The sequence below is a fragment of the Pseudomonas sp. B21-054 genome (assembly GCF_026016345.1).
Taxonomy (GTDB): Bacteria; Pseudomonadota; Gammaproteobacteria; order Pseudomonadales; family Pseudomonadaceae; genus Aquipseudomonas.
The window spans coordinates 2,574,668-2,631,656 of the sequence record NZ_CP087204.1 but is presented as its reverse complement, the minus strand read 5'-3'; the positions used below and the strand labels follow the sequence as shown (position 1 = coordinate 2,631,656).

Here is a 56,989-nt window from a genome sequence, read left to right as displayed (position 1 = left end):
ATCGCTCGGCCCCTGGGCGTTGGCGATACCGTTGCCGCCGTAGAACAGGCTTTCACCGTAGATGAGGCTGTGCCGGCCCACGCGCACCACGCCCTGGGAGTCTTCGCCAAGGTCGCCGCGCAGGAACACAAAGGCGTCGAGAATTTCCGCGTCACGGCCGTGGAGCTTGCGGGTTTCGCTGAGGAAGTGGGGCTGCTCGCTGCTGTCGGTGTCCTTGTTGTAGATATCGTCGTACCAGGCCGCGCCGCTCACGCGCAGCCCGTAGTTCTTCTGGCTGAGGTCCATTTCGGAGAACAGGTCCAGGCGATTGGAGACCAGGCCGCGACTGAAATTCTTGTCGCCCTGGCTCTGGATCGAAGGGTACAGGCCGTTGGCAGTCGACGCGTTGGTCAGCCGGCTGTCCTGCTCCTGCAGGCGCCAGGCCTGGCTGTACTTGATGGTGTTGTCCCAACGCAGTTTCCAGTCGGTATCCCCCAGGTCCATTTGCATGGCCTGGACGCTTTCCACCATTGCCCCTGCGCTGCATAACGCCACGAACAGGGCGCAATGCCTGAAGCCTGAGTACTGTTTAACGTTGTCCATGGAAGCTCCTCATTATTTTTATTTTCGGCATGGCTTTGCATGCGTGGCGCCAGCCAACACGCTTGGGTAGCGGCTTGCGCCGCGGTCTGAAGATCTGTGTTTCAGATGTAGGTGGAGGCCAATCCCCCATCGACGGGCAGATTGACGCCGTTGATCCAGCGCGACTCATCGGCGCAGAGGAACGCGATCACCGCAGCCACCTCATCGGCATAAGCGGGACGTTTCATGCGATGGGCATCGGCCTGGGTCCGGGCCTCGCCGAGCATGCTGACAAAATCGCCAAGGATGGGGGTGAACACCGGCCCCGGCGCCACACTGTTCATGCGCACGGAGTGCTCGAGGAACCACGGTTGCGCCTGCTGGTAGTTCCAGACAATCAAGGCTTCCTTGAAATACTGGTAGCAGGTCTCGTCCGGTACCGGGTGCTCGGCGAGCCAGGCTTGCGCGGCGGCGAACCCTTCGATGTGCGCAAGCGCCTTGTGCAACGCCAGGCGCAACGGCCACTCGGCACCCAGGATCGAGGCGACATTGACGATGCTGCCACCGGCGGCGATACGCGGCAGCAGTACGCTGCTCAGGTGGCGCACACCCAGGTAATTGACCTTGGCCAGCAGTTGCGGATTCGCGGTACCCGGCACCCCGGCAATGTTGCAGAGGCCATCGATGCGCGCCGGCAGTTGCGGCAACAGCTGGTCGATGTTCTCGGCACTGCTCAGGTCGCCTTGGACAAAACCGTCCAGGGTCATGTGCGGTGCCTTGATATCCACCCCAATCACGTGGGCGCCGTGGCTGCGCAGCACGCCGGCAGTGGCTGCGCCGATCCCCGAGGACACCCCGGTCACCAGCACAATCTTGTTGTCGAGTTTCATGTTGAGCCCTCTTATTTTTATAAACTCATTCCACAGGCCGACCACCCTCGTCGGCCTGTCTGCCTCAAAACGGGTAACGCGGCGCGGTATCCTTGACCGTCACCCACTGCCATTGCGTGTATTCGTCCCAGTCGGCCGGGCCACCCACGCTGCCGCCATTGCCTGAGTTACCGCGACCACCGAATGGATTGATGCATTCGTCGGCCACGGTCTGATCGTTGATGTGCAGCAAGCCGCAATTGAGTTGGTCACCGATCGCCATCGCGCGCCCGACCGAAGGCGAAACGATGCCTGCGGACAGGCCGTACTCGGTGCGGCTGGCCAACAGGATGGCTTCTTCGTCGTTGGCGAAACTGACCACGGTGGCGACCGGGCCGAAGATCTCTTCATCGAAGGCGCGCATGCCCGGGCGTACGCCTGAAAGCACGGTCGGTGAGTAGAAGAGCCGGTCAAATTCGCCGCCAGCTTCCAGCGTTGCGCCGGCGTCCACGCTCTCCATGACGATTTCATGCACGCGTTGCAGCTGTCGGTTGTTGATCAAAGGCCCCAACACCGCTTCGCTGCGCGCCGCGTTACCGACGGTGATTGCCCGGGCTTTTTCGGTCAGTTTCTGGATCAGCGCCTGGGCAATCGACTCATGGACCAGGATGCGTCCGGTGGCCATGCAGATTTGCCCCTGATGCAACCAGGCGCCCCAGGCGGCATTGCTGGCGGCCAGGTCGAGATCGGCGTCTTCGAGCACAATCAGCGAGTTCTTGCCGCCCAGCTCCAGGGCCACTTTCTTCAGGTGACGGCCCGCCAGTTCCGCGACCTTGCGCCCCGCCGCGGTGGAACCGGTGAAGGCGATCATCCGCACATGCGGGTCGCGACACAGCGCCTCACCCGCCGGCGCGCCGCCGGGCAAAACGTGCAACAGGCCTTTGGGCAGACCGGCGGCTTCGAATAGCCGGGCGATGATGAAGCCGCCGCTGATTGGCGTCTGCGGATCGGGCTTGAGCACCACGGCGTTGCCGGCCGCCAGCGCTGGCGCGACCGACCGCAGGGAGAGCACCAGGGGGAAGTTGAATGGAGAAATCACGCCGACCACGCCGTGGGGCAACCGTCGCGCATACGACAAGCGCCCCGCCTCACTGGGCAACACCAGGCCATGAGGTTGCGACAGCAGGCCGGCCGCCTGATGCAACAACACAATCGCCTCACGGACCTCATGCTCGCCCTTGAACAGGCTGCCGCCACTTTCCCGGGCGATATACAGCGCCAGTTCGGCAAAGTGTTGCTGGGCCAGGGCCGCCGCCTTGCGGAAGATGTCCGCACGTTCCCGCGGCCCCAGCGCCGCCCAGGCTGGCTGGGTGCGCGCGGCGGTAAGACTGGCCAAGGCGACATCGGCGGCATCCGCCAGCCCGGTGACCGTCAGCACGTCGCCGGTGGCGGGCTCATCCACACTGTTGGTGCCCCCCAACGGCCGTATCCAGTCGCCGTTGAAGATGCGCTCGTACCACAGCTCTTCCCGCAGAAATTCAGAGGGTTCACTTACCGACATTTCGGCCTCCCGGCTCTTGTGATTGTTATCGCCCGACGCCGCCTTGCCGAAGCGGTGAGGTCGTGTGCGTTGCCAAGCACTAGAGCAAGGGCCATGCCGACTCACGGTCAGCCACTGCGTTTTAACGGGCGAAGGCTCTGGCCTGAAGGTTCCAGCGCGGCGCTCGACGATTGATCGACAAGCCCCTTGCCCGGCCGACTTTGCGGCACTTGTTCAAATGATAAAGTTATGCTTAATAACTATTTACCCAGTTGATCATTTCGATCAGTCAACTCGCCCAGGGGCATAACAATGAATAATCCCCACTCGCTGTTCCCTAGCCTCGCGCTCACGGAGGAGCATTTCTCGCCACGGGGGGACAGCACCCAACTGAGCGAGGGCAACTCACCGACCCTGGCCGAGCTGACTGAGTGCCTGTTCTTCTCCCCTGTCGATGGACGCATCTGGCTCAACGACCAGCGCATGCTGCTGTTGCACAGCTCATCGTTCGGCGCGCTGCGGCGGGAGATCATCGATCGCCAGGGCCTGGAACAAACCCGTGGCCTGTTTACCCGGACCGGCTACCTGTCCGGCGCACGGGACGCACGGTTGATTCGCGAGCGCTGGCCCGACGCCGATGCCGCGGCGATTTTCTCCGCCGGCACGCGCCTGCACACCCTCGAAGGCATGACCAAGGTCGAGCCCCTGCACTTTAAGTTCGATGCCGATTCGGGCTTCTACGAAGGTGAGTTCCTCTGGCATCACTCCTGTGAGGCCGACGAACATATCGCCGCCTACGGAATCGGCCAGGACCCGGTGTGCTGGACCGAACTGGGCTATGCCATCGGCTATGTCAGCGGCCTGTTCGGCCGGCTGGTGATCTTCCGGGAAACCGAATGCCGGGGGATGGGCCACGAGGTCTGCAGAGTGGTGGGCAAGACTGCCGAACAATGGGGCGATGTCGAGCAGGACCTGAGCTACCTCACGGCATCGCCCTCCAGCCTCACTCCCAGGCAACGCCCGGCGCCGGCCCCGGTGCCCCAGGACGACGGCGACATCGGCGGGCTCAAGCCCATTGGCGCCAGCGCCGCGTTCAATGCCGCCACCCTCGCCTTGCAACGCGTGGCCCCCACGCCGGCCACGGTGTTGTTCAGCGGTGAGTCCGGGGTCGGCAAGGAGTTGTTTGCCCGCCAGTTGCATCAATGCAGCCCACGCCATGCGGCGCCTTTCGTGGCGCTCAACTGTGCCGCGATCCCGGACAATCTGATCGAGGCCGAACTCTTCGGCGTCGAACGCGGCGCTTATACCGGCGCGACGCACTCACGCCCTGGACGCTTCGAGCGAGCCCACGGCGGTACGCTGTTTCTCGATGAAATCGCCAGCCTTAGCCTGCCGGGACAAGGCAAGCTGCTGCGCGCTCTACAGGAGCGCGAGATCGAACGAGTCGGTGGCGGCCAGCCGATCAAGGTCAATGTGCGGGTGGTGGCGGCGACCAACGTCGACCTGCGCAAAGCGGTGGCGGCGGGAGACTTTCGCGAGGACCTGTTCTACCGCCTGAACGTCTTCCCCATCACCCTGCCGCCACTGCGCGAGCGCCGCGACGACATCCCGCTGCTGGTCAACGCGTTCCTGCGCCGCTTCTGCCAGGACTACGCCCGCAAACCCGCTGGGCTGACCATGCGCGCCCTCAAGGTGTTGCTGCGCTACGACTTCCCCGGCAACGTACGGGAACTGCAAAACATGGTCGAGCGCGGCTTGATCGCCAGCGAGGATGGCCAGGCCATTGACCTGATCCACCTGTTTCGCAACGAGCCCATACCCGAGCAGTTGTACTCCCTGGACGACAACGGCAGTCTGGCGGCACTCGACCAGAAGACCACCCCTCCACAGCCGCGCCCGGCCTTGCTGGAAACCTTGACCCGGCTGGAGCAAGGTTTCTCCATTGACGGCTTGGAGTCGCGGCTGATCGACGAAGCCCTGCAACAGAGTGAAGGCAACCTGGCGGCGGCTGCGCGCCTGCTGGGGTTGAGTCGCGCGCAGTTTGCGTACCGGTTGAAGAAGTATCAGCAGGTGCAGTCCGAGTAACCCGCCTGATGCACCCGTAATGCCGTTCACCTAAGGTTTGCCCGGATCATTGTGGCGAGGGGATTTATCCCCGCTGGGCTGCGAAGCGGCCCCAAACCAGGCAACTCGGTGAGTCAGGAAGATTGAGTTCGTCGCTTTAGGGCTGCTGCGCAGCCAGCGGGGATAAATCCCCTCACCACAAAGGCAACCGCCCTTACACCGGGGAAATCGTCGCGAGCACGCCAATCAAAAGGGTCAACGCCAAGAACCCACCCAAAAAAATCGCCATCTTCGTCATGAGCATTCCTGATAGAAAAGTGTGCCGTCAACCAGCGAACCACGGCGTTATTCTGCGCGGGGGGGCGGGTGGGTTACAGGGGCACCTGCCGACGAAAAATGCGGATCAGTGCCGAAGGCCAGGCGCTGCGCAAGCCCCCGTATACCAACGTATATTTTCATGTCCCTAGTCATTGTGGTGATCTGCAAAGGCAACGCTTAACCTTGCCCTGTGTTTAACGCCTCCCACTGAAAACACGCCAACTTCATGATCGCCACTCCCTTGGCGAGCCCATAGTCTCGACCTTGAAATAAGGTAAGCGAGGTGATCAATGCGCTCTTCATTCCCAACACCGGCATTGACTTCTTTTAAGGGCAAGGAACAGGTTTCCAGCACTTCGTGGTGGGCTGATGTCGCACTGCTTAGCCTTGCCGTGCTCTTGGCGATCTTTATATTTCATGGCGTGGAGCAAATGAGTCAGCCGCTTGGCGTTCTGCACTCATCCCCCGTATCCCTTGAGCTTGCCCACCTGCCGGAATACACACTGCGCACCACACTGCGCATGTTCATCGCCTTGTTCGCGTCGTTGGTATTTTCTCTAGTCGTTGCAACGTTGGCTGCCAAAAGCCGCAAGGCGGCCATCGTTATCCTGCCCGCACTGGATATTCTCCAATCCGTGCCGGTCCTTGGGTTTCTTACCTTTACCGTCGTGTTCTTCATGGGCCTGTTCCCAGGCAAAGAAACCGGGGTGGAATGCGCAGCGATCTTCGCCATCTTCACCAGCCAGGTCTGGAACATGACCTTCAGCTTCTATCAATCGCTGCGAACCGTGCCCCACGACCTTTACGAAGTCAGCCGGCAGTTCGCGTTTTCGCCATGGCAACGTTTCGTCAGGTTTGAGTTGCCTTTCGCCACGCCAGGCCTGGTGTGGAACATGATGATGTCCATGTCCGGCGGCTGGTTTTTTGTGGTCGCTTCCGAGGCCATCACCGTCGGCGATACGACCGTCAGTTTGCCGGGCATTGGTTCTTGGCTGGCGTTGGCGATCGAGCACAGAGACGTCGCCGCCATCGCCTGGGCCGTGTTGGCCATGGCCGGGGTGATCGTGCTGTATGACCTGTTGTTTTTCCGGCCCATCGTCGCTTGGGCGGACAAATTCCGCTTCGAACAGACCGCCTCGCAGAAACGCCCACGGTCCAGGGTTTATGACCTGCTGCGCTCGGCCCGCCTTGTGCCCTTGGCATTGCTCGCGCTGGAAAGCATCAAGGCGTCGTTATTCCTGGAGAAAATCCCCCGTTTTCCTCGAATCCACTTCAAGACCAGCGCCCGCTTCAACCGCGCCACCGACATGATCTGGATAGCCCTGGTGGCCGCTGTGAGCATGGCCGGCCTCCTGCAACTGTCGCGTTTCATTGGCAGCACATTGGGCCTGGAGGACGTGCTCGGTGCATTTGGCCTGGGACTGGTGACCCTGTTGCGGGTCGCCGTGTTGATCGTGCTTGCCAGTGTGGTGTGGGTGCCCATCGGCGTCTGGATCGGCTTGAACCCGCGCTGGGCCGAGCGCTTGCAACCCATCGCGCAGTTGCTGGCGGCCTTCCCGGCCAACGTCCTGTTTCCGTTCGCGGTGATCGCCATCGTCGCCCTGAAGCTCAACCCCGATGTCTGGCTCTCGCCGCTGATGATCCTGGGGACCCAGTGGTACATCCTGTTTAACGTGATTGCCGGCGCCAGCGCCCTGCCCACCGATCTGCGGGAAGCGGCGCGCAGCTTTCAGGTGCGCGGTTGGCAGTGGTGGCGCCAAGTCGCGCTGCCGGGGGTGTTCCCGTATTACGTCACCGGCGCCCTCACCGCAGCCGGCGGCTCGTGGAATGCCAGCATCGTCGCCGAAGCGGTTTCCTGGGGCGATGACCATCTGTACGCGTCAGGGCTGGGTGCCTTTATCGCTCAGGCCACCACGGCTGGGGATTTGCAACGGGTGGCCCTGGGCGTGATGGTCATGTCGATTTTCGTGGTGGGTTTCAACCGGCTGCTGTGGCGCCCGCTGTACGGTTTTGCCGAGCGTCGGCTGCGCATTGAGTGAGGGTGATCCAATGGAAGTAATCGACAAACGTTGCCTAGTGGATGTACAGCAACTGGGACAGGTCTACGGCACTGCCGGCGGCGAGCGGCGGGTGCTGGACGATGTCTGCCTGCGCCTGAACGAGGGGGAAATCGTCGGCCTGCTGGGGCGTTCCGGATCCGGAAAATCGACCTTGCTCCGGGCCATCGCAGGCTTGATTTCGCCCACCACCGGCGTGGTTGATTTTCCCGTCGATGCCCAGGGGTTATCGAGCTCGGTGCGCATGGTGTTCCAGAGTTTCGCTCTGTTCCCCTGGCTGACGGTGCTGCAAAACGTCGAGGTCGGCCTCGAGGCCTTGGGCGTGGCGGCGCCAGAACGACGTCGGCGGGCCTTGGCCGCCATCGACATGATCGGCCTCGATGGCTTCGAAAGCGCCTTCCCAAAAGAACTGTCAGGCGGCATGCGCCAGCGCGTCGGCCTGGCCCGCGCGTTGGTGGTGGCCCCGGATGTGTTGTTGATGGACGAACCGTTTTCCGCGTTGGACGTGTTGACCGCCGAAACGCTGCGCACCGATCTGCTGGAGTTGTGGCGTGAGGGGCGGATGCCGATCAAGTCCATCTTGATGGTCACGCACAACATCGAAGAAGCCGTGTTGATGTGTGACCGGATACTGATTTTCTCCTCCAATCCAGGACGGGTCATGCGGGAAATCGCCGTGGACCTCAGCCGGCCGCGGCATCGCTCGGACCCAGCTTTCCAAGCCCTGGTGGAACACATCTACGTGCAGATGGCCGGCAGTACGAATGAGGGCTCGCCACGCCAGGGCATGTTTGCCGGCAGCGACATGGGCATGGTGCTGCCGTCGATCTCCACCAATGCCTTGGCTGGGCTGATCGAAGCGGTGCAGGATCAACCGTTTGCCGGCCAGGCGGATTTGCGTGAACTCGCCGCGGCCTTGCGCTATACCGCCAGTGACCTGCTGCCGGTCGCCGAGGTGCTGCAACTGATGCGTTTCGCTGACATGCACGAGGGTCATATAACGCTCTTGCCGGCAGGGCAACGCTACGCCGATTCAGCGGTGGATGAGCGCAAGCAACTGTTTGCCCAGCACCTGCTTAAATATGTCCCGTTGGTGGGCCATGTGCGCAGGGTGCTGGATGACCGCCCCACACGCACGGCACCGGCCAGGCGTTTCCGTGATCAGCTGGAAGATTTCATGTCCGAGCACGACGCCGCCAATACCCTGGACTGCATCACGCAATGGGGCCGCTACGCCGAGCTGTTCGCCTACGACGAAGTGGCCGATCAGTTCAACCTGGACAATCCATCCTGAGGCGATTCACTTGCCTCGGTATAGACTGCCTGGATTGAGGCCCTGTTCGTTGGAGCGACGCGGATGAACATTCGATGAGGCGCACCCCGTTGACGCTGCGCGTGGTGCTTTTGCTGGCGCTGGCCCTTGGCATCGCCGCGATCGACACCGTCACCGACCTGGAGATCGCGGTAGGGGTTTTCCAGATCGTGGTGGTGTTGATCGCGGTGCGGATCCTGCCGGCGCGGGCGGTGGCTGGTGTCTCGATCTTCTGCATGGTCTTGACGATCCTGAGCTATCGGTTCACCCGTTTTGGCGATACGGAGGCTGGCCTGATCAATGTCTTGATCAGCCTCGCGGCCATTGCCGGCACCACGTATCTGGCGCTGCGGTTATCGGCGGCCATCCGCACCGTGCATCAGACCCGTGCCCACCTGGCCCACATTGCTCGCATTAACATGCTCGGCGAGCTGGCCGCCTCCATCGCCCACGAAGTCAACCAGCCACTGGCTGCAGTGGCCGCCAGTGGTGGCGCCTGCCTGCGCTGGATGGCCACCGAGCCGCCCAACCTGCCCAAGGCGCAACAGGCGGTGGAGCGGATCATCGCCGACACCCACCGCGCCAGCGAAATCATCGCCCGGTTGCGCGGCATGGCCCGGCATCAAGCGCCGACCAAGCGATGGCTGAACGTGGCCGACACCGTCAATGCTGCGCTGCGATTGTTGGCTGGGGAGCTGAACGAGCAGAACATCACCTTACGCGTACAGGTTCAGGAGGCGCTGCCACCGGTGCTGGCCGATGAGGTGCAGATCCAGCAAGTACTCCTCAATCTGGCGACGAACGCGGTCGACGCCATGCGCCAGGTGGACGTCGAGCGCCGGGAGCTGGCGGTGCAGGTCGCCCTTGAGTCCCCGGATCGATTGCTGTTTTCGGTGTCCGACCTAGGCAGCGGTTTGTCCGCCAACGACCGCGAGCGGGCGTTCGACGCCTTCTACAGCACCAAACCGGACGGCATGGGCATGGGCCTGGCGATCAGCCGCTCCATCATCGAAGCCCATGACGGGCGTATCTGGGCCTCAAGCGATCCGCAGTCAGGCTCGACCTTCCACTTCACCCTGCCGGCGATTACACGGGAGTCCGATGAGCAAGACAGAGGTTGAGGGGCGCACTGAGGCGATGATCTACATCGTCGACGATGACAGCTCGGTGCGTGCCTCGCTGCAAGACCTGCTGGCCTCGGTGGGCCTGGCGAGCACGGCATTCGATTCGGCCCGGGCGTTCATGGACGCTGAGCGGCTAGATGTGCCAGCGTGCCTGATCCTCGACGTGCGCATGCCGGGTTTGAGCGGGTTGGATTTCCAGCAGGAAATGGCCCGCTTGAATATTCTGCTCCCGGTGGTCTTCATCACCGCCCATGGCGACATCCCCATGTCAGTCAAAGCCATGAAGGCCGGGGCACTGGAGTTCTTGACCAAGCCGTTCCGCGAACAGGATTTGCTCGACGCCATCAGCCTGGGCCTGATTCGTGACCAGGAAAGGCGCAAGGCCGCGGCGATGGTGGATGAATTGAAGCGCCGCCACGGCACCCTCACTGACGGGGAGCGCGAGGTCATGGATCGGGTCGTGTCGGGGCTGTTGAACAAGCAAGTGGCCGCCCAGCTGGGTTTGAGCGAGGTGACCGTGAAAGTGCGACGCGGGTCGTTGATGCGCAAGATGCAGGCGGACTCGTTGGCGGCGCTGGTCAAGATGTCGGAAAAACTCAAGGACGCCAGAGGCTCGGTAGCAAGTGGTCGCTGATCACAGCTATCATGCCGTTCGCCCTGCTGATGGGCGCTATTGCAGGCCACCCCCAAGGACTCAGGTATGACCTTTCTGCCGTCACGCGCCACCCTCCTCGTCTCCAGTCTGTTGTTCAGTTCGCTGTGCCTGGCCGAAGGCGAGCCCACGGACGGCAGCCTTATCAAGGACTCGACCAAGGCCGCTGTCTCAAGCTTCATTACCGCTGGCAAGAACCTGCTGGGTGGCGTCAGCGAAGGCGTGCTCGATGGCCGCGAATCGGCCCAGGGCGCCGACGGCGCGGCGATCATTTCTTCCAACGAGCAACTGAAAGACCGCGTTTCCATCGAAGTCCTGAAGCTGGAGCCCGTTGACGACACCTTCAGCGTCACCCTCGGCTTCAAGAACAGCACCGACACGCAACTGCGCCTGATCAACCTCGGCCAGACGGGCGCCCTGCTCGCCATCGACCAGGCCGGTTACGCCAACAAGCTCGCAGGGTTTGAAAACCCGGATGAAGTCACCATTCCGCCGAAGACGGCCGTGCGGCAGAAGTTTGTGTTTGAAGGGTTGAACGAGAAAATCAACACCGTGCGGGTGTGGGGCCAGGATTATCAGGTTATAAAATAAAGGGCGCTGCGTTGATCGTTCCCAAGTGTGGGAACGATCAAAAGTTGTTGGCTCGAAACACAATCGTGGCGAGGGAGCTTGCTCCCGCTAGGCTGGGCAACAACCCCAAAACAGCGAGCTTCACGCCCTGGGAAAGGACTCATTGATATACCCCGTGTTCAATCCGCGTCAGGTAATCCTCAACCACTTGAAAGCCTTGCGGACTGTCGATCAGCTCCAACGGCACATGATTGCCCAGGTACTTGCAGGGCTTTCGCAGCCAATCCTCAGCCAACTGCCGACTGCCGAAAACATTGGTGGTGTGCTCCAAAATCTTGGCGTATTGGCTTCCAGGCATCGATCTGTCCTCACGATATAAAACGAAGCTGAGCGTGCCGGATACCACACAGAGCACTGAGACAACGCCAGATCGTAAGTGCAGGACTTCCGAAGGCCAACCTTAAAAAGTTGTCAGAGACTTCCTCGATTTCTCCCAAAGCGATCACTTGCCCGTAGGACGGTGTTCAATGACAGCCTGTGTGGCTACAACATCAAACGTCATTGCCCACATCCACTACAGAGTCAGTCGACTTTCGCCACCTTCACCGGCTCAAAATTCAACGCGAGCACACTCGCCAACACGATAATCGCCCCAACAATCACCATCGTCGCCGGGCGTTCGGCCAGGACTAAAGAAGCCATCAACATCGCGCTGGGCGGTATCAGGTAAAGCGCCATGGAAGCTCGGCTCACGTCGCTGTGGGCCAGCACGTACGCCCAGGCGAGGTACGCCAGCGCGCTGGGGAAGATACCGAGAATCAACACTGCCAGGTTCACCGAAGCCGAAGCCTGTCGCGCCGCGTCCAACACCCCCGGTGCGAAAATGAACAACAGGAGTGTGCCCGACCAGACGGTGTAGCAAACCATGGTCAATCCGTCGTAGCGATGGGTATGGCGCTTCTGCAAAGAGAAATACACACTCCAGGACAGCGCCGCCAGCAGGATCAATAGCCCACGGGCGTCCATGTCACCCAAGCCTCGATCCCCCGTGACGACCACGGCAGCGCCAAGCAAGCCGCACAGTACACAGCCCCATTGCCAACCGCCGACTCTGTCCTTGAAGACAAAATGCGCCAGCAACGTACTGAACAAAGGCGTGGACTGGGCCAGCACACTCGCCGCCCCGGCACTGACGCCCCGTTGACCGTAATTGAGGGCGATATGGTGCAGACTCACGGCAAAGAAACCCAACACCGCCAGCAACGGCAAATCCCCAAGACGCGGCCAGGAAATACCCTTCGCCACCGCGACAACGGCCATGAACACCGAAGCGATGAGAAACCGCACCAAGGCCAACTGACCCGGTTCGTAGGCCTGCAAGCCGATGCGAATACCAATCGGCGAATAGGCCCAGCAAAGAATCACGAACATCGTCGCCAGGATCACTTTCACGTGGGGTCTGCTGGGGTTCTTCAAGCCGTCAAACGGCACACAACGGGTTTCCATTCAGAGTTCCTGCGCACTGAGCGTCTGGTCTATTTACCCCGCAGTATCAAAACCACCCACCCTCAATACAAGTGACTTAAACTTAGCCAACCATTCACTTTGGATGAGCTATGGAACTGTCCCAACTGCGCATGCTCAAGACCGTCTGCGACACCGGCAGCATCGCCCGCGCCGCCGAAGTGCTGCACTGCGTGCCGTCCAACATTACGGCACGGCTCAAATCCCTGGAGCGGGAGCTGGGTACACCGTTGTTTTTTCGTGAAGGCCGCGGTTTGCGGGTCAGCCCGGCGGGCGAGGTGTTCCTGGGATACGCGACAAAAATCCTCGGCCTGACGGAAGAAGCCCGCCGCGCGGTCAACCCCAGCCACACGCCAAGCGGACCGCTGCGCATTGGCGCCATCGAATCCAGCGCCACGGGGCGCCTGCCGCAGTTGTTGGCCAAATATCACGCGCAGTATCCTCAGGTGTCGCTGGAGCTGAGCACGGGGACTTGGGCGCAGTTACTGGACGACACCCAGCATCACCGGCTCGACGGGGTGATCGTGGCGGTAGACGTGGAACGCCCCGGACTCAAGCGCGCCGTGATGTACCGCGAAGACCTGATGCTCATCGCCTCCGAATCCCACGGTCCCTTGCGCAACGCCGCAGACCTGCAAGGCAAGGCCATCTTCATGTGGCCCCCAGGCTGCCCGTACCGCCTTGCCCTGGAGCAGTGGTTGCTGCGCCATGACCAAGTGCAACCGATCATCAGCATCGCCAGCTATGGCGCCATCGTCGGCTGCGTCAGTGCCGGCGCCGGCGTCTCGCTGGTGCCTCGTGGGATCTATGAGCAATACCGTCAGGGGGCTGGCTGGACAGGGTATGAGTTCCCTGAGCTGACGGGCATCGATAACCTGTTCTACTGGCATGAAAACGCTGGCCGGCATCCTGCCAGAGAGGCGTTTTTGACGATGTTGAAGACGGAGTTTGAAGGGTAGTTGCAACCTCGCTACAAAAGCCATTGGATTGGCGGTATCCCACTGACCATTCTTGTGGCGAGGGGATTTATCCCCGTTGGGGCGCGAAGCTGCCCCAAAAGCTGACACCTCGGTCCCTCGACCAACACAAACCCCCGTGGCGAGGGAGCTTGCTCCCGCTGGACTGCAAAGCAGTCCCGAAACCTGCCAACACGGTGTATCCAGTCAACTCCCAGCGCTTGTTAGAAGACCGCTTCACGGCCAGCGGGAGCAAGCTCCCTCGCCACAGGTCCTCATCGATCTTGCCTGTCAGCGCACAAACTGAAAAATGTTACACAGCTAAAGAATTGTCCTAACCGCACTACGAGACCTGCTGAAACCGGCGTGATCCGACTGTTCCTACAGAACCTGAGACCGTCGGTTCGTTTCCACATGGAAGTCTCACGACTCCTACGAAGCTCTCGGAATCCCTCACCTTGTCCGCCTTGGTTGCTCAAATCTAAAGTCATTCCCGTCGCCCCCAAAAGCGACCGGGTTTGGCGACCTTCGTATCGGATCAGCCCCCTAAACCAGCTGGAGCAATCCCATGCAAAGATACCTCCCATCACCGGCATCGACTCCCCCCGCTTCCCTGCACCTACTGCCAGCCAGAGCGACACCATCGGCTCCATGTTCGATGAAAAGAACCATGATCTGCAGTCAATCTCCCATCCATCAGGAGTAGCCATACGGCTACAAGTGAGACTATGATCGATAAGAAAATGTACGAGATCCACCAGACGCCCGATTTTGAGGATTGGCTTGACAGTGTGAAGGATACTCAAGGAAAAGCGGCCATCTTGGCCCGCCTGGATCGCGCCCAAAATGGCAATTTTGGTGATTGCGAACCGGTTGGCGATGGGGTGAGCGAAATGCGTGTTTTTATCGGCCCGGGGTACAGAATCTACTTTGTACGCTCGGGGATCGCAGAGTACTTGATGCTCAGCGGAAGCGATAAAACAGATCAAAGACGAGGCATTAAGAGAGCCAAATTGATTCTTGATGCCCTGAGAGGTAAATGACATGAGCGACAAATTCAACCCTGAGGATATGCCGGTCCTTAGCCTCAGCACTGCTGGTACGACTCGTTACGAGGCTTCGCGCTTTCTCGATACCCCAGAAGCTATAGCGGCTTATCTGGCTGAAAGTATGAAAGCCGATGATACGGAAAGTCTTATTCATGCGTTGGCCGAGGTCGCAAAAGCCAAAGGTGTCAATAAAGTCGCCAAAGATGCCGGAGTTAATCGTGAAAGCCTTTATAAGGTGCTGAAATCTGGCGCAAAAACGCGGTTTGAAACTATCAGGAAATTGATGACCGCGATGGGTGTGGAACTCACGGTACAACCGATTGCAACATTAGCGGTGGCTTCCAAAGCTGCGACTCCAAAAGCTGGAAAACCACCGGTCGCTGCATCAAAACCGACAGCTAAATCCGCCGCGAAAAAACCAGCAGCACCGGCGGCTCAACCAGACGCAAAACCTGCTGCGAGAAAATCAGCTGCGGTCAAGCCTGCCGCATCGGAAAGACCTCCAAGCCTGCCCAGTGCTGGCAGTAGAAATAACAAAAGGAGGATCGATAAGGGAGCGGAACTATTTTCAAGCAAATAAATCAGCCCCCCCTTCTTTTATCCTTGTGGCGAGGGGATTTATCCCCGTTGGGGCACGAAGCGGCCCCAAAGCTGACAACTCGGTCCACCGACCAACACAACCCCCCTGGCGAGGGAGCTTGCTCCCGCTGGACTGCGAAGCAGTCCCGAAACCTGCCAACACGGTGTATCCAGTCAACTCCCATGCCTTATTCGAAGGCCGCTTCGCGGCCAGCGGGAGCAAGCGCCCTCGCCACAGGTTCTCATCAATCTTGCGTGTCAGCGCACGGCTGAAAAATGCTGCATAGTTGAAGGATCGGTCCTAACCGCACTACGACAGGGAGTCAGCTTTGGAACTAGCACCACCGTTTATCCTCCATGAAACCAGCCATTGGACAGTCAACCATCACTTGGCCTCCGCCCTGCCCGGCTATCTCATGCTCGGCGCCAAGGCTCACGTGAACTCATTGGCCCAATTGCCCGCGTCGGCACTAGCGGAGCTGGGTGGCCTGATGGCTGACATCCAAAGCATTCTTGAAACACAGCTCAACCCCAAATGGCTTTACATCAGCCGATTCGGCCACGATCCCCGCTACCCCATCCACTTCCATTTCATTCCGGTGTACGACTGGGTCGAGGCGTTGTTTTGGGAAGATACGCGGTACAGGCTGCTGGAAACGTTTGGGAGTCAAGGGAATGCCCAGACATTGACCGACGGCGCGGAGCTGACGTTGTTCATCTGGCGGGAGTTTGGGGAGAGCCCAACGCCGCCACCCATTCAGGGGCCGTCAATTGAGCAAGTGATAGAAAGGTTGCGTCAGTCATTCAAATCAGCTGTTCCGGTCACATGAAAATCAAAACATCATTCGTCGCGCTACTCGGCATTTTTTCATTCATCCAAACGTCGGCCTCCTTCGCGGACAACGCCAATGGGAAAGCGCTCTATCTTCAGAGATGTGCCGTGTGCCATGGTGCGGATATCAAGGGAACAGGGCCGTTGGCCAAAAAAAGCAACCCTCCAACCCCCGACCTTACGACACCCGCCTTCAAGAAACGACTGACCGATTACCCGGGAGTGATTGTCTCTTCAATCATACTTCGCCCAAATGGAAACCTGATTCCAAGGACCTTGCAGGAGAATGGCGTGAAGATCCCGCCGCACCCTTGGAGCGTCAGGGACCTGCGCGATCTACATCAATACATGAGTGACGTCATTTCAAATAAATGATCTTACGGGGAACTGCGCCTCGGCTTATCGACAACAATACCCAGGGCTTCTCGGGCCTGGGTATTGAAGTGTTTTATAAAACCGTCAGTAAAGCGTATTGGCAACACGCTCCGGCAGTGCCTTGTCATAAGCGTCGCCATCGACCTGAGATGGACAGATGCGCTTAAACACCTCGCCTGCCGTGGGCAGTGCGCGGCGCTCGATCTGCCGCTCCACATCCCACAGCCCCGCCCTGATCACCGCCCTGCTGCACTGGAAATAAACACTGGTTACGGTGACTTCCAGAACGGTTCGAGGGAGTTGCCCTTTTACTGCGAAGCGGGACAACAGGGCTGGCTCGATGGATATCCTGGCCGTGCCATTCACGCGCAAGGTTTCCCCCACGCCCGGCACGAGGAAAAGCAACGCGACCCGGGGATCCTCGACGATGTTTCGCAGCGAATCGATACGGTTGTTACCGCGGCGGTCAGGCAGATACAACGTCTTGCTGTCATGGACATGAACGAACCCCGGCGCGTCGCCCCTCGGAGAAGCATCCAGCCCTCCGGAGCCTGAGGAAGCGAGGATCACAAAGGATGCCGCCTCTATGAAGGGCTGGTAAACCGGATGGATATGGTCGACTTCCTTGAGGATCGAGGGTGCTGCGACGGGGCCGTAGAGGCTTTCCAGCGCTTGGGTGGTGGTGATGTAGGCGCTGCTGTGGTTGTCGCGTTCCATGCTCATTCCTCTGTAGATACCTAAAAAAATCGCCTTCAGCTGATCGCTTCCTGCCCACCCTCGCGGACCATGCCGTGGCTGAATTGACTGTCTTCAGGGATTGAAACTCATCCGGCCCGGGAACGCCAGGAAGGCAACCCGCAGCGTGAGCAAGGCGCGTGTGGCAATGCCCAGTTTCGCGGTCGGCTCAGGCGCAGGCTAGGGTGGACGATCGGAATGATCGAGGTCGATCTAAACGCTGAGGTCCAGACCGTTCCTACAGAAGCTGAAACCGTCGGTTCGTTTCCACGAAGGACTCTCATGATTCCTACGAAGCTCTCGGAATCTCTCACCTTGTCCGTCTTGGTTGCCCAAATTTATAGTCATTCCCGTCGTCCAGAATGGCGACCAGGTTTGGCGACCTGGGATCAAGTGCAAAAGTACTGCGTTTTTTGCGAAGGCTTTGGCACACTTGCACGGCTGCCCGTTACGGCAGTTGTGCGCGGGAGACCTTCGGGTCTGCCGGTTTTCGATCCCGGTTCGCCAACCTGCGTGCAACTGCCACCCAATTGTTTGGCGACGATTGAGTGGTTAAAACCTCACTAGATCGGAGCTTTAAACATGGAAAGATACGTCCCCATCACCGGCATCGACTGCACCCCTGCCTCCTTACTCATCGATACCGAAGCCCCGCTGGATGTCCTACACGCGACAGCCGATTACCGCATTCGTGTGGTGACTCAGGTACTGGAGAACATTGCGTTTCGTTCCGAGATCGCCAGCGACACGGTGGTGCTTTCGGACTTCGCACAGCTTTTGGTGATTCCGTTGCGTGATGGGTGCGATCTGCTGGAGGTGATTGGTCGGCGGCTTCAGGCGCAGATCGAAAGCTGATGGAAAAACGAAAAAAGGGGACAAACGAAAAAGGGGGACAGATTTATTATCAGAAAAATAAATCTGTCCCGCTCTTTCCCGAACGGCAGCAACTAGCCAGAAGCGACCGGTTATAAAAGGTCCAAAAATGTCCCGAGGCGAGTATCTAGTCGCGCCAATTGGGCCCGTCCTAGTGAGCAAAGCTAGAGGTTTCAACTATTTGCTAGCTAGATGTAATCGCAAACAGTTTTTTGCACAAATAGGCATCCTCTCTTGGGAGGAAATCTTCGGGACTTTCATTGCAGGAAAATGCTTCAAAAACGTGATTGATAATTTTTTTTGCTTGATCCGTAGTAAGGGCAGAAGTATCTATCAGATCAAGAAGAGCATCGGCTATCTCGTTTAAACTAATGCAGTATTCTTCAGCCGCAACTCTAAGCAATGCTCGCATCTCCCTATATTTACCATCTGAATTTACATTGCTTTTCAGAAAATCAAGGGGCTCTTCCAGAATTTCAAAAGGATAAATTTCTTGATACCTGCCGCAGTATTCTATAAGGATCCGCCTAACCTTCACGCCATCAAATTCTTGAGAGCCAGCCCCTAACAGAGCATTAACTTTCGTATTAATTATCCAGCTTTTCATCGCGAAATTTACCTTGCTTAGCGCTTGTTTAAGAGAAAAAGGGGACAGATTTATTATCAACGAAAAAGAGGACAGATTTATTATCAGGAAAATAAATCTGTCCCGTTTTTTCCGCGTTTTTTCCGCTCAGAATCTGTCCCGTTTTTCCATTCGGCCGCTGAATGATGATGGCAATCTATTTCAAGCTAACAGCTAATGGTAAAAAATAGCCTCTACCATTTTCATCCCCAGCCTCAAGACCGAGAATGTTAGAAATTATCTACCTAAGCGTTCGTCACGGACTGCTTTCGGCCCGGAGTATGTAACAGGCCTTGCATAACTCAACTCCCATGCAAACCAGCCATCTTCAAAATAACTTGCATTTCTACAGAGAGTCGATCTGCGCTTGAAGTCGGATTGCCGACCTTTCAAATGCTGTCTTTTCTAAGCTGGCGGTTCCCAGAGGGTGTGGCGGGACAAGCCAAAATAGGTAGGTGATCCACTTCGAGTAGGCTTCCTCAATGGCTGCGCGCAACTGGGGGTGCCTGCGGATCTCCTGATCCACGCTAGCGTTTCCTGACTCCATTTTGTCCTCAATGCATATTTTGGGGGCTTCAATGATTTTGGATTTGGAAAGCGCTACTTCGTAGCTGTTTGCTCCGTGCTTCTGCAATGCAGTATCAGCATTTGCTAGCGCCGTGGCCCCTATGATTTCGCATTCATATGCCCAGTTTTTTAGTGACGAAACAAACGTCGTCGTTTCTGAAGCGTAGGCCGGAGCAGACAAAGCGAGCAACACGAGAGCGCTGAAAATTTTCAAGTGGACCCCTCCCCAAATAGAGCGCGAACTTTAACATTTTTGACGCATAGCGTAAGCGAACGGCGCCCCCACCTTGCGTGATTACGCCGGCTGCCACTTATGCGGCAGCAACTCGTCAATCTGACTCATCTTCTGCGTCGGCAGCCGTGCCAGCACGTCTTTCAAATAAGCATACGGATCGTGCCCGTTGAGCCGTGCCGACTGGATCGGCTCATCAGCGCCGCCACACGTTTGCCGCTGCGCAAGGAACCTGAACGAAAAAGAGGACAGATTTATTATCAGAAAAATAAATCTGTCCCGTTTTTTCCCCGTTTTTCCCCGTTTTTTCCCGTGTCCCGTTTTTTCCCGTTTTTTCCCAATGGACATCACCGCGATGTACGCAGGGCTATCGCGTGGTGCGCGCAGCACTCTCTACAAAGGCACCTGAGCACTTGGCGCCGCGCAATGAGGCGAAGCATGGACTTCGCGTACGCTAACGTTATGCCTGAGCCAATGCATTAAAGAACCACTCGTAGAGTGCCTGTGGGTGGTATTGGGGAAAATACGCAACTAGCACGGTTGAAGTTACAAGCGCCAGCACCACCAACAGCGCGGTAAGTAGCTTTACCAACGTCGAGAGAGGTGGATTGGGCGGGCCGTATTTATTAATCGCTTTACGCCCCGGAAGCATGATGAGCGGAAGCGTTATCACAAAGCCAATAACAGGGAATACGGAGAGCATTCCCCATATCGGACTCCAGCCTAGATCACGTGCCCTGCGTACCAGTAGAGACACGTTGAGCAGGATGGCAGGAACGACAACGGTGACACCGACTATCAGCAAAACCACCAGTTGATGGCGCAACCCCACCATAAAGAACAACAGCAAAATGCACGGAAGAACCAGCACCAACGGCACATGAATCAGCCAGAAGCGCGCCAGAGAAATACGCCCGGAAAAATCAAAAATCTTGGAGTTTGAAAACGTGACAACCTCGTCGTCAATCAGTTGGGCGTCACCCGGTTGGTATGGGTTTTCGATTTCGCTGCTGATGCTGCCGAAAACGGGCTCTATCCTGGCCATTTAGTGCTATTCCCTTGTGTTTGATGGTGCTATTCACGTCACAACGTTTACGCCTCATATCTAATCGAAGGCCGGCATCAAACTCAAGAGAAAAGACGCTATCGTGTAAGGGGGGCTGTGTGCACCACAGCATGTGTGGGTCTGTCGCATGGTGCGCGCAGTACACCTTATGAAGTGTTTTGCCGCTAGTAAGAAGGCGGGTCATGTCCCTACTCTGAACGACAGCTTCTGGCCGATTGCTATCTATGGCGAAGGGCCGCTTGCCCACAGTCGGACATTCCCACCGACGCCTAAAAGTCTTAGTCGTCTTCAGCCACCCCGTATAGCTTTCATCAAATGTCCAACAACGATGACTTCGATGGCGCCTTCACTGGCGCCCGCCTCAAAAGCAGCGCAGCAAGCCGATGCGTTCCCGGCACAGATACGGTAGACAGCAATTACACTGCCTGGCCCGCCGCCTGTGTGCCCACTCAGGGAGTACCCACCGTCAATTGCCCCCTGCATCATACCAAGGCCATAGCCCGGCGTGATCCATGGACGCCCGGGAATCGGGCCGCCCAATGTTCGTGCCGTCTGCATTTCCTGAAGCAAGCCCTTGGGAAGCAGGTCTGCGCAGAGGAGTCGATCCAGAAATAGCGCTGCTTGCGAAATTGGGCCCATCAACAAGCCGTGGTAAACCCAGGCGGGGTCATAATTTGAGGCACTTCCAAGATGGGTTGTCTGTAAGTCTGCTCGCGTTTTAGCAAAGCGAATGTTCGTTAGGCCCAGAGGGTGAAGTGCCCGTTGGGTCACCGCTTCATCAAGCGTCAGATCAGTTAGCCGTTCAATTAGCCTGCCGATGAATAAGTAGCCAACATTCGAGTAACGCCAACCGGTTCCGGGACTGTATCGAAGTCGAGCACCGTCAAGGCGTTGCATCATTTCATCTGCCGACCAGGCTGACTCACTGTTCGTAACGGCGGCGTGATACTCCTCAAGTTCGCCGTAATCGGCCAGACCTGCCTCATGCCGCAGTAGCTGGCGTAACGTGAAAGGCTGATCAGGAATTGGGTTGTCCAGCCCGATCAGCCCGTCGCGTACCAACGATAAGGCTGTCGCAGCCAGGACTGTTTTCGTAAAGCTCCACCAGGGTGCCGTCAGTTCTACATGGTCAGGCGTTTGCGGCTGACCATTTGATACGAGCGAGCAGAACATTGGCTTCCTTGGAATTTAGAGCAGATCGATACCTCGACAAGATACCCCATGCGCTCTTCTTCGCCAGAGTAAAAAGTCAGCCGTTTGTACTGTCCTGAGCAACCGCTAATGGCCGACTCTTGCCTAGCAAAAGGCTCCAATCGCCCCAATCACAACAATAACAACAGAGGCCACAAATGCAGCCTCTCAGAGCGTCTGACAAAACCACCTTTAGCGTAATCACACAACTTGCAACGACACCTCTTTAATCGCCAGCAACCTCAGAAATCAACAGTAGCCGACACCTTCAACGTACGCGGTGCCCCTTGGGTCAAATAACCACCATTAGCCGAGGCCCAATAGCTCTCGTCGGCAACATTCTCCAGCATCGCATTGAAGGTCACCCCGCGGCCCTCCATTTTCGTGCGATAGCGCGCGCCCAGGTCGACGCGGGTCCAGGCGGGGATGCTGTATTCATTGGCGCTGTCAACGAACTGGCCGCCGGTGCGCAGTAGCAGGCCGTTCAGGCTCACCCCGGGCAAGCCGGGCACGTCCCAATCGGCACCCAGATTGAACTGGAATTTCGGCACACCCACCGCCTGGTTGCCATCGTCGCGACCACCGGTGGTGCCGCTGAGTTCGGCTTTGGTCCAGGTGGCGCCGCTCAGCAGGCGCAGGCCGTCCAGCGGCTCGCCGAACAGGCTCAGTTCCACGCCGCGATTGCGCTGCTCGGCATCCACCCGGTAGTAGCCGTCGCCGCCGAGCACGCCTTGCGGCTGCTCGATGCGGAACAGGCTGAGGCTGCCGCCGAAGGTGCCCCAATCGAGCTTGGCGCCCACCTCGGTCTGCTTGGAGCGATAGGGCGCGAACATCTCGCCGTTGTTGAGCGCGGCGGCCGGCGCGGTCGGGCCCTGCTGCAGAGACTCGACGCGGTTGGCATAGATCGACAGGTACTCGGTGGGCTTGATCACCAGGCCATAGGCCGGCGTGGTGATACTTTCCTGATAGCTGGAGGTGCGGGCACCGCTGGCCGCGTTCCAGGCATCGGCGCCGATGGATTGGCGGCGCACGCCCAGGGTCAGCAGCACGCGGTCGTCGAGCAAGCCCAGGGTGTCGGACACCGCCAGGCTACGGTTCTGCACCTTGGCAGTGGTGTCCGGGTCATGGATATCGCCGGAGACGCTGGTGGCCGGCGGCTCGGCGACGGGCTGGCCCTGATACAGATTGCCGAAGCCGCGACTGCCCGCCGCGGTGGTCTCGAACGCGTTGCGCTTCTCCTGCCAGATGCCGTTGGCGGCCAGGTTGATGCGGTGGCTGACCGGCCCGGTGGCGAGTTCGCCGCGCAGCCCGGTGACGGCGCTCAGGGTTTCCTGGTCCAGCGGCGAATAGAGGCGGCCGATACGGGCGTCGCCATTCGCGCCGTAGACATAGTTGGAGGCGTAGACACCGTTCTCCCGCGTGTATTTGCCGCCTGCGCTGAGGTAGGCGGTCCACGTGGGCGACAGGTCGTACTCGGCGCTGAACATGCCATAGGTGTCTTCGAGCTGCGACCAGCTCCAGGGTTGCGCATAGTTGTGGTCGGAGTCGGGTGCCGACGGCGTCTTGCCGTTGAGTGTGCTGGTGGGCCCCGTCGTGGTCAGGTAGACCACCGAGCGCCCCTCATTGACCCGTTGCTTCTGGTAACCGAGGTCCGCAGACAGGCGCAGACGGTCACCGCGGTAGTCCAGGCCGAGGGTGGCCAGGCTGAAGCGCGAGTGCTCATCGTCCACCGCGGTCTCGCCCTCGCGCTGGGCCAGGTTCACCCGCACGCCGAAGCGGTTGTCCTCGCCGAAGCGCTGGCCCAGGTCGAGGTGCCCACCCACCCGGCTGTCGCTGGCATAGTCCAGGGTGGCGCTGCGCGTGGGGGTGTCTTCGGCACGCTTGGAGACCACGTTGATCGCCCCGCCGACACCGCTGCCCGACGGCGACACACCATTGACAAAGGCGTTGGCCCCCTTGAACACCTCGACCCGCTCGACCGACTCGGTGGAGATGATCTGGCGCGGCAGAATGCCGTACAGGCCGTTGAAGGCAATATCGTCGCTGAACAGCTGGAACCCGCGCACGACGAACACCTGGGAGAAGTTGCCGAAGCCGAACGACTGACGCACGCCCGGATCGCTGGCCAGCACATCGGCCAGGGTCTGCGCCTGGCGCTTCTCGATCAGCTCGGAGGTGTAGCTGGAGAAGGCGAAGGGCACATCTTGCATGTCCTGGTTGCCCAGCACGCCGATACGGGCACCTCGCGCCGCCTCCCCACCGGCGTACTCGGCCGGCAGGTCGACACGGCCTTCGGCGAGCCCGCTGATGGTGGTCGGGCCGAGTTCCAGCACGCCCTGCTCGGGCAGTCGCACCAGGGTGATGGTGCCGTCGTTGCCGGTCTGGAAGGTCAGGCCGCTGCCCTCCAGCAAGCGCTGCAGGCCGTCGACCACCGAATAGTCGCCCTTGAGCGCCGGCACCATGGCGCTGCCACGGGTCAGGCCGGCGTCGTAGAGCAGCCGCACATCGGCCTGCTCGGCGAAATCGGTGAGCGCCGCGTCGAGCCGCTGGGCAGGCACGTCGAGCTCGACGGCCTGCGCCTGGGCGGCAGTAATGGCCAGGGGGAGAACGGCTAGCGCCGCGAGGAAGGAAGTCGACCGCATGCTGATGTCCTTGGCTATCAATACGAAGAAGTCGCATTTGCAAGGAGAGAAGACGAAGGCGCCGCTGATTTCTGAACCATCGCCGTCCAAATATTTCTATTTTCTTGCAGACCCAGGCGCGGCGCGGGTCTCAGCGGCGGGACGTGACCAGAATCAATCCCGGCAGGCGCACCAGACTTACAGGCAAAGTGGTTTCGACAGCCCTTAACACCGCCTCAGGATCGTTAAGGGCGAACACGCCAGTCACCTGTACAGCGCGAGCGGCTTCGTCGACAAACAGCACCCGCGCAGACTGGCTGCGCTCAAGCTCGGCGAACACGTGCTCCAGCGGCTGGTCGCGGAAGACCAGCTTGCCGCGCTGCCAGCCCAAGCGCTGGCGCGCATCCAATGCCTGCGGCGCCTGCAGTTCCCCGCCACGCCACTGCACCTGCTGCCCGCCGACCACCGGCAGAGGCTCGCGCCCCTCGCTGGAGGCCAACACTCGGCCCTCGCTTACCGCGAGGTCGACACCGCCCTCCTCCAGACGCACATCAAAGCGCGTGCCGGTGACGCGAATGTGCGCCTCGCCGGCCCTGACAATGAACGGCCGGGCCGGGTCATGGGCGATCTGGAAATCCGCCTCGCCGCGGTACAACCTGACCTCGCGGCGACCGTCGACAAACTGCCAGTCCAGCGCCGAATCGCCGTTGAGGGTCAACAGCGAACCATCCGCCAGACGCAACTCGCGCACCTCGCCCGGCTGGGTGCTGATGTCGGCATACAGGCCAATCCAGATGCCGCGCGGTAGCCACAGGGCGAGCAACAGCATCGCGGCGCAGGCCAGTGGAGCCGCCCACCGTCGACGACGCAGCGCGCGCACCTGAGGCTGCTCGGCCGGACGTTCTATCTGGCCGAGCAACGACCACAGCCCTTCCACCTCACGCAACGCCTGCTCGTGCTCGGGCGCCGCTTGGCGCCAGGCCTGCGCGGCAGCGCGATCGGCAGCGGTGGCGCGGCCAGAATGCAGCAGCACCTGCCATTGCCGGGCCTGATCGAGAAGTGAAGGATGACTCACGGCTGCGGGTCCATCTGCTGCTGGCAGTGTTCGAGGGCCTTCAGGATATAACGTCCGGCCATGCTTTCCGAGACACCCAGGCGCTCGCCGATTTCACGCTGGGTCAGCCCCTCCAGGCGATTCCACAACAACGCCTGTCGCAGATGCGGTGGCAAACCCTGGACCACGCGCTGCAGTCGCTCCAGGCGCTGGGCGTCGCTTGCCGCTCGCTCCGGACCCGGCTGGGCACTGACCAATTCGATGGATATCTCCTCCTCGACGGGGCGCGATTTTTGCTGACGGCGGTAGTCGATGATCAGGTTGCGCGCGATGCGATAGAGAAACGCACGAAGATTGCCGATCTCTTGCCCGGACTCGCGTCGGCGAAAGCGCAGCCAAGTCTCCTGGCGCAGGTCAGCCGCCAGTTCTGCGCACTTCACCTGCCGTGTGAGGAAGCGCAGCAGCTCGCTCGAATGGCTCTCGAACTGGCCGTCGGTGGAATGAGGATCGGATGGCCTGGACACGCAAGCGACTCAAGCGAGGAAGAGTCGCGAGAATATATCAAATGATAATGACTTTCAATTATGCTCATTATTGAGAGGCCGCTTTTGGGTCGAAAGCAGACGCACCCCATCGAGCTACTCAACGACCCCGTTATAAACAACAGTCCCCGCCCCCTCTTTCTTAACCGTTAACTTATTCCCCTCCGCCATAGCCTCAACCAGCTCAGAACACCCATCCACCTCACGCCGTCCATCAACCCGCTCAGCCTGGGCGTCGAAACTAAATACATAAGTAGACGCCGGGCAACCATTCCCACCCTCCCCCGTGGAAACCACCACTACATACCTGCTCGGCCCAAACGTATAAGCCTTTTCAATCGCCACGTAGCCGGTGTACTCAGGCTGCTCGACAATAGACTCCATGACGTTCACCACCCCCGCACGCGATTGATAATTCAACGCGGTTCCCGCCTCCAGGGTCTGGGTGGTGAAGGGTCCTGCGCGTTCGGTGTCGACGGGCAACGGTTGATAGGCAACGCCGGGCGGCGCAGGGGGTGCGATTTGGGTCGTGGCGGCGGGTTTTGCAACGAGGCTTTGCTGCGGCTCAGGAAGATCGCATAGGCCGTTTTTGCAAATGAAATCGCCTTGGCAGTCGATATCCTCCGAGCACTGGTTGGTTTCTTCGAAAGTGCTTTGGGCGGCTTTGGCGTGGCCGACGACGGCCAGTGCAAGAAGGGTGCAGGCGAACAGACGCTTCATCGGTGAATTCCTTTTCTGGATGGTGGCCCTGATGATAACTGCAAACCTTCCAGCCTTGTCCAGCGTCGGCCTGAGGTGATCGCCTTCGATTTGCCGTGTCCGATGGTTCTACTTTGGTTTGAATACTAACCTTCCCAATGCCCACGCAAGGAAGCCGAGAAAACCATGACTGGCCGCGAGCAACTTCATCGAGATGGTTACGCCCTGCTCCGTCGAGCGATCCCGGCCAAGTGGCTGGATGACCTGCGTGCCGTGTTCGATGCAGGAGTGAGGCCGTCGGACCAATGGCCAGTGCCGCGAGGCATGGATTGGCGTTATTCGATGCTGGACGATGATGCGAAGGTTCAAGCGGTGTGTCGTCTGCCCCAGTTGCTGGCGGTGGCGGGTGAGTTGATTGCAGAGCGGTTCTTCCTCTCCCAGGTCGAGGGGCGCGAGCCTCTTGCTGGGGGCGGCCATCAACAGCTGCACCGCGACTTATCGGCCAAACGGCCAGGCGACATTGCGATTGCCCTGGCTTTTTTCGACGACTATGGCCCCGGGAACGGCGCGACACGGATCGTTCCCGGCAGCCATCGCGCCGCGCCGGGAGAGCCCCCCTTCGACTTCAATAACGAATCACGGTGCGTACAGCTTTCAGGCTCCGCCGGGGACATCCTGGTGTTCGATGTCGACTTGGTGCATGCGGGCAGTCTGAACGCGACCGGCGCACGCCGGCGTTCCGTTTTGATCAGCTATTTTTCGGAGTCGCTCTACGCGTCACATCTGGAGACCGTGAGCTTGAGAAATGTTCGGATGGACACGCGCGAGCGGTTCGAGCCGTCGGATCTTACCTTGGGGGCCAGGTAACAGTCGGCCAAGGGTCGTCGTGGGTGACCAGGGCTACGCGCTTGTGTTTTTGCGTGGGGGTGGCTACGTGGATGGCCATGGGTCATCCTTGAGTGGGGACTTCAACATACCGTTAAATCACGGATGAAAAACAGTGGTTATCTAACCTTGCGGCATCCATCTTACCCTCCTGCTGACTCTTTCAATCCCACCTTCAAGGACCGAACCGTGATCGCATCCCCCGCCAAACTCCTCTTCCTGCCCGGAGCCTCAGGTGACACCCGGTTTTGGCGTCCGGTTGCTGAACGCCTAGCCCACTCGGCGCAGCAGGTCCATATCGGCTGGCCCGGCTTTGGAGACACACCGCCCGTGCCTGGCGTGACCGGCATGGATGATCTGGTGACCCGCGTGTTGGCTGAGATCGACCGGCCCACCGCGCTGGTGGCGCAGTCCATGGGCGGTATCGTCGCTGTGCTTGCAGCGCTCGAACGCCCTGGGCTGATCACACACCTGATATTGACCGTCACCTCTGGCGGGGTGGATATGTCTGCATTGGAGGCGCAAGACTGGCGTCCGGATTTTGCTGCCGCCAACCCGACACTGCCAAGGTGGTTTCTCGACGACCACACCGACCTCACACTCCGGTTGGCCGAGTTGCACATGCCCGTCCTGCTCCTCTGGGGAGATTCTGATCCGATCAGCCCCATGCGCGTCGGCCAGCGCCTTGCTCAACTGTTACCCCGCGCGGAACTACAGGTTTTCCCTGGAGCTGATCATAGCCTGGGCTTTACTCACGCAGACGAGGTGGCGAGGTTGATCGAGAGACATCTGGAGTAGGCCAAGAGCAGTCGGTGGATTGACCCGGACCTGGTCGTCACCGCCTGGCGGGGGTTAGTTAGGGGAAGACCACGACTCATGACGTAGTCTGATCCCGCTTATGCCTGGAGGGGTTACGCGTGCCGAGTCGAGCAAGCGTGCGGCATGTGGGCAAGCCGCACGCGGGGGTCATTACTCGTCAGTGATATTGATCGTTCTGGTTTCGGCTGACAGGTAGACGCACAAGGCAGAGATTGCCGCGAGCACCACCGTGTAGACCGAGATGGCATAGGGCGAGCCATAATGGCTGAGCAGATAGGCGCCGACGATGGGTGCCGTGCCGCCACCGATGATGCCACCGACATTGGTGGCCATGGCGAATCCGGTGAATCGTGCGCTGGGTCCAAATGCCTCGCCGGTGAATGAAGGAACGGCACCGTATACCAGGCCGTAGCCCGCCATGAACAGGCATGAGCCCAAGACCATGGGTAGGAACTGGCCTGTGGAAAATAGGTGCCAGAATGGAAACGCGGCCAGCGCAGTCACCGCGAAGCCGATCAACATCATGGTGCGTCGCCCCAGTCGATCGGCCATCGCGCCAGCGAAGGGAACGATTACCAGGTGCGTGCAGATAGCTACCATCGCGACCGAGAGCACAAAGGCATTGGAAAGGCCCAGTTCCTTCTGGCCGTAACTCAATGCGAACACGGTAAAAAGATAAAATGTCGAAAAATGACAAATGTTGGCACCCGCGACCAAAAGTAACTGTTTAGGGTACTTGGTGAACAGGCGCATGGCAGGTGATGGATTCGGCCCCTTGGCTGCCGCGCGTTTTTCGGCGGTCTTTTCGAACACCGGAGATTCGGCAACTTTAGACCGTACAAAGACGCCAACGACCAACAGAGCGAGACTGGCAATGAATGGAATGCGCCATCCCCATTTATAGAAATCCTCCACCGACAATAAACTGCTGACGATCAGCAGCAACCCCGCCGAGGCGATGAATCCAAACACCGGACCAATATTGTTGATGGCTGCATAAAAGCCACGTTTTCGCCGGGGCGCATGCTCAAGTAGCATGAGCACTGCACCGCTGTATTCTCCGGCAAAAGCGAAGCCCTGGATGAAGCGCAGCACACACAGCATGATGGGTGCCCAGATTCCTACGCTCGCGTAGGTAGGCAGCAAGCCAATGCCGACGGTGCTCAAGCCCATGATGATCAACGTGAGATAGAGCAATTTCTTGCGGCCTATCCGGTCGCCGAAATGTCCAAGCACCAGCGAACCCAGTGGCCGTGCGACAAATGATATGGCGAAGGACGCTAGCGAGGCGAGTCTTGAGACAGCTTCATCGGTGCCGGGAAAGAACAGAGGAGCGAAGATCAGCGCCGCCGCGGTACCATACAAATAGAGGTCATAGGTTTCTAACGCTGTGCCGAAGAGACTTCCGGCAACAACATTTTTCATGGATTTTTTCTTCTCATCATCAACATGTTCATGATGAGTCTCGCTGTTACTTAAGAGTGAGGTTTGCATAGTTTCACCTGTTGTTATTGTAAATATGCAAGCGTGTTCCTGTCCTAGAACGGAAGTTAGCTCCTACCTGTGAGCGCTTTTACGAAGTAGTCCTGGTCACCCATCTGCCCGCCTTTCAAGGCGATTTCCAGGTTGTCCAAGTACGGTTTGTTTGAGCGCACCTGGCAGAGGGGCGCACCGGGAGAGAGATCAGATTTGATGACCAATGCATCAGGGGCGAGAATCTTGGTGATCTGACTTGACGTATCACCGCCGGATATAACCAGTCTTTCGAGCGGATACGCCTTAAGAATGTCCAGAACGATGTAGCCCATTTCGACAGCCAATTGCTTACCGCCGCGGATTTTTGCCTCGTCACGACGCAGTCCTTTGGCGGTCATCGCTTCGATCATCTGTTCGATTCTCGGGTCATCCGGACCTTTTGCCGTGTGGATCAGCACGGAGCGTCCGCTTTTGAGGTGCGCGACTGCCGTCGCCACCACATCCTGGACCATCCCGCCTTTATGTGATCCTGCGAGGATTGCTGCCGCATCCACCGCCAGTTCGACAAATCCACTAGAGATAGCGGTGTCGATTTGAACGCGACTTAACGGGGATGCGCTTCCAGAAATGACCAACACTTGCCTGGTGGGCCGCAGCGCAGTGACCTGAGTTTGGTAGGCATCTATCAGTCCGACCGAATGCCAGTGCTGCGTTAATCCATACTCGACACCTGAAGAGCCAACTACGAACAACGGCGCCGCATTGCTAGAAATCTCCGTGAGTACTTTCCCTGCGAGGGTCATATGTGCAGTGGTAGTGCCGTCGATCAAAACCGAGTCATGGCTCAGAGCGGCTTGGCGGATCAAGGACGCCAAGTCGGCAGGTTGGTCAAGCTGACGGATGTCGATTTTGGCGATCGATAAATTCTTTTGCTGGCCGATATGAACACTCAGATCGGCTTCTCCCATAGGCGTGATGGGGTGGGCCCGCATGACGGGATGGCGGTCGATCCGGTGTACACAGTGGTCCGTCTTGGACAGCGCAAACAAATTGCCAAACACGCAATAACGACCCAGGGCCGGGTTACCCGCGACGATTGGCACGCCTTTTACCCCAAAGGCGCGTGATGCGAGCTCAATGACATGGCCGATGCTGCCCACGTCGGGAGCGCTGTCGAACGTGGAGCAAACTTTGTAATGCACAAGGTCGGGGGACAGGCGCTTGATTGCTTCAAATAGGTCTGGAAGCACCTCATCCATTTCAGCATTGGATAACGCGCGACTATCGCCAGCGATGCCAATAGCGTCGAAACCACCCAGTTCCTCTAACAACTCGGGCGACGGTGGCACCAAAAACAATGCGCATCTCAGGCCGGCTGCGGTAAGGACTTCCAGAGCATCGGTCGAGCCGGTGAAATCATCACCGTAAAACACCAGACGAAGCCTGGGCGTATTGGCTGAACGCATGATTTATACGCCTCCGAATTTTGCCAAGGCGGCGGTTAGTGCGGGTCTGCCCTCTGCATACTGTTGCAAGGGTATGCCTTGAGTCGCCGCTTCCCATCCTTCGCGCATACTCTGAACGCCGGCACCGATACCTAGGGGATGGCCGATAATTCCACCGCCCGCCAGATGCATGAGGTCCACCGACTGCAGCTTTTCGAACAGCGTTGGCGCTTGCGCCGCCCATTGGCCGGAAGAGAAAACCGGCAGGATCGGTTGGACGCCCGAAAACGGGGTCAGGCAGCTCAGTGCCGAGGCAATGACTGAGTCATCCGGTTCCCAGAATTTGCTCTGAATGCCATTGACGTGCAGATGATCGATGCCCGCCAGGCGCCAGATTTTCTGATAGACCTCAAACGAAAAGCCCAGCTGTGGATTGCGGGTAAAGGCACCCCAGCCGTTACGATGGCCGTGAATAGGTAGTTGGGAATGCTTGCGGATATGCTCGACCCCCGAATGCCCAACCCAGTTCAGGCAGAGCATGACGCAGGTCCCCCCCGACTCCAGCACGGCGTCGTGGCGGCGAAGCATTTCATCAATGCTCCCAGAAATATTGATCGCGTACATTGGCATCCTGCCGAGGCGATCCGCATGCTTGTGAAGTACAGGCATGACAGCATTCAGCCTCGCATCGAAGGATGCATAGGTCGGGTCGATCAAGAGTTCATCATCTTTGAGGAACTCAATACCACCCGCACACAGCTCATCGGCCACGGTCGCGGTCTGCTCAGGTGTCAGGCCGATGCTGGGTTTAATGATGGTGCCAATGATTGGACGGTCATGAACGCCGCACAGTTTACGAGTCCCTTCAATCCCGAACTGTGGGCCCAAGAAGCCAGCGGCAAATGTTGCCGGAAGATCGACATCGAGCACTCTTAAACCGCTGACTTCACCTATCTCGAATAGATTGCCGGCAATGGTGGTCAGCAGTGCAGGAAGATTCGGACCAATATTGGCCGTTGGAAAAGCGATTTCAACTTCGCCGCGATAGTACGTCGCCGAAGGATTGTGCCTAGCCAGGTATTCGCTATGTAACGAAGCGCTGGTGACCGCTGGAAGAGACTTGACCGACACCACACGAGCCCGTGAGCGCTCTTTCAACTCAGCTGATTCGCTGGGCAAGGTAATAAATGTACCGCTGGATTGCTCGCCAGCGATGACCTCGCCGACCCGTTCAATCGGGTAACTGCTCTCTACGAAGAAACGGGCCGTAAACTCTTCGCGCCCGGCTGTTTGATCGACCATAGATAATCACCTTGGCTTTACTTTTTTTATATTAAATGGCCGCTTTTGCAGGGGCGGCCTTCCCTTCGAATATACATTGACCCTGCTGATGGGCTAACGATATGATTTCCCGCTAAGTTGAGAAAAACTCACATTAGGCTACTGGTTCGACCAGCGCTCCGGTCGCCATGGCCTGCTCATGAGGTACAACACATGTCATCCCCTCCGCGACCATCTCTCAATGCACTCAGAGCTTTCGAAATGGTTGCGAGGAAAGGCACCTTCGGCGAAGCCGCTGATGCCCTTTCCGTGACTCACGGTGCTATCAGCCGACACATTCGGACGCTTGAGGATGTGCTGGGGATCGTCTTGCTCACGCGCAATGCGCATGGCACTAAACTGACTCCAGAAGGCGCGCGCCTTGCCGCCGGCCTGAGCCGCGCATTCAACTTGATCCAGCAAAGTATTGACGAAGTGCGCCCTCAACCTCTGGAGCTGTCATGTTCGGCGTCCATCATGATGCATTGGTTGCTACCCAGGCTTGCCGGGTTGCACAGCAACTTTCCGACGATGGAGCTGGGCTTGAGAACCGGACACGGTCCAATCGACTTTGTCCAAGATGGCGTCAGCGTGGCAATACGCTTGGAAAGCATTGGCCCACCTCCCGGCATCGCGCCGATCCCGTTGGCCAATGAATGGATTGGGGCTATATGCTCGCCTGATTACCTTAAGGCTTCAGATGTGCAGCAAGTGAGCGACCTGAGCGGCAAAAAGCTGCTGGCTACCAAGACTCGCCCGCATGCTTGGAAGGAATGGTATTCAGCGTTGCAGATGACCATGCCCGATTCCCTTGAATTGGAATACTTCGAGCATTTCTATCTGCTGATTCAAGCGGCCAAGGTCGGCTTGGGATTTGCCTGTGTGCCGCGGATGCTGGTGCAAGCGGAACTGGAGAGTGGCGCGCTGGTAGCCCCGTTTGGCTGTGTTGAAGGCCCGGAAAAGTTGGTGCTGTGGATCTCGCCCAACGCCAGAGCGCGGGCCGACACAGCAGACCTGGTGAAGTGGATCGTAGAAGAAATGGCGGCCGAATGATCAGCCGCACAAGGAGCGCCTGGTCACTACGCGCCCCCTTTGTTCGTATCAGCGCTACTCAGATATCGCCAGCGCCCCACGCAAGAAAGCCACCATCCACGGGGAGGACAATTCCGTTGACGTAAGCTGAGACGTCAGACGCCAGATAGCTGACTGCTCCGGCGATTTCACGCGTGGTGCCATAACGTTTCGCTGGGATGGCGTTGCTGTAAGCCTTACGGAACTCATCGCTGTGCAGTTCTTTGGTCATCGGCGTATCGACCGGTCCAGGGGCGATGGCATTTGCGGTGATTCCGTATTCGCTCAGTTCGACGGCCATCTGCCTTGTCAGCGCGATCACGGCACCTTTTGATGTGCCGTAGGCCGTCCGGCCTTTGCCCACTGCGCGCATCCCGGCAACGGAGGCAATGTTGATGATCCGGCCGAACTCGTGCTTACGCATGATGCGTGCCGCCAGCTGGCAGCACAAGAAAGTGCCCGTGACATTGATCAGCATTGTCCGGTTGAAGACATCGGCATCAAATTCCAGGAAAGGCATGGTCTTGGCGATGCCGGCAGAATTGACCAACACATCGCAACGCCCGAACTTGGCCTCAATCCATTCGAACGCAGCAGACACAGAGGCAGGTGTACCGACATCGATCTGGAAGGCATCGGCGCAGAAACCTTGGTCACGCAGGTGTTGCGCGAAACGTTCGGCCTCGGTGGTATTGATGTCGCAAATGATTACATGGTGGCCATCGCTCGCCAGCGCACTTGCTGCTTCCGCTCCAATACCCATAGCGCCGCCGGTAATTACGGCGACTTTCTTATTTGCAAGCGTCATCGAGAATTCCTCTTTTATTATCTTTGCCAAGCCCAGGTGGCCAGTGGAAATCCTAAGAAGGCGCTGTCAATCCAGCAATCGATAAAAATTCGCGCGACTGTCACAAAAACTCACTGACCGCCGTGTCTGGTCTCAGTACCTCAGCACGGATGCAACGCATCTGGATTAATTAGCCGCAGAGACTTGCTCCCCTGGGCATTCATGCTCCGCACCTCAGGTTTTTCCGCATCAACGCATTCTCAAGCATTACACCCCGACGGATCGGAAACCCTCGCTCCACGACATGAAAACCGTGTAGTGCAAAGAAGGGCTCAGCCGTCTTGCTGACATCTGAAGTCAGTTCCTCAACGCCAAGCGCCCTGGCTTCTTCATGGATGCGGTTCATGAGCGAAGAGCCTATTCCTTGCCGAGGATGAGTACCCGCCACAAAAAAATGGTCGATGTAACCGTTCGGTTGAATGTCGGCGTAGCCCACTATTTCGCCATGGACCTCAGCCACGAACGGGCGCAGATTGCTGAGATGACTCGCCCAGAGATTCGGATCAAGATCCGCAGGCGCCCATGCCTCGATTTGATCGCGAGTGTAGTCGCGTGAGGCGATGCCATGAATGGCGGAGTAGAAGACGTGAAACAACGCAGTCTCATCCCCGCTTCTGAACCGTCGAATGTCCATGTGTTTCTCGTAAGGCTCACTCAAAAAGGGAAAGTCTGTCATACCTGCTGCAAATCGAAAATGAACTGCCCACGTTCCATAGGCACAGCCAGGTGTGACTGAGTGCGCACGATGTCATGCTCGAAAAAACTCCCCCCAACACGCCACAGCCTCGGCATGAGATATTCTGCGCGGCGTCAACCAATCCCTGTGGCTTGCAATCGCTTAGCACCCCCTTCGATCGGTTAAAACAGCGGCGCATCAGGAGTTCTGCATGTTCATTGGATACCAGTTCGAGCGCACCGCGCGGGGTGACCTGCTCATCCACTCACGCAACCTGGTGCAGAGCGCATTCGTGCTGGTGACAGGCGCGCTGGCCTTCATCTTACCGGTGGCGTTCGCCGTGTTTGTGATCGTTGATGGCGCCTCGCTGATGGCTGATGCGGATCCCCTGTCCGCCTTATTGTTGGTGCTCTTGTGGCTGCTGATCCCTGCCCTCGGTTTGCTCCTGGTGATCTACACCGGCTTTCGCGAAACCTTGGTGCTGTCGCGAGTCGACGGTGAGGGTAAACGCCTCACCCGAAACTTTTTCGGGCGCCGCGAGCGTGTGCAATCGGTCTTCAGGATCGACGCTGCCAAATACCTCGAGCTTCGTCGCCGTCCGCAGGCTGAGCGAGCCTACACCCAGCTATGGCTGATGATGCGCGATGGCACCGCGCACCGCCTGACGACCGACAGCGTTCCGGTGGTACCGGGAAGTCAACGCATTGACGTTTGGCTGCGTGAGCTGGCCGACTACCTGAACGTGGCGCTGCCCACCGAAGTCGTCGAAGGAACGGCGGCTGTGAAGGCCCCCTATCGACCAGCTCCAGCCCCCACCAGCGGCAAGGCGGTGAGGGAAGCCCGGCAGCGCCGGAGAAAGGGAGACACGCCTGCGCCTGAGGCGACTGAGAAACTCGGCGTTCCCGCACGTGCCTTGCTCACGCTATTGGGCGCCTTCTTCGTGGTGCTGGAGCTGACTAACATCATTACCCTGGTGCCGGCTCTATTTACCGGTCGGTTGCGCGTCAGTGGCTTTCGAACGGGCTCTACGATCTTTTACTGGGCCGAGCAACCCTGGAGCTTTGCATTCAATGTGCTGGTGGGCATCGTCGGGGGATTGATCATTGGCGTCATCGCCTGGGGTTGCCTGCGCATGGCGATCCAAGGTCGGATGGGTACCAAGCCCTGAGGCCAGTCCATTCGGTCAAGGCCTGGTCAGAAATGGTCGTCAGGTACCGCTATCAGGTTGCAAGCATGTCCAAGAGCTCCTTCAATGTTTCAATGGAGCGCTCCGCTGGTGCTATGTTCGCGGGCCACGGATGGAATCCACTCAACCAGACGGCAAGCATTCCGGCGGCTGTGGCCCCCAGGTAATCATTCTCCGGGTGATCCCCCACAAACCAGCAATGCTCAGGACGGACCCCCAACGCCTTTGCCCCCTGATGGAATATTTCAGGCGCCGGTTTCGAAACACCGCACGCTCCAGAGCACATCATCGTCTCAATGGCTTCCCCGAAGGGCAGTGCCTTCAAGGTCTGCCGTCGCGAATGCTCGGCGCCATTGGAGATGACACCGATGGCAATCCCCTTGCGGCGAAGCGCTTGAACCATCGCGCTAGCGCCTGGCATTTCAACCGCAGCGCTCGGAAAGTGATTCATCCAATGTGTGATTAATCGCTTGGGATCGATTGGCCCGCTCCACGTCAACTCCTGAGCCAACGTGTACCCAACCGCCTCACGGATGGAAGAATATTCAGATTCCGGTCGCAGATACCCACCGTTATCGGTGCGCGCGATCAGGTGAGAGATCCGACGGGGGTCTACTCCCGGGATTTCACCCTTGAACTCATCCAGGAATCGCTCAACGTAGCGGTCAATGCTGAGCGCACGATGGGTCAGCGTGTTGTCCAGATCGAACAGAATAGCTTTCGGTGCCAAGCTCCCTCCAAGCGATCACGATGCCGTTGAAAATTTTCACGCCATCATCAAATCCAGATTCTCCACCGCCGCGCCAGCGGCGCCCTTCCCAAGATTGTCAAATACCGCCGCCAACAGAACCTGTCCCGCGTCGGCATTTTCACACACCACCAATCGCAAACCGTCAGTCCCGTTAAGGGCCTGGGGATCAAGGTATGTCAGCTCTTTAGCCTCTTGCATCGACATTACCTGTACAGAGGGTGCGTCGGCGTAATGCTGCATCAGGCAGGCATGCAACCGCATCGCATCCACGCCTGGCGCCAGCAACCGAAGTTGCAACGGGATGGTCAGCACGATGCCCTGGCGAAAAGCCCCGTAGGCCGGCACGAACATCGGCCGCTCCGTCAAACCGCTGTGCTGCTGTATTTCCGGAATATGTTTGTGCGCCAACCCCAGACCGTAGACCTGGAACGCGGGCGCCTGCGATGCGCCCTCCCCCTCATACTCCTGTACGCCGGCGCGCCCTTTTCCAGAATAGCCCGACACGGCGTGAATATTCATCGGGTAGTCCGTGGGCAGTAGCCCAGCCTCCAGCAATGGACGCAGCAGCCCTATCGCTCCCGTGGGGTAGCAGCCGGGGTTGCTGACCCGCCGCGCCGTGGCGATTCGTCTGGCCTGCTGCGCGTTCATCTGCGCGAAACCGTAGACCCAGTCTGGATGGGTACGGTGCGCGGAGCTTGCATCGATCACGCGAACAGCGGGGTTCTTGATGCTCGCTACCGCGTCGCGTGCAGCCGGGTCGGGCAAGCAAAGAATGGCGATGTCGCAGTCGTTGATGATTTCAGCGCGGCGTTGCGGATCCTTGCGATGTTCGGAGCTGAGCGTGACGAGCCGCAGATCGGTCCGGTCGCTTAGACGCTGATGGATTTGCAACCCGGTGGTGCCTTGGTCGCCGTCGATGAATACGTGAGGAATTGCCATGGAAAGCTCCCGGACATAGGAAATCAGGAGATTCCATCTTCAGGGAACGGCTAAGATTGGAAAAGTTGAATTCCCAAACGATTAGATTCAGCTTTCCTGAACATGGAGTACCCCATGCGCGAAATCAGCCTGGACCGCCTGCGCACCTTGGTGGCCATTGTCGACCTGGGCTCGTTTGCCGAGGCCGCTCGTGCCTTGCACCTTGCGCCCCCCACGGTCAGCTTGCATATTGCCGACCTGGAGTCGCGGGTTGGTGGCCAGCTGTTGTCACGTACCCGCGGACGCATTCAGCCTACGACGATTGGCGAAACCCTGGTGGACCGCGCGCGGCGCCTGTTGGCGGATGCGGAGCAGGCGCTTGAGGACGTCGAGCGTCAGGTACAGGGCTTGGCCGGGCGTGTGCGGCTGGGGGCCTCCACAGGGGCCATTGCCCAGTTGCTGCCGCAAGCGTTGGAGACGTTAGGCCAACGCCATCCCGCTATCGATGTGCAGGTCGCGGTGCTCACCTCGCAGGAGACGTTGAAGAAGCTTGCCGAGGGCTCGTTGGAAATCGGCCTGGTCGCGCTGCCACAGGCCCCGGTGAAGGGGTTGCGGATCGAGCCATGGCGGCGCGACCCGGTCATGGCCTTCTTGCCGGCTCGCTGGGACTGCCCGGACATCGTGACGCCCGGTTGGCTGGCCGCCCAGCCATTGATTCTGAACGACAGCACCACCCGGCTTTCGCGCTTGACGTCGGAGTGGTTCGCCAATGATGAACGCCAGCCTACCCCGCGTATTCAACTGAACTACAACGATGCGATCAAAAGCCTGGTGGCTGCTGGCTATGGCGCGACGTTGCTGCCCCATGAAGCCTCCACGCCATTGCCCGATACCCGGATTGTCATGAGGCCATTGCAACCACTGCTGTGGCGTGAACTGGGAATTGCCCACCGGGGTGGCAATGTCGAGCGGTCTACGCAGCATGTGTTGGATGTGTTGTGGGGGTTGAGTGCTGGGTAAGTGCAATGACCAAGGGCAGCAATCGACCTAACGCTGCCCATATGGAGGTCTTCCTCACGCATAGGGCCTTGGACCGCTCAGGAAGCGGCCCAAGGCAAGGAATAACCACGTTGGCGTTTTACACCCAGAAGTTAGCCACTCCGATCAATTGAAAGACTTCATCTCCCGAGGGCTCGGCAAAGATGATGTCCAAGTTACGGTAACCGGAGTGGTCCCCGGCCAAGCTCAACTCGAATCGAGCCCCAGAGGCGTCGGCTTCGTAGTTCTTCAAGTAAGTCAGGTTCTTGGTTTCATTGAAAACCACGTCCAGCGTGCCGTTGTAACCATTTCCCAGCCGGGTAAAGCCCAAGGCGGACAAATCGATCTTGTCTTCACCCACGGTATAGTCAATCAGGCGATCAGTGTGATTGTCGGTGGCGGTACGGTAGCTGTCGCTCAGTACGTCGAAGCGGAACACATCGTTGTTACCGCCGCCCGCCAATAGGTCCCGGCCCTCTGCGCCAACCAATACATCATTTCCTAGCGCGCCATATAGGCGATCATCGCCCGCGAACCCTTCGATGAGTTCGCCTCGGGCGTTGCCTTGTAAACGATCGGCCCCTTCGGTGCCCGTCAACCTGGCTTGCTGAAACAGGAGGTTGGTTTCATTCAGCGTTTGACCCAAGTCACCGTCGAAAACCACTTCGAAGCGTTCCCCCTCCGCGTCGGCATCGAAACTCTTGAGGTAGGTCCGCGTTCCGCTTTCATTGACTCGTATCGCCAGCGTTCCGTCATGTCCATTGCCCAGCCCGAGGAAGCCCAGGGAGGAGAGATCGATCGTATCGATGCTGGGGTCGAAGTCGATGATTCGGTCGCTATGGGCCGCGGTTGCGGTTCGGTAGCTGTCTGTGACTGACTCGTAACGGAACGTATCGGCCCCGGCATCGCCCGTCAGCAGGTCGCGACCTTGCTGGCCATCGAGCAGATCGTTACCGGCCCCGCCAACGATCGCATCATCGAAGGAGTTGGTACCCAGCAAGAAGTCATCATCGCGACCGCCGTCAAGGTGGTAATAGCCGTCGTCGGGATTGCCAAAGCTGTGGTCCAGACTACCGTCGGGGTTCAGCTGAACCAGGGCGGCCAGATAGCCGTCCGCGCTCGTACCTTGGCTTGCGCCAATCAACAGCTTGCCGTCGGCCCGCACGATCATGTCGGCTACGGCGAAAGGCGCGTTTTCTGAGCCCCAACTTACCCGCCCCTGATCACCGAAATCGGTGTCGAGCGAGCCGTCGGCGTTGAGTCGGATGACAGTCGCCACGCCGCCCGAGGCGCCCGCCAGCAGGATTTTGCCGTCATCCTGGATGACGAGGGCATTTGCGTGAACATCCAGGGCCAGGCTGCCCCCGTTGGCAAAGCTGCTATCCAGAGTACCGTCCTGATTGAGGCGAGTCAGGGTATCCTGCCCCGTGACCAATACCTTCCCGTCTCCCTGCAGCGAAACGTCGATCGTGCGGCTGGGTTGAATGCCGACGGACGCTGGCAGGTGCAGGATCCCAGCCTCTGCGAAAGACGAGACCAAGGTCCCCGTCGCATCGAAGCGGGCAATATAGATCTCCCCAGAGGGATACCCAGCGCTTGCGAAAAAGCTGCCGTCGCGTTGTACAGAGAACGACGCTTGCTCTCCTAGAGAGTCATTCCAGTAAAACGGCACTGTCGCGGCGCCACCGTTGCCGAAACTCGTATCGAGGCTGCCGTCAGCCAAGGTGCGACTCACCCCGGACACCCAGGCGTCGCCTACTTTCACGTATCGCGTCACCAGGTAGCCCCCTCCCGGCTGCACCGCGGCATTACCGCCGTCCTCGATATCGAGCGTCACTGGCAGGAGGGATTTACCGTCTCCACTGAAGTTGCGGTCCAGACTACCGTTGGCATTGAACCGGACCAGACTGCCGGTGAAGCCTGAATCCTCTTCGCCTCCCAGTCCCAGGCGACTATAAGCGCCAAGCCAGATAGCACCGTCCGGATCGACCGTGATACCGCCGATTTTGTCCGAGCCCCATAAGGGCGTGGCGACCATGCCTGTGTTCCGCACAGCTGAAGCGGCGGGCGAAATGCTCTGACTCATCTCCATGCCTCCGATAGCTACCTGTAAGCCAAGGACAATAGACACGGTTCAGTCTGGTTGCCACTTTACGAAACGAGGAAAGGTTCTTGGACGACCTTCCACAGGAGCTGCCTAAGTCTTCGCAAGATCCATTATCATAAGATCACTATCCAGCAATCTCAGGCCCTCGATATGTACTGAGGGGCTCGAAAATATCAGGGAGCGATGATGTACGGAAATCACAAATTGGCCTGTTGTGCTTTGCTGGCGGGAGCCGTAGCACTCAGCGGTTGCACTTCGTTGCTTCAGGGCAAGCAGTATGTTTTTCCCCGTCCGGATGAGCCCTCGGCTACGGTTCGCCTTAAATATGAACGCGGCACCAAGCTGGACGCCATGACCTTCAACGAAAAGGGCTGCTACGCGGGGTTCACGACACTGCCCTATTCCCCCGATGGCTTTATCGAATCGCCAATGGCAGCGGGCAAAGAGCTGGTATTGACTTACTGGAACGAAGTCGGAGGCAGACAGTGTCAGATACCTTTTTCTTTCACGCCGCAGGCGGGCGCCACCTACACCTTGAAGACCGGCTTCTGGAGTCAGACCAAGCCAGGCGTCCTTCCCATCTTTACCAACGACCAGTATTACTGCGGAATTGGTGTCGTTAAAAAAGTCGGCGATCAGGAGAGCATCGAGCCCATTCAACAGCTGCGCATCAAGACGGGTTTTGCCTGCCTTAGGTTCGTCAAATAGAGCGGGGTCAGGCTGCTGGCCGAAAGCAGCCACTCCCCTACCCAGCTACAAGCCTTGCCACCGTCCATCCACGCCTCTGGCTAACAACAGCGCTCTCACTCCTCATACCGCCGCTGAATCCGCTCCAGCTCCCCAGAACGTCGCAACTGTTCCAAAGCCTTGGCCCATGCAGCCACCACTTCATCCTCAGAGTCCAAGCTAAAAGCGATATACAACGACGAACGATAAAGCTCGATAGGAATTTTCCGCAACGTGCCCGGGGCGATGTTCAACTGGCGGCTGTAGTAAGCCACGCCCGCATCGGTGTCGCCGACGATGATGCCGGTGCGCCCGGCGAGCAGCATGCGGTAGAGCAGCTTGCTTTCGGTGGCGCTTTTGTCCAGGTTGTTGAAACCCAGCGACAGCAGCATCGTTGGCACCAGGCCGGCATGTCGCGTGGTGATCTGCGGGGCGTGCAGCAGTTGCTCCAGGGAGTTCACCGGCGGCGCCTTGGTCAGTTGATAGGGGTGGATGGACTCTTCCACGATCGGCCCGACCCACTTGTACAACGGCTCGCGCTCCGCCGTGCGGAACATGGAATACATGATGGTCTTTTGCCGGGTCCTCAATACCTGGGTGGCGCGCATACTGGGCTGCAGCAGCACCTCGAACTTATCCCCGGTCAGCGCCATGATGGCCCGGACGATTTCCGTGGTCATGCCGGTGAGCTGATTGTTTTCCTGGTAGTTGTACGGTGCCCATTCTTCGGTGACGACCTGATACTCCTCGGCCCCGACCGCAGTGCCAAGCAATAGACAGAGCAGCGCTGCAGCCGGTGTCGAGTGCTTCACGTGTTCTCCCGGAGGACTGTTCGGTGTTTGTGCATGGAGGGCCTGATTCAAGAAGACAGGGTAAGCATAGACCCAAACACATGCCTGACAGTTGACGCAGTGCACATTCCTGACCTTAGCAACCCCTCGACCTTGGTGTACGATCAGCGCGAACCGGATATCGCCCAACGTGCACGGCGCCTGCCTTTGCGCCCTCCTCCCAGCGGCCCACCCCACATGAATCCAATCGACCCCTTGTCGTTTCAACGTATCACCATCGCCCATGGCACGCTTGAGGGTGCGATCTATTTCGATGCCGAAGAAGACCTCACCCATGAGGTGTTTCCTGAGCGCATCGTTTTTCAAACCAACTATCTGGATTACCGCAGCTATGAGGTCGATCTCGCCGAGGGCGGGATTCGGGTGCGCAAGACGTGCCTGGATAACTACCAGCGCGGCCATAAGGCACAAATGATCGATGATGAGATGGATGACGAGGACTGGGCCGAATTGGGCAGCCTATGGCAGCGCTTGAGCCGAGACCTGGACACCCAAGGGCCTCGGCCCGATGTAGCCGAGGCCTTGGCCGACCTGTTTTATAACCTGTTCGACGAGGCCCACGCGCAAGCACTCATTGAGAAAATGCCGGCTCCTGCGGCGCAGTGGGATTGGGCATGGACGCAAGTCGCGTCCGCGCTCACCGAGACCCACCAGTTGGCTGGGTTCGAATGGAAAGAGTGGTCGTCCTGCGGGGTCAATGCAGTCAATGCCCTGGCACCACTGCGGCAGCTGAACATTGAAATCCCTACGCCTGACGGTAAGACCCTCGAAGCTGTTAACTGCGCCAACGATTGGGAACGGGCGCTGCTGCAGTATTTCAACGCACAACTGGAAGCCCATGATTTGAAGTTGCTGGCCCTCGGCACGCATTTCGATGAATACCAGGCCTTTGCCTGCCTGCCCATGAATGGGTTGGGCCTGGTCAATGCCTTGGAGATCATGGGTAAGCTGGGCATTGTCTATAAATATTAAGTGTCCTTATGCCGCGATGTTCAGGCGTGGCGGCTGGCTAAACCTTCTTTGAGTCTCGAACCGACGCTATGAAAACTTGTGATCAATGCCGCTCCCTCATCCTTGAAGACAACGCCGCTTGCCCGCGATGCGCCGAAGAAATGCGGCTCACGGTGGAGGCCCTCGCGCCGAGGACCGAGCCATCGAAATGGCCGAAAATCTTGAAATGGCTGTTTATCGGCTTGACGGCCGCAGTGCTTGCAGCCGCAGCCGCAATCGCCTGGATCTTGCATTCGTTGGGGCCGATGCCGTCTTTCGGTTGATTGCCACAGATGCCTCCTAACCCACCTCTACCGTTCATACAGTGAACGCTGGGAGATCTGCGCTAAGCGGGAGCCGAGCACAGGAAAACCACGCTTGATCACCTCGTGTCTTGGGGCTGCTGCGCAGCCCAGCGGGAGCAAGCTCCCTCGCCACGGGACTGTTGTTTGACGTGACAAATAGGGGGGAGACGCTGACCTAGCTTGGGTTGCAGCGAAGCGAAACGCAGGTATCTGTTTTCCCTATAGTTGCTATCGACATCACCGCCGTTCTCGTCCTGCGCGACTCTCTCTAATCTGCCCACCAACGCGATCGATGACGGTCGCAGCAGATCAAGCCACCCCTTATGGAGAGAGAAACGATGAACACATTCAACCGCACCCTGGCCGTCGCTACACTGGCACTCGCCACCCTCAGCGCCGAGGCGGCGACACCTGCCCAGGCCGGCGCGAGCGCGTCGGCGGTCGGCAGCGTTGTCCAGTCCGCCAGCTATGTCACCACCAAGGACGGCGTCCAGCTCTACTACAAGGACTGGGGTCCAAGGAATGGCCAGGTCGTGACCTTCAGCCACGGCTGGCCGCTGGACTCTGACAGCTGGGACGCGCAGATGATGTTCCTCGCTTCGAAGGGTTATCGCGTGGTCGCCCATGATCGTCGCGGCCATGGTCGCTCCAGCCAGCCTTGGGAAGGCAACGACATGGATCACTACGCCGACGACCTGGCGGCGGTGATCGAAGCGCTGGACCTCAAGGACGTGACTTTGGTCGGTTTCTCGACGGGGGGCGGTGAAGTGGCGCGCTATATCGGTCGTCACGGTACCGCGCGGGTGAAGAAAGCCGTGCTGGTCTCCTCCGTGCCACCGCTGATGCTCAAGACCGACACCAACCCCGGCGGCCTGCCTATCGAAGTGTTCGACGGTTTGCGCAAGGCGTCCCTGGAGAATCGCTCGCAGCTTTACCTGGACGTTGCCTCGGGCCCGTTCTACGGCTACAACCGCAAGGGAGCCAAGCCATCCCAAGGCCTGATCCAGTCTTTCTGGGCGCAAGGCATGCTGGGTGGCAGCAAGAACACTTATGACTCGATTGCGGCATTCTCGGCCACTGACTTCCGTGCCGACCTGAAGAAGTTCGACGTGCCGACACTGGTCATCCACGGCGACGACGACCAGATCGTGCCTATCGACGCAGCGGGCCGAGCCTCGGCGGCGCTGATCAAGGGTGCCCGGCTCATCGTCTACGCTGGTGCACCGCACGGCTTGACCGAGACGCACAAGGATCGTCTTAACCAGGATCTGCTGAAGTTCCTCCAGGAGTAAAGCAGGCGCATCGTCTAAAAAGCCCCTTCCCTGGAAACAATGTTGTTCACTTAAGGAAAACGGTGCTTCTTCTGAGGAGGAAGCGCCGTTTTTTTTGGGGCTTGTTTTTATGGGTGGGGGTTTATGATTCGTGTGTATATCCGTTGCTGCGGTAACGGCCGCTGGCGGTTACGCCCTTACGGCGGCTCACTTTTGAGAAGCGCAAAAGTAAGCAAAACGCTACATGCCCCACCACTCGGTGCCTCGCTTAGGCTCGGCATGCCCTCACTCCGGCATTGCTCCGTGGGCCCGCTGCGAAGGGCCATCCATGGCCCAGCGCAGCTATCCCGGCATCCATGCCGGGATGCCCACTGCGCAATGCCTGCGTTCGGCCATCGTGGTTAACGGGGCGCCGAGATCAACGTCCACTACGAGGCGGCCTGATAGCCGACCTGGTTTGGGTGGGACCGCGTTTCTCCTGTGGGAGCGGGCTTGCTCGCGAAAGCGGAGGGTCAATTTGTGGTGATGTTGGCTGTGCTGACGCCATCGCGAGCAAGCTCGCTCCCACATGGAGTTGCGGGTGTTCACAGCATCTGCACACGACACAAAAAACTGTGGGAGCGAGCTTGCTCGCGATGGCGGTGGCTCAGACACAGAGAGGCTGGGCCGTTACCACAAAAACGGATATACACACGCCCCCCACGACAAACCCCAAAAAAACGGCACCTTCCCATCTAGGATGAAGCACCGTTTTTTCTTAAGTGAATAACATTACCCTCCCTGGAAAGGCCTTTTTTTGTTCCCCGCCAGTCATGTCAACCGATTCCCTGACAGGTCATCGATTGGTGTGAACCTCGCCGCCCCTCAAGCCTCGGATATTTAGGACGTTTCAAAGGGTGAGCCCATGGCAATCGAAGACACGCTAATGCGCCAGCGCAAGGTGCTTGCCGAGTTCGGTGAGCTGGCCCTGGTTTCAGATGACTTGGAGCAGATCCTGGATGAGGCCTGTCGCCTGGTGGGTGCGGCGCTCGAAACTCATCTGGCGAAGTTCATGTTGCTGGAAGACGACGGTCTTACCTTCATCGTGCGAAACGGCGTGGGCTGGACGCCGGACGTTGTCGGCAAAGTCCGAGTGCAAGCCGTGGAGGGCACCCCGGAGAGGTATTCGCTCCATACCAGCCGCCCTGTCATCTCAACCGACCGCGCCACAGAAACCCGGTTTCGCTACCACGACTTTCAAATACGCAACGGGGTCCAGGCATTCGTTAACGTATTGGTCTACGGAGCGACCGAGACACGCCCATTCGGAATTTTCGAAGTCGACAGTCGCAGCCCTCGGCAATTCAGCGAGAGCGATATCGATTTTCTGCGCGGCTACGGCAACCTGCTCGGTGCTGCGTTAAGGCGGGTCAATGCCTTGCAGGCCATGCGCCTGTCTGAGGAACGACTGCGCGAAAGCGAAAGACATTACCGCATCGCCGCCGAGCTCAATCCGCTCTGGCCCTGGACGGCCGACAGCCAGGGCGCCGTGACGACCCTGGATCAACGCTGGTATGAATACACCGGACGGACCTCCACACAGACACTCGGCCGCCAGTGGCTGAACGCGGCGCACCCCGATGACCGGATATCGTTTGCCCGATTATGGAAGCGCTCGCTGACGACCCTGCAGCCTTTCGACAGCCAGATCCGCTTGCGAAAACACTCCGGTGAATACCGTTGGTTCAGAATCCGGGCGCTTTGTAGCCGGAACTCTGCCGGGCAATGCGAACAGTGGTACGGCACCGTTGAGGACATCAACGAACGGGTGCAGTTGGAAGCCGCACTGAGGGATTGGAACGATCTGCTGGAAGAGCGTATTGCCAAGCGCACCGAGCAACTTGAGCGCGAACAGCACGAGCGCGCCTTGGCCGAGTCCAAACTGCGGCAAAGTCAAAAAATGGAAGCGGTCGGACAACTGACTGGCGGTATCGCCCATGACTTCAACAATCTCCTGGCGGGCATCACCGGCAGCCTGGAGCTGATGCAACGACACATCGACAGTCACCGTTATGAGGGACTGTCGCGCTACAACTCCGTCGCCCTGACCTCGGCGACCCGTGCCGCCGCGTTGACCCAACGCCTGCTGGCGTTCTCAAGGCAACAATCGCTCCAGCCTGAAGTGTTCGAACCACGGACGGTGGTGGCGGGTCTGGAGGAAATGATCCGGCGCTCCGTAGGCCCCAGTATCCATGTCGAGTGCTCCTTCAGCGGTAACGACCCGATCAAATGCGATCCGAACGGCCTGGAAAACGCGCTCCTGAACCTGGCGATCAACGCCCGGGACGCCATGCCCGGTGGCGGAACCCTGAAGCTGCAAGTACGAAGCTGCGTGATCACCGAACGCTCCTCCAGCGAAAAGACCCTGCCACCAGGTCCCTACGTAGACATATCGGTCATGGACTCAGGCACGGGGATCAGCGCCGACATCCTCTCCCGGGTGTTCGATCCGTTCTTCACCACCAAGCGCATCGGCGAAGGATCCGGCCTGGGCCTGTCGATGATCTACGGGTTTGTCCAACAGTCCGGCGGACAAGTCAGGATTCACAGCAGTGTCGGCGTGGGCACGACGGTGACGATGTATTTTCCGGTGGTCAACCAGCCGCCAGCCAGCATTGAACAGACCCAATCGAACGAGACGACGTCACTGCAACCAGGCAGCAACGAAACCATCCTGCTGGTCGACGACGAGGCCGCCATTCGCCAAATGGCTTCGGAGTTCCTGAGCGACACCGGCTACCGGGTCGTCGAGGCGCTGGACAGCGTATCGGCCTTGAAGCACGCGGATAAGCTGGGGTCTATCGATTTGCTGCTGACGGACATCGGCCTGCCCGGAACCATGAACGGCATTAGCCTGGCTGAGGAAATGAAGGCCCGGTATCCGCAGCTCAAAGTGTTGTTCATCACCGGCTTTGCCGAAGGCGAAAGCCTGGTTCGCGTCGACGCCACCACCCGGATCCTGACCAAGCCGTTCAGTTTGAACGACCTCAGTCAGCGGGTGAGCTCGCTGCTTCATGCAGGTGATGACGGTGCAAGCCCGGTGTAATCGCGCGTTTGCCGATCAATGCCGCAAGAGCTTACGCAATGGGATCTCGTCCTTGCGCACCGGGGATTTGATGACGATGTAGCTGAAGTACTTGGAGATACCGATGTTCTTGTCCAGCAGGCTTTCCATGACGTCCTGGTAATCCTGGATGCTGCGGGTCATGAAGCGCACCAGGTAATCGTAGCCGCCACTGATCAGGTGACACTCGAGCACTTCATCCACCAGGCGGATGTTGGATTCGAACTTGGCGAAGTCCTCGCGCTTGTGGTCGCTCAAGGTGACCTCGGTGAAGACCGTCACCGAATCGGTAATCTTGGCCAGGTTCAGATGGGCCTTGTAGCTGGAGATATACCCCAACGACTCCAGCCGTTTGACCCGCTGCAAGCATGGACTGGCTGACAGGCCCACGGCATCGGCCAGGCTGACGTTGGTCATGCGGCCGTCTTTTTGAAGCTCAACCAAAATGCTGATGTCGATCCGGTCCAGTTTCGCTAAACCTTCCATCGCATACCTCTTGCCTGCCGTTCGTAAGACAATCTTCTAACAAAATCAGCGGCGTAAAGACAGCTGATGCTGAGCCACCAGGTCCGCCATGCTGTTGATGCAGTAATCCGCCGCGCAGGGCGTGGACGGGTTTTCGCTGCTGCGACAGATCAGGCAAACGGCCCCGACCTTGCGAGGACGGGCGCCAGGGCGGGTTATCTGAAGGATAGCTCCTGCAACCAGGCCATTGGCCTCCAACCAAGCGTGATCCTGCAGCGGATCACTGGCCAGGGAAATAAAATCCTCTGGCTCGATGCCCAGGCGCTCGCACAGGGCAGCCCGGTCCTCGGCATCCCGATCCCCCAGTACCAGCAGGCGATAAAACTTGCGCAGGTAGAGCATCGCCCCCGGCGCATCCTCGAACAGCGTCCAACTGGCGGCCGAGCGGGCGAAACTCATGCCCTCCTCCCAACTGATCTTGAGCTTCAAGCGTTCGGCCAGCTGGCGGTGGGCGAAACACAGCAAGCCGCTGAAACCCAGCTCGCCGAAGCGTGGATACAGGGCTTGCAGCACCTGGTCGAATTCGGCCAGCACCTGTGCCTTGTCCTGCGGCTCGCCGAGGTTCTCCAGCAGCGGCTGCAAAGCCGTCCAAACGCCGGAATCGCGATCCACCAGGACCTCATCGCAGTCGATCAACAATGCTCGATATTCAGTCAGCCTCATCTGTAAAGCCTCCGATGATGTCCCATCGCTCCACGCTCCATTGAGTTACACGGGGGCTTGCCGCGGCAAACGCCCCGTACGCGGGGTGTTTCAGCCCATGACCCGGGCCAGCGCAGCGTCGAGAATCTGCAACGCTTCGTCAATCTGAGCTTCGGTCGTGACCAGCGGTGCCAGGAAGCGCAACACGTTGCGGTAAACCCCGCACTTGATCACCAGCAACCCACCCGCCCGGGCCTCATCGATCAGGCGTTGGTTCAGGTCGGCATCCGGCGTGCGGGCGTCATCTTGCTTGATCAGCTCGATCGCCAGCATGAAACCGCTGCCACGCACGTCGCCAATCTGCGGGTAGCGAGCCTGCAGGCGCAACAGCCCCTGACGCAAACGCTCACCCAGGGCATCACCACGCGCCAGCAATTGCTCCTGCTCGTAGGCCTCGATCACCGCCAGCGCCGCGGCGCAGGACAACGCATTGCCACCGTAGGTGCCACCCAGGCCACCCGGCAACGGTGCGTCCATGATCTCGGCCTTGCCGACCACGCCGGACAGCGGCAAGCCGCCGGCAAGGCTTTTGGCGACGGTGACCAGGTCCGGTTGAATGCCGGAATGCTGGAAACCGAACCATTGGCCGGTGCGCCCGAAGCCGGTCTGGATTTCATCGAGAATCAGCACAATGCCATGTTTCTTGGTCAGGGCACGCAGTGCCTGAAGAAATTCGGCGGGGGCCGTAAGGAAACCACCGTCGCCCTGCACCGGTTCGATGATGATCGCCGCGACCCGCTCAGGTGCTACCTGGGTCGCCAGCAATTCGTCCAGCGCCTGGAGCGCCATCGCGCTGCTGACGCCGCGATATTCATTTGGATACGGCGTGTGGAAAACCTCTGGGGCGAACGGCCCGAAATTCTGTTTGTACGGCTGGCTCATCCCCGTCAGCGTGGTGCCGAGCAAGGTGCGACCATGGAACCCACCGCGAAAGGCAATCACCGCCGAGCGGTTGGTGTGGGCACGGGCGATCTTCACGGCGTTTTCCACCGCTTCCGCGCCGGAGGTGAAGAACGCGGCCTTGTAGTTCTCCTGGCCGCCGATCATTTCGCAGAGGCGCTGGGCCAAGTCCAGATAAGGTTTATAGGCCACGACCTGGAAGCAGGCATGGGACACCTTTTGCAATTGAGCCTGCACCGCCGCAACGACTTTGGGGTGGTTATGGCCGATATTCAGCACACCGATGCCGCCGACGAAGTCCAGGTAACGCTTGCCGTCCACGTCCCACAATTCCGAGCCCTGGGCCCGATCGATCACCAGCGGGTGTGCGGTAACCAGACCACGGGGTACAAATTGATCACGCTGACGGAGCAGACTTGGGGTTTCTTCGACTTTACTGTTCATGGCAATTCCCATCGTGAGCCTCGCTGCCAGTAAGCGGCGGCGGTGTGTTCACAGATTAAGGGTTCGACGCGATTGTCTAAGCCGAACTTGGCCGCTGAGAAATCCGGATCGACTGTTTACACCCCGGCAAACAGCAGAATCCTCCAGAGGCACTGCGCCCCATGGAATCTGCCGGGAGGGGCGCCTAACAACGCAGCGGGATGCTTCTACGCGGCCCCTTTCAACAGATCCTGCTCTGCCGTTGAGGCATGCTAGAAACTCTTTAACCTCAGGCGAGAAGTGATCCATGGCCCTGCTTTATAAAGCTGACCCGGTCCGCGGCGAACACTGGCGGCGGCTGTTCGCCGAACACGCACCGGATATCCAATGGCGTGCCTGGCCGGACATCGGCGACCCGCGGGATATCCAGTACCTCGCGGCCTGGCAGGCACCGGACGACATCGAGACCGTATTGCCAAACCTGGAAGTCCTGTTCGCGTTGTCAGCCGGGGTCGACCAGCTCGACCTCGGCCGCTTGCCGCCGACGCTGCCGGTGGTGCGCTTGCTCGATCCGGGGATCACCCAGGGCATGTGCGAGTACGCCAGTTTCGCCGTGCTCAGCCTGCATCGGGACATGGTGCGCTATCGCCAGCAACAGGCCGAACGCTGCTGGCAGGCGCACCGACTGGTGCCCGCGCAACAGCGCCGGGTGGGCGTCATGGGCCTGGGTTTGCAGGCGCGGCAGATCCTTGCCACCTTGCAGACATTCGGCTTTGCCTTATCGGGGTGGGCCCGCAGCGAGCATCGCATTGAAGGCGTGGACTGCTTTGCCGGCGCCGAGCAACTGCCGGTCTTCCTCGGTCAGTGCGACATCGTCGTGTGCGTGCTGCCGCTGACCGAGCAGACCCAAGGGATTCTCAACCGTCAGTTGTTCCAGCTCCTGCCCAAGGGCGCCGCCCTGGTCAACATGGGCCGGGGCGGGCACCTGGTCGAGGCGGATCTGCTGGCAGCCCTTGCCGATGGGCAACTCAGCGCCGCGGTGCTCGATGTCCTGGAGCAGGAACCGGCGCCAGCCGATCATCCGTTCTGGCAGCATCCGCAGATACTGCTGACGCCGCACATCGCGGCAATGACCCAACCTGAGAGCGCATTTGCCGTGCTGCTGGAGAATATCCGTCGGCATCAACGGGGCGACTCGATGCTGGGCCTGGTCGACCGTGAGCGGAACTATTGATCGCTCAAATACATGCCCCTCTATCAGCCTCATAACGTGGTGTCCTGCTGCTGTTTTTTTATAAAACAGCAGCTATGACGCTCATCAAATGATAGCATTTAGCCTTCAATTCATCTGAAGGACCAGCCTGCATGAATCAGAACGTAAGGACACAACGACTGGATAAGCTCCATAAGCTCGTAACGGCCTACACCATCGAAGCTCATGAGGAAAAACTGCTACCCAACGATCACCCCGCGCTCGCCTGGTTCACCCAATTTAAATACCTGGATCCTGTCAGCTGGGCGCTCAATCCCAATAAAATCCCCTACGTTGCAACCACTGCGCTGATTGACAGTTATTCCTGCCTGCCGCGAAGACCAGACATGGCCTTTACCTATCTGTGGACCGCGACCAACAGTTGTTACAACGATCTCTACATGAAGTTATCGGTTACTGCGGAAAGCTTGGGAGACTCGAAAGCCATTGAAAAATCCCTGGTTGAAATCAACAAGTTCATGCAATCGCAAATTGCGCTGCCCGCCGAGACTCCGTTGGCTGCCGATTTCAGCACGCCTCACGCCATAACACTGGATTTCGTAAACTGCCTGCCCGACAAGACTTTACACTTCGTCGCGTCTTACATTCTGAAAGGCATGGCCATCGAGAAACATAATGAGCGCGCCACGCAAAAAACAGACGAAATAAGAAAAATTCATATCTCCTCATCCTACAAGTCGTTTAAAAACAAATTTCCAGCGATGTTCAATCATTTTTACTGGACCTATGGTGAGGCCTACTCCAGCCTGTGCACCATTACCGAAATGCCGGACAAAACAGACGTAAGCTTCGGAATCACCGACAATGAAAAATCTCGGAAAATCACGCATGCGCTCGGGAAAGAGATCAAAAAAATACTCATCACGATACCCATGATTGAGCAGTTCGATGATCTCGGCAAGGTCACCATAAAAGTACCCGCCCTTACCTCAGACGCTCAGAGACTAGAGTGCCTGGTGTTTTGTTTTCTCTACGCCGCCAGAAACAATAGCGCACACGGAAACGTAGCATCACGGGTAAACAGCATTTTCTCGGACAGCAAAAGCATCGTCGCCGCAACGTGGATGTTTTTATTCGGTTATTTCTACCTCTCCCTGATTCTCCTGTGCTTGGGCTCCATTGGGCCGGACGACCTGTCCATTCATTCAGCCAACGCAGCCCTGATAGATTAAAGATGACAACACTCGTGCTGAAAGCGTTGAGCGGAGAGCATTTTGAATTCGACTACCTCGTCGACCAATATGATTTCATGCGAAATGAATTGAATTTTTGGAAACCAAAAATAAAAAGTCTCCAAAAAAAAGGAAAATCGAGCCCCCATCAGGCCTTGGAAAATTTAGAGGCCTGCGTAGCGATATTCGAATATCACCTCGCCCAGGAAGAGCATTACCTGCTTGACGACGAGCCGCCAGAAGAGGAACTTTCTGACGTCTGGATTTTCAGCAACTCACTCGCCACGATCAAATGGCTGGAGATTTATTCGAACGCGCCCGCTATTGCCGCAGGCTTCTACGATGCAATTTTCCTGGGAAAAAGTGAAAACCAAGGCTCATTTAACGATTTCAGCGGATACTTGGCCGCCTATGAGTTCAAACTTCCCCTGCAAAACTCTTTCGCACAGCGCTCCACCTCAGAAGCGGCGGTGATACGTGGAATTCACTCGAGTTTCTTCAAGGTCAAATACAGGCTCGTAAAAAAAGCAAGAAAGGAGATGAACCAATTTGCCCAGTGGCAAAAGCAGGAAGAGGACGCCTGGGCAACGCGCCTTGAAACGCTAGAGTCCACGTATAAGGAAAAGCTTCGGCTGGAAGGCCCCGCGACCTATTGGGCAAAAAAAGCCAGTGAACACCAGACACGTGGTTATATCTGGACAGGCGTACTCAGCGTTACCTTGTTTTTCTCCGTCATCGGCCTGTGGACGTCCTTCAATCTATGGCTGAGTGGTGACCGCACACCAATCGCCCTCAATCAGATCGAGGGCGCGCTCATTTTCGTCACCCTTATCTCAACCTTGGCCTTTACCGTCAAAACACTCTCCAAGTTGGTTTTCAGCGCTTTCCACCTTCAACGGGATGCAGAAGAGCGAGAGCAGCTTACCCACTTGTACCTGACGTTGAGCAAAGACACGCAAGTGGACGACGAATCGAGAAAAATCATCCTCCAGTCGCTGTTCAGCCGCTCGGAGACCGGCCTTATCTCCAACGAATCCGGGCCGACCATGCCAGGGCTGACCGACCTGCTGTCTGCTTTCAAAAAAGGCTGACAGACCCACAATGGGTCATTCGGACGGCGCCTGCGTCTTCGCTGATCGCGCTTTCGCTTCGGTCCAAGCCTGAAATCCGGCCCGGTATTTACTGCTGGCCGGGCCGCGGATTTGAGCAAGAAATGTGGTCGGAAAAGCCGTTGCTGACCGAACATACCGAATCAATGGGCGGCCCTTGCCAGGCCTCATTGCAGGTGAGATACACACACTTTCCGCGGATAAAAGCCGTCCGATCAAGTGCCTCTTCAAGGGTGATCTACCATGTCCCTTTCGCAACGCCCCACGTACGTTTATCGCTCCATGACCGCCGCCGATGTCCCTGCGGCACACGCCTTGTCCGTGCAGTTGAAATGGCCCCACCGCCTGGAGGACTGGGCGATGCTGCAGCGCGTCGCCCAAGGTTTCGTGGTGGAAGATCAAGGTCGTTTGATCGGTACTGCCTTCACCTGCCCCCAGGGTAGCCACGCCACCATTGGCCTGGTGATCGTCGATGATGAGTACCAGGGCCAGGGGATCGGTCGCAGGCTGATGGAGCAGGCCATTGAGGCCTGTGGATCGCGGACCGCCATCCTCAATGCGACGTTGGCCGGAGCACCGCTGTATGCCAGCCAAGGGTTCGTCGACTTTGGGCATGTCCAGCAACATCAGGGACAAGCGCTGGTGCCTGCGCCCCAGGCACTGGCCGCCGACGAACGCTGCCGCTCGTTGACCGCAGCCGATCACGCCGGGCTGATCCAACTGGCCAATGCTGGCACTGGGCTGGACCGAACAGCCGTACTCAATGACCTGTTCAATGTCGTTGAACATTCAATTGGCCTGGAGCGAGACGGTCACTTGTGCGCCTTCGCCCTGCTGCGTTCCTTTGGCCGTGGTCGCTGCATCGGCCCGGTCGTCGCCGAGACTCCAGAACAGGCCCGGCACTTGATCGCGGTGCTGCTGGCCCAGGTACCGGATGCCTTCGTTCGCATCGACATCCCCTCGGACAGCGGCCTGGCACCTTGGTTGGAAGAAGCCGGGCTCAAGCATGTCGACACCGTCGCCCAAATGGCCCGCGGCACGCCCCCAGAGGCTACCGGCGCGGTGCGCCAGTTCGCGCTGGTGACCCAGGCCATTGGCTGAAAAAACCGTCCTCATCAACGTTGCTTTGGAGAATCATTTTTCATGCTCGAACCGACCGCAGTGCTGTTGGCACACGCCGATGGCCGTCTCGCTTCAACCCCGTTCACGCCAGGTTCGCTGGGCGCCAATGATCCGTTTGACCGACTCATCGCCTATGCCGGGGCGGATGGCATGGCTGCCGGAGTGGTCCGGGCGAGCGGCCGGTTCAGCGTCGACGACTACCCCTTCAATGAAACCATCGTGGTGCATGCCGGCGCGGTCACCCTCAGGAGTCAGGCGCAGACGCTGCAGCTCAAGCCGGGTGAGAGCGCGGTGATCGGCCTGGGGACGGCCCTTGAGGTCGAGGCGCAAGCGGAGTCTCTCTGGGCATTCTGTGCAGATGCCCCGGTGGTTGACGCGCGTCATCCCGGGTTAACGGCGCTCCCTGCCCACACTCATCTCTCGCCCTCCGCGGCACCGGATGATGAGATTCTGATTAGCCCCCCGCCCCAATGTCGCTCGAACAATCTGTTTGTCGAAGAAGCGACCAACCTGCGTATCGGCGTCTGGGACTCGACCCCTTATACCCGCCGGTCACGCCCGCACAAACTGCATGAACTGATGCACCTGCTCGAAGGCAGCGTCACCTTGCAGGCCGCCGATGGCAGCGACCTGACGGTCAACACCGGCGATACCGTGTTCGTGCCCCTGAATGCGCCGTGTGCCTGGCAGAGCAGCGTCTATGTACGCAAGGTCTACGTCGTCAAATAGTCTGGGTTGCGAAGACGGCGGCACATTCAGCATCGTCGTCACCTGGACCACCGCCATCGCGAGCAAGCTCGCTCACAGGGGATCTGTGGTGAATATCAACTTTTCTCTAGCCCAAAAAAAGCCCGCAGTGTGCGCGGGCAAAGGTGTCGCAGGTCTTTCAAAGTGCGGCGGCGATGGCCGCATCACAGCCCACCAATGTGGAAGGCTTTGACTTCGAGGTATTCATCCAGGCCGTACTTGCTGCCCTCGCGTCCCAGGCCCGACTGCTTGATGCCGCCGAAGGGCGCGACTTCCATGGAGATGAGCCCGGTGTTGAGGCCGACCATGCCGAACTCCAACGCCTCGCCGAACCGCCATGAACGACGCAGATCCTGGGTGAAATAGTAGGCCCCAAGGCCATACGGCGTGGCATTGGCCAGGGCCAACGCCTCTTCTTCGGTCGTAAAGCGCATCAGCGGAGCCACTGGGCCGAAGGTTTCTTCATTGGCCAGCAACATCCCGGCGTGGGCTTCGCCCAGAACCGTTGGCTGGACGAACTGGCTGTCGCCTTCGGGAACGCCACCACAGAGCAGGCGCGCACCTTGACTCAATGCATCGTCGATATGCCGGGCGACTTTGTTCACCCCAGCCAGGTTGATCAGCGGGCCGATCGTCACGCCAGC

Annotated in this window: 53 protein-coding genes and 1 pseudogene (2 of these 54 cut by a window edge); 26 read left to right on the top strand and 28 right to left on the bottom strand. The window is 58.7% G+C overall.

Features of this window, described 5'->3' with window-relative positions; all coding sequences use genetic code 11:
• From LOY70_RS11905 to LOY70_RS11895, 3 genes are all read right to left on the bottom strand, one after another.
• Nucleotides 1–582: the beginning of a DUF1302 domain-containing protein gene (locus LOY70_RS11905; RefSeq protein ID WP_265036858.1), read on the bottom strand. Its footprint begins 1,068 nt before the window's first position; the window shows 582 of its 1,650 coding nt (coding positions 1–582); its start codon is at nt 580–582; its stop codon lies beyond the left edge, outside the window.
• A 101-nt stretch (nt 583–683) separates the two neighbouring features.
• Entirely contained in the window at nt 684–1,451 is a 768-nt protein-coding gene (locus tag LOY70_RS11900; protein WP_265036856.1) for a coniferyl-alcohol dehydrogenase, read from the bottom strand.
• A 64-nt stretch (nt 1,452–1,515) separates the two neighbouring features.
• Nucleotides 1,516–2,991: a benzaldehyde dehydrogenase gene (locus tag LOY70_RS11895; protein ID WP_265036854.1), complete on the bottom strand. Its 1,476-nt coding sequence runs from the start codon at nt 2,989–2,991 to the stop codon at nt 1,516–1,518.
• Nucleotides 2,992–3,282: 291 nt separating this feature from the next.
• On the opposite strand from LOY70_RS11895, the gene LOY70_RS11890 reads away from it, so the two are divergent.
• The 6 genes from LOY70_RS11890 (at nt 3,283) to LOY70_RS11865 (ending at nt 11,088) form a co-directional block, all read left to right on the top strand.
• Complete coding sequence (locus LOY70_RS11890; protein WP_265036852.1) at nt 3,283–5,055, top strand: sigma-54-dependent Fis family transcriptional regulator; 1,773 nt, start codon at nt 3,283–3,285, stop codon at nt 5,053–5,055.
• 587 nt (nt 5,056–5,642) lie between these two features.
• Nucleotides 5,643–7,391, top strand: a complete 1,749-nt coding sequence (locus LOY70_RS11885) for an ABC transporter permease (RefSeq protein WP_413776631.1) — start codon at nt 5,643–5,645, stop codon at nt 7,389–7,391.
• Nucleotides 7,392–7,401: 10 nt separating this feature from the next.
• A complete protein-coding gene (locus LOY70_RS11880; RefSeq protein WP_265036848.1) occupies nt 7,402–8,703 on the top strand; it encodes an AAA-associated domain-containing protein in 1,302 nt (433 codons plus the stop codon).
• Between the two features lie 74 nt (nt 8,704–8,777).
• Nucleotides 8,778–9,842, top strand: a complete 1,065-nt coding sequence (locus LOY70_RS11875) for a sensor histidine kinase (RefSeq protein WP_265036846.1) — start codon at nt 8,778–8,780, stop codon at nt 9,840–9,842.
• Nucleotides 9,823–10,479 carry a response regulator transcription factor gene (locus LOY70_RS11870; RefSeq protein ID WP_265036844.1) on the top strand — a complete coding sequence of 219 codons (657 nt, stop codon included), beginning with the start codon at nt 9,823–9,825 and terminating at the stop codon, nt 10,477–10,479. Before LOY70_RS11875 ends, LOY70_RS11870 begins: the two co-directional genes overlap by 20 nt.
• 66 nt (nt 10,480–10,545) lie before the next feature.
• On the top strand, nt 10,546–11,088 hold the full coding sequence (locus LOY70_RS11865) for a hypothetical protein (protein ID WP_265036842.1): 543 nt from the start codon (nt 10,546–10,548) through the stop codon (nt 11,086–11,088).
• Between the two features lie 139 nt (nt 11,089–11,227).
• On the opposite strand, the gene LOY70_RS11860 is transcribed toward LOY70_RS11865, so the two are convergent.
• Together LOY70_RS11860 and LOY70_RS11855 are read right to left on the bottom strand one after the other, a co-directional pair.
• Nucleotides 11,228–11,425, bottom strand: coding sequence for an MbcA/ParS/Xre antitoxin family protein (locus LOY70_RS11860; protein WP_025213100.1), 198 nt, complete (start codon nt 11,423–11,425; stop codon nt 11,228–11,230).
• A 224-nt stretch (nt 11,426–11,649) separates the two neighbouring features.
• Complete coding sequence (locus LOY70_RS11855; RefSeq protein WP_265036839.1) at nt 11,650–12,573, bottom strand: DMT family transporter; 924 nt, start codon at nt 12,571–12,573, stop codon at nt 11,650–11,652.
• A gap of 110 nt (nt 12,574–12,683) precedes the next feature.
• Here LOY70_RS11855 and LOY70_RS11850 point away from each other — a divergent pair, with 110 nt between their 5' ends.
• From LOY70_RS11850 to LOY70_RS11830, 5 genes are all read left to right on the top strand, one after another.
• Nucleotides 12,684–13,550 (top strand): LysR family transcriptional regulator, encoded by an 867-nt coding sequence (locus LOY70_RS11850; RefSeq protein WP_092167272.1) that lies wholly within the window; start codon nt 12,684–12,686, stop codon nt 13,548–13,550.
• 725 nt (nt 13,551–14,275) lie between these two features.
• Nucleotides 14,276–14,590 (top strand): type II toxin-antitoxin system RelE/ParE family toxin, encoded by a 315-nt coding sequence (locus tag LOY70_RS11845; RefSeq protein WP_265036836.1) that lies wholly within the window; start codon nt 14,276–14,278, stop codon nt 14,588–14,590.
• 1 nt (nt 14,591) lies between these two features.
• On the top strand, nt 14,592–15,176 hold the full coding sequence (locus LOY70_RS11840; protein ID WP_265036834.1) for an addiction module antidote protein: 585 nt from the start codon (nt 14,592–14,594) through the stop codon (nt 15,174–15,176).
• 328 nt (nt 15,177–15,504) lie between these two features.
• Nucleotides 15,505–16,005, top strand: coding sequence for an HIT family protein (locus tag LOY70_RS11835; RefSeq protein ID WP_265036815.1), 501 nt, complete (start codon nt 15,505–15,507; stop codon nt 16,003–16,005).
• Entirely contained in the window at nt 16,002–16,382 is a 381-nt protein-coding gene (locus LOY70_RS11830; RefSeq protein WP_265036813.1) for a c-type cytochrome, read from the top strand. Before LOY70_RS11835 ends, LOY70_RS11830 begins: the two co-directional genes overlap by 4 nt.
• 84 nt (nt 16,383–16,466) lie before the next feature.
• Here the strand turns inward: LOY70_RS11830 and LOY70_RS11825 are convergent, their stop codons facing one another.
• Nucleotides 16,467–17,099 (bottom strand): pyridoxamine 5'-phosphate oxidase family protein, encoded by a 633-nt coding sequence (locus LOY70_RS11825; protein WP_265036811.1) that lies wholly within the window; start codon nt 17,097–17,099, stop codon nt 16,467–16,469.
• A gap of 600 nt (nt 17,100–17,699) precedes the next feature.
• Between LOY70_RS11825 and LOY70_RS11820 the strand changes: the two genes are divergently transcribed.
• On the top strand, nt 17,700–17,972 hold the full coding sequence (locus tag LOY70_RS11820) for a hypothetical protein (RefSeq protein WP_265036809.1): 273 nt from the start codon (nt 17,700–17,702) through the stop codon (nt 17,970–17,972).
• A 202-nt stretch (nt 17,973–18,174) separates the two neighbouring features.
• Here the strand turns inward: LOY70_RS11820 and LOY70_RS11815 are convergent, their stop codons facing one another.
• The 9 genes and pseudogenes from LOY70_RS11815 to LOY70_RS11775 form a co-directional block, all read right to left on the bottom strand.
• The gene (locus LOY70_RS11815; protein ID WP_265036807.1) at nt 18,175–18,597 is read right to left on the bottom strand and encodes a hypothetical protein; all 423 of its coding nucleotides are present in this window, start codon (nt 18,595–18,597) and stop codon (nt 18,175–18,177) included.
• Between the two features lie 364 nt (nt 18,598–18,961).
• On the bottom strand, nt 18,962–19,396 hold the full coding sequence (locus LOY70_RS11810; protein ID WP_265036806.1) for a hypothetical protein: 435 nt from the start codon (nt 19,394–19,396) through the stop codon (nt 18,962–18,964).
• Between the two features lie 81 nt (nt 19,397–19,477).
• A pseudogene (locus LOY70_RS11805) lies at nt 19,478–19,650 on the bottom strand (transposase domain-containing protein); the annotation flags it as partial.
• Nucleotides 19,651–19,874: 224 nt separating this feature from the next.
• The gene (locus tag LOY70_RS11800; protein WP_145022362.1) at nt 19,875–20,459 is read right to left on the bottom strand and encodes a DUF805 domain-containing protein; all 585 of its coding nucleotides are present in this window, start codon (nt 20,457–20,459) and stop codon (nt 19,875–19,877) included.
• A 309-nt stretch (nt 20,460–20,768) separates the two neighbouring features.
• Nucleotides 20,769–21,653, bottom strand: coding sequence for a serine hydrolase domain-containing protein (locus tag LOY70_RS11795; RefSeq protein WP_265036802.1), 885 nt, complete (start codon nt 21,651–21,653; stop codon nt 20,769–20,771).
• Between the two features lie 260 nt (nt 21,654–21,913).
• Nucleotides 21,914–24,313 carry a TonB-dependent receptor gene (locus LOY70_RS11790; RefSeq protein ID WP_265036800.1) on the bottom strand — a complete coding sequence of 800 codons (2,400 nt, stop codon included), beginning with the start codon at nt 24,311–24,313 and terminating at the stop codon, nt 21,914–21,916.
• 130 nt (nt 24,314–24,443) lie between these two features.
• Complete coding sequence (locus LOY70_RS11785; RefSeq protein WP_265036798.1) at nt 24,444–25,367, bottom strand: FecR family protein; 924 nt, start codon at nt 25,365–25,367, stop codon at nt 24,444–24,446.
• Nucleotides 25,364–25,870, bottom strand: a complete 507-nt coding sequence (locus LOY70_RS11780) for an RNA polymerase sigma factor (protein ID WP_265036796.1) — start codon at nt 25,868–25,870, stop codon at nt 25,364–25,366. The genes LOY70_RS11785 and LOY70_RS11780 overlap by 4 nt, the downstream gene beginning before the upstream one ends.
• 114 nt (nt 25,871–25,984) lie before the next feature.
• On the bottom strand, nt 25,985–26,608 hold the full coding sequence (locus LOY70_RS11775) for a hypothetical protein (RefSeq protein WP_265036794.1): 624 nt from the start codon (nt 26,606–26,608) through the stop codon (nt 25,985–25,987).
• Between the two features lie 165 nt (nt 26,609–26,773).
• Between LOY70_RS11775 and LOY70_RS11770 the strand changes: the two genes are divergently transcribed.
• Both LOY70_RS11770 and LOY70_RS11765 read left to right on the top strand, forming a co-directional pair.
• A complete protein-coding gene (locus LOY70_RS11770; protein WP_265036792.1) occupies nt 26,774–27,454 on the top strand; it encodes a phytanoyl-CoA dioxygenase family protein in 681 nt (226 codons plus the stop codon).
• A gap of 207 nt (nt 27,455–27,661) precedes the next feature.
• Entirely contained in the window at nt 27,662–28,270 is a 609-nt protein-coding gene (locus LOY70_RS11765) for an alpha/beta fold hydrolase (RefSeq protein ID WP_265036790.1), read from the top strand.
• A 171-nt stretch (nt 28,271–28,441) separates the two neighbouring features.
• On the opposite strand, the gene LOY70_RS11760 is transcribed toward LOY70_RS11765, so the two are convergent.
• Genes LOY70_RS11760 through LOY70_RS11750 form a run of 3 tightly spaced genes read right to left on the bottom strand, consistent with a single transcriptional unit; the run spans nt 28,442 to nt 32,514 of the window.
• Nucleotides 28,442–29,785, bottom strand: coding sequence for an MFS transporter (locus LOY70_RS11760; protein WP_265036788.1), 1,344 nt, complete (start codon nt 29,783–29,785; stop codon nt 28,442–28,444).
• Between the two features lie 56 nt (nt 29,786–29,841).
• Nucleotides 29,842–31,233, bottom strand: coding sequence for a four-carbon acid sugar kinase family protein (locus LOY70_RS11755; RefSeq protein WP_265036786.1), 1,392 nt, complete (start codon nt 31,231–31,233; stop codon nt 29,842–29,844).
• A gap of 3 nt (nt 31,234–31,236) precedes the next feature.
• On the bottom strand, nt 31,237–32,514 hold the full coding sequence (locus LOY70_RS11750) for a ribulose-bisphosphate carboxylase large subunit family protein (protein ID WP_265036785.1): 1,278 nt from the start codon (nt 32,512–32,514) through the stop codon (nt 31,237–31,239).
• 192 nt (nt 32,515–32,706) lie between these two features.
• Between LOY70_RS11750 and LOY70_RS11745 the strand changes: the two genes are divergently transcribed.
• Nucleotides 32,707–33,585: a LysR substrate-binding domain-containing protein gene (locus tag LOY70_RS11745; protein WP_265036783.1), complete on the top strand. Its 879-nt coding sequence runs from the start codon at nt 32,707–32,709 to the stop codon at nt 33,583–33,585.
• Between the two features lie 58 nt (nt 33,586–33,643).
• Here LOY70_RS11745 and LOY70_RS11740 read toward each other — a convergent pair whose 3' ends face one another.
• Nucleotides 33,644–34,411, bottom strand: coding sequence for an SDR family NAD(P)-dependent oxidoreductase (locus tag LOY70_RS11740; protein ID WP_060741615.1), 768 nt, complete (start codon nt 34,409–34,411; stop codon nt 33,644–33,646).
• A 199-nt stretch (nt 34,412–34,610) separates the two neighbouring features.
• Nucleotides 34,611–35,084 (bottom strand): GNAT family N-acetyltransferase, encoded by a 474-nt coding sequence (locus LOY70_RS11735; protein ID WP_265036780.1) that lies wholly within the window; start codon nt 35,082–35,084, stop codon nt 34,611–34,613.
• Nucleotides 35,085–35,337: 253 nt separating this feature from the next.
• Here LOY70_RS11735 and LOY70_RS11730 point away from each other — a divergent pair, with 253 nt between their 5' ends.
• Entirely contained in the window at nt 35,338–36,294 is a 957-nt protein-coding gene (locus LOY70_RS11730) for a hypothetical protein (RefSeq protein ID WP_265036778.1), read from the top strand.
• A gap of 52 nt (nt 36,295–36,346) precedes the next feature.
• On the opposite strand, the gene LOY70_RS11725 is transcribed toward LOY70_RS11730, so the two are convergent.
• Nucleotides 36,347–37,042, bottom strand: a complete 696-nt coding sequence (locus LOY70_RS11725; RefSeq protein WP_265036776.1) for an HAD family hydrolase — start codon at nt 37,040–37,042, stop codon at nt 36,347–36,349.
• Nucleotides 37,043–37,078: 36 nt separating this feature from the next.
• A complete protein-coding gene (argC, locus tag LOY70_RS11720; RefSeq protein ID WP_265036774.1) occupies nt 37,079–38,002 on the bottom strand; it encodes an N-acetyl-gamma-glutamyl-phosphate reductase in 924 nt (307 codons plus the stop codon).
• Nucleotides 38,003–38,116: 114 nt separating this feature from the next.
• Between argC and LOY70_RS11715 the strand changes: the two genes are divergently transcribed.
• Entirely contained in the window at nt 38,117–39,001 is an 885-nt protein-coding gene (locus LOY70_RS11715; RefSeq protein WP_265036772.1) for a LysR family transcriptional regulator, read from the top strand.
• A 118-nt stretch (nt 39,002–39,119) separates the two neighbouring features.
• Here the strand turns inward: LOY70_RS11715 and LOY70_RS11710 are convergent, their stop codons facing one another.
• Nucleotides 39,120–41,105, bottom strand: a complete 1,986-nt coding sequence (locus LOY70_RS11710) for a M10 family metallopeptidase C-terminal domain-containing protein (RefSeq protein WP_265036770.1) — start codon at nt 41,103–41,105, stop codon at nt 39,120–39,122.
• A gap of 207 nt (nt 41,106–41,312) precedes the next feature.
• Between LOY70_RS11710 and LOY70_RS11705 the strand changes: the two genes are divergently transcribed.
• Nucleotides 41,313–41,834, top strand: a complete 522-nt coding sequence (locus tag LOY70_RS11705) for a hypothetical protein (RefSeq protein WP_265036769.1) — start codon at nt 41,313–41,315, stop codon at nt 41,832–41,834.
• 95 nt (nt 41,835–41,929) lie between these two features.
• Here the strand turns inward: LOY70_RS11705 and LOY70_RS11700 are convergent, their stop codons facing one another.
• Entirely contained in the window at nt 41,930–42,664 is a 735-nt protein-coding gene (locus LOY70_RS11700) for a substrate-binding periplasmic protein (protein WP_265036767.1), read from the bottom strand.
• 216 nt (nt 42,665–42,880) lie between these two features.
• Between LOY70_RS11700 and LOY70_RS11695 the strand changes: the two genes are divergently transcribed.
• The 3 genes from LOY70_RS11695 to LOY70_RS11685 all read left to right on the top strand — a co-directional run bounded on the left by LOY70_RS11695 (nt 42,881) and on the right by LOY70_RS11685 (nt 48,354).
• Nucleotides 42,881–43,675, top strand: a complete 795-nt coding sequence (locus LOY70_RS11695) for a hypothetical protein (RefSeq protein ID WP_265036765.1) — start codon at nt 42,881–42,883, stop codon at nt 43,673–43,675.
• Between the two features lie 661 nt (nt 43,676–44,336).
• Nucleotides 44,337–45,290 carry an alpha/beta fold hydrolase gene (locus tag LOY70_RS11690; RefSeq protein ID WP_265036763.1) on the top strand — a complete coding sequence of 318 codons (954 nt, stop codon included), beginning with the start codon at nt 44,337–44,339 and terminating at the stop codon, nt 45,288–45,290.
• An 883-nt stretch (nt 45,291–46,173) separates the two neighbouring features.
• Entirely contained in the window at nt 46,174–48,354 is a 2,181-nt protein-coding gene (locus tag LOY70_RS11685) for an ATP-binding protein (RefSeq protein WP_320110200.1), read from the top strand.
• A gap of 15 nt (nt 48,355–48,369) precedes the next feature.
• Here LOY70_RS11685 and LOY70_RS11675 read toward each other — a convergent pair whose 3' ends face one another.
• From LOY70_RS11675 to gabT, 3 genes are all read right to left on the bottom strand, one after another.
• Nucleotides 48,370–48,858, bottom strand: coding sequence for an Lrp/AsnC family transcriptional regulator (locus tag LOY70_RS11675; RefSeq protein WP_003203167.1), 489 nt, complete (start codon nt 48,856–48,858; stop codon nt 48,370–48,372).
• A gap of 45 nt (nt 48,859–48,903) precedes the next feature.
• Entirely contained in the window at nt 48,904–49,560 is a 657-nt protein-coding gene (locus LOY70_RS11670) for an HAD family hydrolase (protein WP_265036761.1), read from the bottom strand.
• Between the two features lie 90 nt (nt 49,561–49,650).
• Nucleotides 49,651–50,943: a 4-aminobutyrate--2-oxoglutarate transaminase gene (gene gabT, locus LOY70_RS11665; protein WP_123342922.1), complete on the bottom strand. Its 1,293-nt coding sequence runs from the start codon at nt 50,941–50,943 to the stop codon at nt 49,651–49,653.
• A gap of 286 nt (nt 50,944–51,229) precedes the next feature.
• Between gabT and LOY70_RS11660 the strand changes: the two genes are divergently transcribed.
• The 5 genes from LOY70_RS11660 (at nt 51,230) to LOY70_RS11640 (ending at nt 56,327) form a co-directional block, all read left to right on the top strand.
• Nucleotides 51,230–52,156 (top strand): 2-hydroxyacid dehydrogenase, encoded by a 927-nt coding sequence (locus LOY70_RS11660; protein ID WP_265036759.1) that lies wholly within the window; start codon nt 51,230–51,232, stop codon nt 52,154–52,156.
• Nucleotides 52,157–52,287: 131 nt separating this feature from the next.
• Entirely contained in the window at nt 52,288–53,367 is a 1,080-nt protein-coding gene (locus tag LOY70_RS11655) for a hypothetical protein (RefSeq protein ID WP_265036757.1), read from the top strand.
• 2 nt (nt 53,368–53,369) lie between these two features.
• Nucleotides 53,370–54,458: a DUF6161 domain-containing protein gene (locus LOY70_RS11650; RefSeq protein ID WP_265036755.1), complete on the top strand. Its 1,089-nt coding sequence runs from the start codon at nt 53,370–53,372 to the stop codon at nt 54,456–54,458.
• Between the two features lie 261 nt (nt 54,459–54,719).
• Nucleotides 54,720–55,577 (top strand): GNAT family N-acetyltransferase, encoded by an 858-nt coding sequence (locus tag LOY70_RS11645; protein ID WP_265036753.1) that lies wholly within the window; start codon nt 54,720–54,722, stop codon nt 55,575–55,577.
• A 42-nt stretch (nt 55,578–55,619) separates the two neighbouring features.
• Nucleotides 55,620–56,327, top strand: coding sequence for a cupin domain-containing protein (locus tag LOY70_RS11640; protein WP_265036751.1), 708 nt, complete (start codon nt 55,620–55,622; stop codon nt 56,325–56,327).
• Nucleotides 56,328–56,509: 182 nt separating this feature from the next.
• On the opposite strand, the gene LOY70_RS11635 is transcribed toward LOY70_RS11640, so the two are convergent.
• A protein-coding gene (locus tag LOY70_RS11635; protein ID WP_265036749.1) for an NAD-dependent succinate-semialdehyde dehydrogenase crosses the window boundary here: on the bottom strand, nt 56,510–56,989 show its end. It continues 978 nt past the right edge of the window; only the last 480 of its 1,458 coding nucleotides appear in the window; its start codon lies off the right edge, out of view — the gene reads right to left on this strand; its stop codon occupies nt 56,510–56,512.

Bases quoted from the DNA above. Each gene is read 5' to 3' on its own strand.
- LOY70_RS11675 (WP_003203167.1), bottom strand. From the start codon at position 48,858: ATGGAAGGTTTAGCGAAACTGGACCGGATCGACATCAGCATTTTGGTT.
- LOY70_RS11695 (WP_265036765.1), top strand. From the start codon at position 42,881: ATGAATCCAATCGACCCCTTGTCGTTTCAACGTATCACCATCGCCCAT.
- LOY70_RS11715 (WP_265036772.1), top strand. From the start codon at position 38,117: ATGCGCGAAATCAGCCTGGACCGCCTGCGCACCTTGGTGGCCATTGTC.
- LOY70_RS11830 (WP_265036813.1), top strand. From the start codon at position 16,002: ATGAAAATCAAAACATCATTCGTCGCGCTACTCGGCATTTTTTCATTC.
- LOY70_RS11815 (WP_265036807.1), bottom strand. From the start codon at position 18,597: ATGAAAAGCTGGATAATTAATACGAAAGTTAATGCTCTGTTAGGGGCT.
- LOY70_RS11865 (WP_265036842.1), top strand. From the start codon at position 10,546: ATGACCTTTCTGCCGTCACGCGCCACCCTCCTCGTCTCCAGTCTGTTG.
- LOY70_RS11640 (WP_265036751.1), top strand. From the start codon at position 55,620: ATGCTCGAACCGACCGCAGTGCTGTTGGCACACGCCGATGGCCGTCTC.
- gabT (WP_123342922.1), bottom strand. From the start codon at position 50,943: ATGAACAGTAAAGTCGAAGAAACCCCAAGTCTGCTCCGTCAGCGTGAT.
- LOY70_RS11825 (WP_265036811.1), bottom strand. From the start codon at position 17,099: ATGGAACGCGACAACCACAGCAGCGCCTACATCACCACCACCCAAGCG.
- LOY70_RS11645 (WP_265036753.1), top strand. From the start codon at position 54,720: ATGTCCCTTTCGCAACGCCCCACGTACGTTTATCGCTCCATGACCGCC.
- LOY70_RS11790 (WP_265036800.1), bottom strand. From the start codon at position 24,313: ATGCGGTCGACTTCCTTCCTCGCGGCGCTAGCCGTTCTCCCCCTGGCC.
- LOY70_RS11705 (WP_265036769.1), top strand. From the start codon at position 41,313: ATGTACGGAAATCACAAATTGGCCTGTTGTGCTTTGCTGGCGGGAGCC.
- LOY70_RS11880 (WP_265036848.1), top strand. From the start codon at position 7,402: ATGGAAGTAATCGACAAACGTTGCCTAGTGGATGTACAGCAACTGGGA.
- LOY70_RS11650 (WP_265036755.1), top strand. From the start codon at position 53,370: ATGACAACACTCGTGCTGAAAGCGTTGAGCGGAGAGCATTTTGAATTC.
- LOY70_RS11860 (WP_025213100.1), bottom strand. From the start codon at position 11,425: ATGCCTGGAAGCCAATACGCCAAGATTTTGGAGCACACCACCAATGTT.
- LOY70_RS11855 (WP_265036839.1), bottom strand. From the start codon at position 12,573: ATGGAAACCCGTTGTGTGCCGTTTGACGGCTTGAAGAACCCCAGCAGA.
- LOY70_RS11870 (WP_265036844.1), top strand. From the start codon at position 9,823: ATGAGCAAGACAGAGGTTGAGGGGCGCACTGAGGCGATGATCTACATC.
- LOY70_RS11875 (WP_265036846.1), top strand. From the start codon at position 8,778: ATGAGGCGCACCCCGTTGACGCTGCGCGTGGTGCTTTTGCTGGCGCTG.
- LOY70_RS11690 (WP_265036763.1), top strand. From the start codon at position 44,337: ATGAACACATTCAACCGCACCCTGGCCGTCGCTACACTGGCACTCGCC.
- LOY70_RS11745 (WP_265036783.1), top strand. From the start codon at position 32,707: ATGTCATCCCCTCCGCGACCATCTCTCAATGCACTCAGAGCTTTCGAA.
- argC (WP_265036774.1), bottom strand. From the start codon at position 38,002: ATGGCAATTCCTCACGTATTCATCGACGGCGACCAAGGCACCACCGGG.
- LOY70_RS11670 (WP_265036761.1), bottom strand. From the start codon at position 49,560: ATGAGGCTGACTGAATATCGAGCATTGTTGATCGACTGCGATGAGGTC.
- LOY70_RS11685 (WP_320110200.1), top strand. From the start codon at position 46,174: ATGGCAATCGAAGACACGCTAATGCGCCAGCGCAAGGTGCTTGCCGAG.
- LOY70_RS11845 (WP_265036836.1), top strand. From the start codon at position 14,276: ATGATCGATAAGAAAATGTACGAGATCCACCAGACGCCCGATTTTGAG.
- LOY70_RS11770 (WP_265036792.1), top strand. From the start codon at position 26,774: ATGACTGGCCGCGAGCAACTTCATCGAGATGGTTACGCCCTGCTCCGT.
- LOY70_RS11775 (WP_265036794.1), bottom strand. From the start codon at position 26,608: ATGAAGCGTCTGTTCGCCTGCACCCTTCTTGCACTGGCCGTCGTCGGC.
- LOY70_RS11655 (WP_265036757.1), top strand. From the start codon at position 52,288: ATGAATCAGAACGTAAGGACACAACGACTGGATAAGCTCCATAAGCTC.
- LOY70_RS11900 (WP_265036856.1), bottom strand. From the start codon at position 1,451: ATGAAACTCGACAACAAGATTGTGCTGGTGACCGGGGTGTCCTCGGGG.
- LOY70_RS11755 (WP_265036786.1), bottom strand. From the start codon at position 31,233: ATGCGTTCAGCCAATACGCCCAGGCTTCGTCTGGTGTTTTACGGTGAT.
- LOY70_RS11840 (WP_265036834.1), top strand. From the start codon at position 14,592: ATGAGCGACAAATTCAACCCTGAGGATATGCCGGTCCTTAGCCTCAGC.
- LOY70_RS11800 (WP_145022362.1), bottom strand. From the start codon at position 20,459: ATGGCCAGGATAGAGCCCGTTTTCGGCAGCATCAGCAGCGAAATCGAA.
- LOY70_RS11885 (WP_413776631.1), top strand. From the start codon at position 5,643: ATGCGCTCTTCATTCCCAACACCGGCATTGACTTCTTTTAAGGGCAAG.
- LOY70_RS11890 (WP_265036852.1), top strand. From the start codon at position 3,283: ATGAATAATCCCCACTCGCTGTTCCCTAGCCTCGCGCTCACGGAGGAG.
- LOY70_RS11660 (WP_265036759.1), top strand. From the start codon at position 51,230: ATGGCCCTGCTTTATAAAGCTGACCCGGTCCGCGGCGAACACTGGCGG.
- LOY70_RS11735 (WP_265036780.1), bottom strand. From the start codon at position 35,084: ATGGACATTCGACGGTTCAGAAGCGGGGATGAGACTGCGTTGTTTCAC.
- LOY70_RS11850 (WP_092167272.1), top strand. From the start codon at position 12,684: ATGGAACTGTCCCAACTGCGCATGCTCAAGACCGTCTGCGACACCGGC.
- LOY70_RS11760 (WP_265036788.1), bottom strand. From the start codon at position 29,785: ATGCAAACCTCACTCTTAAGTAACAGCGAGACTCATCATGAACATGTT.
- LOY70_RS11730 (WP_265036778.1), top strand. From the start codon at position 35,338: ATGTTCATTGGATACCAGTTCGAGCGCACCGCGCGGGGTGACCTGCTC.
- LOY70_RS11895 (WP_265036854.1), bottom strand. From the start codon at position 2,991: ATGTCGGTAAGTGAACCCTCTGAATTTCTGCGGGAAGAGCTGTGGTAC.
- LOY70_RS11710 (WP_265036770.1), bottom strand. From the start codon at position 41,105: ATGAGTCAGAGCATTTCGCCCGCCGCTTCAGCTGTGCGGAACACAGGC.
- LOY70_RS11795 (WP_265036802.1), bottom strand. From the start codon at position 21,653: ATGTTCTGCTCGCTCGTATCAAATGGTCAGCCGCAAACGCCTGACCAT.
- LOY70_RS11820 (WP_265036809.1), top strand. From the start codon at position 17,700: ATGGAAAGATACGTCCCCATCACCGGCATCGACTGCACCCCTGCCTCC.
- LOY70_RS11740 (WP_060741615.1), bottom strand. From the start codon at position 34,411: ATGACGCTTGCAAATAAGAAAGTCGCCGTAATTACCGGCGGCGCTATG.
- LOY70_RS11750 (WP_265036785.1), bottom strand. From the start codon at position 32,514: ATGGTCGATCAAACAGCCGGGCGCGAAGAGTTTACGGCCCGTTTCTTC.